At 72.4% G+C, this 57171-nt stretch carries 51 protein-coding genes and 3 pseudogenes (1 of these 54 cut by a window edge); 42 read left to right on the top strand and 12 right to left on the bottom strand.

Annotation, left to right across the window (positions count from 1 at the left end):
• Positions 1-145 carry the beginning of a hypothetical protein gene (locus ABD160_RS07555; RefSeq protein WP_344019811.1) on the bottom strand. The gene continues 467 nt to the left of window position 1, outside the view, so 145 of the gene's 612 nt are visible here — the first part of the coding sequence; its start codon is at positions 143-145; the stop codon falls past the left edge of the window.
• Positions 146-214: 69 nt separating this feature from the next.
• A pseudogene (locus ABD160_RS07550) lies at positions 215-766 on the bottom strand (sugar transferase); the annotation flags it as partial.
• Between the two features lie 357 nt (positions 767-1123).
• On the opposite strand from ABD160_RS07550, the gene ABD160_RS07545 reads away from it, so the two are divergent.
• Entirely contained in the window at positions 1124-1891 is a 768-nt protein-coding gene (locus ABD160_RS07545) for a hypothetical protein (RefSeq protein WP_344019809.1), read from the top strand.
• A 23-nt stretch (positions 1892-1914) separates the two neighbouring features.
• Here ABD160_RS07545 and ABD160_RS07540 read toward each other — a convergent pair whose 3' ends face one another.
• Positions 1915-2865 carry a GDP-L-fucose synthase family protein gene (locus ABD160_RS07540; RefSeq protein WP_344019807.1) on the bottom strand — a complete coding sequence of 317 codons (951 nt, stop codon included), beginning with the start codon at positions 2863-2865 and terminating at the stop codon, positions 1915-1917.
• A gap of 240 nt (positions 2866-3105) precedes the next feature.
• Between ABD160_RS07540 and ABD160_RS07535 the strand changes: the two genes are divergently transcribed.
• The 4 genes from ABD160_RS07535 to ABD160_RS07520 all read left to right on the top strand — a co-directional run bounded on the left by ABD160_RS07535 (position 3106) and on the right by ABD160_RS07520 (position 6528).
• Positions 3106-3741, top strand: coding sequence for an arsenate reductase/protein-tyrosine-phosphatase family protein (locus ABD160_RS07535; protein ID WP_344019805.1), 636 nt, complete (start codon positions 3106-3108; stop codon positions 3739-3741).
• 139 nt (positions 3742-3880) lie between these two features.
• The gene (locus ABD160_RS07530; RefSeq protein ID WP_344019803.1) at positions 3881-4447 is read left to right on the top strand and encodes a hypothetical protein; all 567 of its coding nucleotides are present in this window, start codon (positions 3881-3883) and stop codon (positions 4445-4447) included.
• A gap of 370 nt (positions 4448-4817) precedes the next feature.
• Entirely contained in the window at positions 4818-5594 is a 777-nt protein-coding gene (locus ABD160_RS07525) for a hypothetical protein (RefSeq protein ID WP_344019801.1), read from the top strand.
• Positions 5587-6528 carry a hypothetical protein gene (locus ABD160_RS07520; RefSeq protein ID WP_344019799.1) on the top strand — a complete coding sequence of 314 codons (942 nt, stop codon included), beginning with the start codon at positions 5587-5589 and terminating at the stop codon, positions 6526-6528. The genes ABD160_RS07525 and ABD160_RS07520 overlap by 8 nt, the downstream gene beginning before the upstream one ends.
• Positions 6529-6541: 13 nt before the next feature.
• Here ABD160_RS07520 and ABD160_RS07515 read toward each other — a convergent pair whose 3' ends face one another.
• Together ABD160_RS07515 and ABD160_RS07510 are read right to left on the bottom strand one after the other, a co-directional pair.
• Positions 6542-8044, bottom strand: a complete 1503-nt coding sequence (locus tag ABD160_RS07515; protein ID WP_344019797.1) for a sugar transferase — start codon at positions 8042-8044, stop codon at positions 6542-6544.
• 196 nt (positions 8045-8240) lie between these two features.
• Complete coding sequence (locus tag ABD160_RS07510; RefSeq protein WP_344019795.1) at positions 8241-8915, bottom strand: YceI family protein; 675 nt, start codon at positions 8913-8915, stop codon at positions 8241-8243.
• 187 nt (positions 8916-9102) lie between these two features.
• Between ABD160_RS07510 and rfbC the strand changes: the two genes are divergently transcribed.
• From rfbC to ABD160_RS07405, 21 genes and pseudogenes are all read left to right on the top strand, one after another.
• Positions 9103-9669, top strand: coding sequence for a dTDP-4-dehydrorhamnose 3,5-epimerase (gene rfbC, locus ABD160_RS07505; RefSeq protein ID WP_344019793.1), 567 nt, complete (start codon positions 9103-9105; stop codon positions 9667-9669).
• Positions 9669-10952, top strand: a complete 1284-nt coding sequence (locus tag ABD160_RS07500) for an NAD(P)H-dependent oxidoreductase (protein WP_344019791.1) — start codon at positions 9669-9671, stop codon at positions 10950-10952. Before rfbC ends, ABD160_RS07500 begins: the two co-directional genes overlap by 1 nt.
• Before the next feature lie 226 nt (positions 10953-11178).
• Positions 11179-12666 (top strand): sensor histidine kinase, encoded by a 1488-nt coding sequence (locus tag ABD160_RS07495; protein WP_344019789.1) that lies wholly within the window; start codon positions 11179-11181, stop codon positions 12664-12666.
• The gene (locus tag ABD160_RS07490) at positions 12663-13364 is read left to right on the top strand and encodes a LuxR C-terminal-related transcriptional regulator (protein WP_344019787.1); all 702 of its coding nucleotides are present in this window, start codon (positions 12663-12665) and stop codon (positions 13362-13364) included. Before ABD160_RS07495 ends, ABD160_RS07490 begins: the two co-directional genes overlap by 4 nt.
• A gap of 107 nt (positions 13365-13471) precedes the next feature.
• Positions 13472-14083, top strand: a complete 612-nt coding sequence (locus ABD160_RS07485) for a phosphatase PAP2 family protein (RefSeq protein ID WP_344019785.1) — start codon at positions 13472-13474, stop codon at positions 14081-14083.
• 151 nt (positions 14084-14234) lie between these two features.
• On the top strand, positions 14235-16115 hold the full coding sequence (locus ABD160_RS07480) for a polysaccharide biosynthesis protein (protein WP_344019783.1): 1881 nt from the start codon (positions 14235-14237) through the stop codon (positions 16113-16115).
• Positions 16112-17338, top strand: a complete 1227-nt coding sequence (locus ABD160_RS07475; protein WP_344019781.1) for a DegT/DnrJ/EryC1/StrS family aminotransferase — start codon at positions 16112-16114, stop codon at positions 17336-17338. The genes ABD160_RS07480 and ABD160_RS07475 overlap by 4 nt, the downstream gene beginning before the upstream one ends.
• The gene (locus ABD160_RS07470; protein ID WP_344019779.1) at positions 17335-17985 is read left to right on the top strand and encodes a sugar transferase; all 651 of its coding nucleotides are present in this window, start codon (positions 17335-17337) and stop codon (positions 17983-17985) included. The genes ABD160_RS07475 and ABD160_RS07470 overlap by 4 nt, the downstream gene beginning before the upstream one ends.
• Positions 17985-18938 carry a hypothetical protein gene (locus tag ABD160_RS07465; protein ID WP_344019777.1) on the top strand — a complete coding sequence of 318 codons (954 nt, stop codon included), beginning with the start codon at positions 17985-17987 and terminating at the stop codon, positions 18936-18938. Before ABD160_RS07470 ends, ABD160_RS07465 begins: the two co-directional genes overlap by 1 nt.
• 25 nt (positions 18939-18963) lie before the next feature.
• The gene (locus ABD160_RS07460; protein ID WP_344019775.1) at positions 18964-20148 is read left to right on the top strand and encodes an aminotransferase class I/II-fold pyridoxal phosphate-dependent enzyme; all 1185 of its coding nucleotides are present in this window, start codon (positions 18964-18966) and stop codon (positions 20146-20148) included.
• Positions 20148-21431 carry an asparagine synthase C-terminal domain-containing protein gene (locus tag ABD160_RS07455; RefSeq protein ID WP_344019773.1) on the top strand — a complete coding sequence of 428 codons (1284 nt, stop codon included), beginning with the start codon at positions 20148-20150 and terminating at the stop codon, positions 21429-21431. Before ABD160_RS07460 ends, ABD160_RS07455 begins: the two co-directional genes overlap by 1 nt.
• Complete coding sequence (locus ABD160_RS07450; RefSeq protein WP_344019771.1) at positions 21428-21721, top strand: acyl carrier protein; 294 nt, start codon at positions 21428-21430, stop codon at positions 21719-21721. Before ABD160_RS07455 ends, ABD160_RS07450 begins: the two co-directional genes overlap by 4 nt.
• 61 nt (positions 21722-21782) lie before the next feature.
• Positions 21783-22610, top strand: a complete 828-nt coding sequence (locus ABD160_RS07445) for a hypothetical protein (protein WP_344019769.1) — start codon at positions 21783-21785, stop codon at positions 22608-22610.
• Positions 22611-22618: 8 nt separating this feature from the next.
• Complete coding sequence (locus tag ABD160_RS07440) at positions 22619-24232, top strand: acyl-CoA ligase (AMP-forming), exosortase A system-associated (protein ID WP_344019767.1); 1614 nt, start codon at positions 22619-22621, stop codon at positions 24230-24232.
• A 29-nt stretch (positions 24233-24261) separates the two neighbouring features.
• Complete coding sequence (locus ABD160_RS07435; protein ID WP_344019765.1) at positions 24262-25470, top strand: pyridoxal-dependent decarboxylase, exosortase A system-associated; 1209 nt, start codon at positions 24262-24264, stop codon at positions 25468-25470.
• Between the two features lie 8 nt (positions 25471-25478).
• On the top strand, positions 25479-25751 hold the full coding sequence (locus tag ABD160_RS07430; protein WP_344019763.1) for an acyl carrier protein: 273 nt from the start codon (positions 25479-25481) through the stop codon (positions 25749-25751).
• Between the two features lie 29 nt (positions 25752-25780).
• Positions 25781-27262 carry an oligosaccharide flippase family protein gene (locus ABD160_RS07425; RefSeq protein WP_344019761.1) on the top strand — a complete coding sequence of 494 codons (1482 nt, stop codon included), beginning with the start codon at positions 25781-25783 and terminating at the stop codon, positions 27260-27262.
• On the top strand, positions 27255-28499 hold the full coding sequence (locus tag ABD160_RS07420) for a glycosyltransferase (RefSeq protein WP_344019759.1): 1245 nt from the start codon (positions 27255-27257) through the stop codon (positions 28497-28499). The genes ABD160_RS07425 and ABD160_RS07420 overlap by 8 nt, the downstream gene beginning before the upstream one ends.
• On the top strand, positions 28496-30184 hold the full coding sequence (locus tag ABD160_RS07415) for a glycoside hydrolase family protein (protein ID WP_344019757.1): 1689 nt from the start codon (positions 28496-28498) through the stop codon (positions 30182-30184). The genes ABD160_RS07420 and ABD160_RS07415 overlap by 4 nt, the downstream gene beginning before the upstream one ends.
• Positions 30181-31440 carry a hypothetical protein gene (locus ABD160_RS07410; RefSeq protein ID WP_344019755.1) on the top strand — a complete coding sequence of 420 codons (1260 nt, stop codon included), beginning with the start codon at positions 30181-30183 and terminating at the stop codon, positions 31438-31440. The genes ABD160_RS07415 and ABD160_RS07410 overlap by 4 nt, the downstream gene beginning before the upstream one ends.
• Positions 31437-32459: pseudogene (locus ABD160_RS07405) on the top strand (glycosyltransferase); the annotation flags it as partial. The gene ABD160_RS07410 and the pseudogene ABD160_RS07405, both read left to right, overlap by 4 nt.
• Here ABD160_RS07405 and ABD160_RS33305 read toward each other — a convergent pair.
• A pseudogene (locus ABD160_RS33305) lies at positions 32394-32660 on the bottom strand (DUF1569 domain-containing protein); the annotation flags it as partial. The pseudogenes ABD160_RS07405 and ABD160_RS33305 overlap by 66 nt on opposite strands.
• Between ABD160_RS33305 and ABD160_RS07400 the strand changes: the two are divergent.
• From ABD160_RS07400 to ABD160_RS07390, 3 genes are read left to right on the top strand one after another with little or no spacing between them, the layout of a single operon-like run.
• Positions 32606-34018: a tyrosine-protein kinase domain-containing protein gene (locus ABD160_RS07400; RefSeq protein ID WP_344019751.1), complete on the top strand. Its 1413-nt coding sequence runs from the start codon at positions 32606-32608 to the stop codon at positions 34016-34018. The pseudogene ABD160_RS33305 and the gene ABD160_RS07400 overlap by 55 nt on opposite strands.
• Complete coding sequence (locus ABD160_RS07395) at positions 34015-35211, top strand: glycosyltransferase family 4 protein (protein WP_344019749.1); 1197 nt, start codon at positions 34015-34017, stop codon at positions 35209-35211. The genes ABD160_RS07400 and ABD160_RS07395 overlap by 4 nt, the downstream gene beginning before the upstream one ends.
• On the top strand, positions 35208-36131 hold the full coding sequence (locus ABD160_RS07390; RefSeq protein ID WP_344019747.1) for a polysaccharide deacetylase family protein: 924 nt from the start codon (positions 35208-35210) through the stop codon (positions 36129-36131). The genes ABD160_RS07395 and ABD160_RS07390 overlap by 4 nt, the downstream gene beginning before the upstream one ends.
• Here ABD160_RS07390 and ABD160_RS07385 read toward each other — a convergent pair.
• From ABD160_RS07385 to rfbD, 4 genes are read right to left on the bottom strand one after another with little or no spacing between them, the layout of a single operon-like run.
• Positions 36109-36789, bottom strand: coding sequence for a GOLPH3/VPS74 family protein (locus ABD160_RS07385; RefSeq protein ID WP_344019746.1), 681 nt, complete (start codon positions 36787-36789; stop codon positions 36109-36111). The genes ABD160_RS07390 and ABD160_RS07385 overlap by 23 nt on opposite strands.
• Before the next feature lie 55 nt (positions 36790-36844).
• Positions 36845-38791 carry an alkaline phosphatase D family protein gene (locus ABD160_RS07380; protein WP_344019744.1) on the bottom strand — a complete coding sequence of 649 codons (1947 nt, stop codon included), beginning with the start codon at positions 38789-38791 and terminating at the stop codon, positions 36845-36847.
• A 12-nt stretch (positions 38792-38803) separates the two neighbouring features.
• On the bottom strand, positions 38804-39694 hold the full coding sequence (gene rfbA, locus ABD160_RS07375) for a glucose-1-phosphate thymidylyltransferase RfbA (protein ID WP_344019742.1): 891 nt from the start codon (positions 39692-39694) through the stop codon (positions 38804-38806).
• Positions 39691-40542 (bottom strand): dTDP-4-dehydrorhamnose reductase, encoded by an 852-nt coding sequence (gene rfbD, locus ABD160_RS07370; protein ID WP_344019740.1) that lies wholly within the window; start codon positions 40540-40542, stop codon positions 39691-39693. The genes rfbA and rfbD overlap by 4 nt, the downstream gene beginning before the upstream one ends.
• A 67-nt stretch (positions 40543-40609) precedes the next feature.
• Between rfbD and rfbB the strand changes: the two genes are divergently transcribed.
• The 3 genes from rfbB to ABD160_RS07355 are packed head-to-tail and all read left to right on the top strand — an operon-like array spanning position 40610 to position 43557.
• Positions 40610-41581: a dTDP-glucose 4,6-dehydratase gene (gene rfbB, locus ABD160_RS07365; protein ID WP_344019738.1), complete on the top strand. Its 972-nt coding sequence runs from the start codon at positions 40610-40612 to the stop codon at positions 41579-41581.
• Entirely contained in the window at positions 41578-42183 is a 606-nt protein-coding gene (locus ABD160_RS07360; protein ID WP_344019736.1) for a dTDP-4-dehydrorhamnose 3,5-epimerase family protein, read from the top strand. The genes rfbB and ABD160_RS07360 overlap by 4 nt, the downstream gene beginning before the upstream one ends.
• Positions 42184-42192: 9 nt before the next feature.
• Positions 42193-43557 (top strand): UDP-glucose dehydrogenase family protein, encoded by a 1365-nt coding sequence (locus tag ABD160_RS07355; RefSeq protein ID WP_344019734.1) that lies wholly within the window; start codon positions 42193-42195, stop codon positions 43555-43557.
• Here the strand turns inward: ABD160_RS07355 and ABD160_RS07350 are convergent.
• Positions 43527-44450 (bottom strand): NmrA family NAD(P)-binding protein, encoded by a 924-nt coding sequence (locus tag ABD160_RS07350; RefSeq protein WP_344019732.1) that lies wholly within the window; start codon positions 44448-44450, stop codon positions 43527-43529. The two genes, ABD160_RS07355 and ABD160_RS07350, sit on opposite strands and share 31 nt — an antisense overlap.
• Before the next feature lie 95 nt (positions 44451-44545).
• Between ABD160_RS07350 and ABD160_RS07345 the strand changes: the two genes are divergently transcribed.
• The 8 genes from ABD160_RS07345 to ABD160_RS07310 all read left to right on the top strand — a co-directional run bounded on the left by ABD160_RS07345 (position 44546) and on the right by ABD160_RS07310 (position 51796).
• A complete protein-coding gene (locus ABD160_RS07345; protein ID WP_344019730.1) occupies positions 44546-45115 on the top strand; it encodes a TetR/AcrR family transcriptional regulator in 570 nt (189 codons plus the stop codon).
• 125 nt (positions 45116-45240) lie between these two features.
• Positions 45241-46530 (top strand): MFS transporter, encoded by a 1290-nt coding sequence (locus ABD160_RS07340; protein WP_344019728.1) that lies wholly within the window; start codon positions 45241-45243, stop codon positions 46528-46530.
• 9 nt (positions 46531-46539) lie between these two features.
• Positions 46540-47985: a DUF2252 domain-containing protein gene (locus tag ABD160_RS07335; protein WP_344019726.1), complete on the top strand. Its 1446-nt coding sequence runs from the start codon at positions 46540-46542 to the stop codon at positions 47983-47985.
• Positions 47986-47996: 11 nt separating this feature from the next.
• Positions 47997-48233, top strand: a complete 237-nt coding sequence (gene ctaJ, locus ABD160_RS07330; RefSeq protein ID WP_344019724.1) for an aa3-type cytochrome oxidase subunit CtaJ — start codon at positions 47997-47999, stop codon at positions 48231-48233.
• Positions 48220-48702 carry a DUF5130 family protein gene (locus ABD160_RS07325; protein WP_344019722.1) on the top strand — a complete coding sequence of 161 codons (483 nt, stop codon included), beginning with the start codon at positions 48220-48222 and terminating at the stop codon, positions 48700-48702. Before ctaJ ends, ABD160_RS07325 begins: the two co-directional genes overlap by 14 nt.
• Positions 48703-48844: 142 nt before the next feature.
• Positions 48845-49510: a response regulator transcription factor gene (locus ABD160_RS07320; protein WP_344019720.1), complete on the top strand. Its 666-nt coding sequence runs from the start codon at positions 48845-48847 to the stop codon at positions 49508-49510.
• 183 nt (positions 49511-49693) lie between these two features.
• A complete protein-coding gene (locus ABD160_RS07315; protein WP_344019718.1) occupies positions 49694-51268 on the top strand; it encodes a sensor histidine kinase in 1575 nt (524 codons plus the stop codon).
• A 159-nt stretch (positions 51269-51427) separates the two neighbouring features.
• Entirely contained in the window at positions 51428-51796 is a 369-nt protein-coding gene (locus tag ABD160_RS07310) for a (Fe-S)-binding protein (RefSeq protein ID WP_344019716.1), read from the top strand.
• Positions 51797-51854: 58 nt separating this feature from the next.
• Here ABD160_RS07310 and pepN read toward each other — a convergent pair whose 3' ends face one another.
• Positions 51855-54467, bottom strand: coding sequence for an aminopeptidase N (pepN, locus tag ABD160_RS07305; protein ID WP_344019714.1), 2613 nt, complete (start codon positions 54465-54467; stop codon positions 51855-51857).
• Between the two features lie 106 nt (positions 54468-54573).
• Here pepN and ABD160_RS07300 point away from each other — a divergent pair, with 106 nt between their 5' ends.
• Both ABD160_RS07300 and ABD160_RS07295 read left to right on the top strand, forming a co-directional pair.
• Positions 54574-55200, top strand: coding sequence for a mycothiol-dependent nitroreductase Rv2466c family protein (locus ABD160_RS07300; protein ID WP_344019712.1), 627 nt, complete (start codon positions 54574-54576; stop codon positions 55198-55200).
• 21 nt (positions 55201-55221) lie between these two features.
• Positions 55222-56628, top strand: coding sequence for an aldehyde dehydrogenase family protein (locus ABD160_RS07295; protein WP_344019710.1), 1407 nt, complete (start codon positions 55222-55224; stop codon positions 56626-56628).
• Positions 56629-57171 lie beyond the last annotated feature (543 nt).

The raw sequence follows: 57171 nt of genomic DNA, 5'->3' as shown, positions 1-57171 counted from the left end.
TCTGCGCGTCGTCACGAGCGCTACTGATGAGGACCGTCTGCAGTCCGAGGTAGGCACTGAGGACGGTCAGGAGAGCGGCCAGCAGCCCCAGGGACGCTTCGACGGCGGCGCGCCGCGGCCGCCTCGTCGTGTTCGTCTGTGTCATGCCGTCCGTCGCGGTCGGTGGGAGTTGCGAACTCGATGTCCCGCTGATGTGGCTGTGCCGGCTCGGCTGTCAGTACGCCCCGCCGCCGCCCAGCACCGCGCCGACGGTGCGGAACAGGATCCGCACGTCCAGCGCGGTGGAGCGCCGCTCGACGTACTCGGCGTCGAGCCGGATCGACTCCTCCCACGACAGGTCGCTGCGACCCGACACCTGCCACAGCCCGGTCAGCCCGGGCTTCACGGCGAGCCGGCGCCGGGCCAGCGGGCAGTACCGGGCGACCTCGCGGGGCAGCGCCGGACGCGGCCCGACCAGCGCCATCGAGCCGCCGACCACGTTGAACAGCTGCGGCAGCTCGTCGAGGGAGAACCGGCGCAGCACGCAGCCGACCCGGGTGATGCGGGGGTCCGCGCACATCTTGAACAGCGGGCCGGCGCCGTCGTTGCGGTCGGTCAGTCCGGCCAGCCGTGCCTCGGCGTCCACGCACATCGAGCGGAACTTCAGCATCGTGAACGGGGTGCCGTCGCGGCCGACGCGGGTCTGCCGGAACAGGACCGGGCCGCCGTCCAGCTTCACGGCGACGGCGACGGCGACCAGCACCGGGGCGAGCAGCAGCACCAGCAGCAGCGCGAGCGCACCGTGCAGCACGGTGCGCGCCCGCTCGGTGCGCCGGGCCGGACGCTCGGCGACGCCGGCGTTCGCGGCCGACTCGGCTGCGGAGATCGCGGCTGCCGCCGCGGTGGTGGCCTGCTCGGCCTCGCGGACCGGCTGGGCGACGTCGGTTCGGTCGACGCTGTTCATCGTTCTGGCTCCGTGGGGGTTCGGCTGGGGACCGTTTCCGAAGCGGCTATCGCATCCCCTGAACGGGCCATTAGCCGGAGGCCGTGAAGGTCATCACTTATGGGGAAGTGGCCGCGCCGGGTGTGGCGCGTCGTAACGCGACCGATCACCGCGGCGCTGACGTGCGGTGTGGAGGAACGAGTGAAGCCGCCGGAGCCGTCCGGCACCGAGCCGTCCGGGCCCCGACCGCACTGGACGTCGCGGGCCTGGTGGAGCCACCCGCGGATCGGTACCGCCGTGGCGATCGCCGGCGTGGTCATCGCGCTGGTCGCGCTGCTGAACGACGTCGGTGCCTTCCGCGGCGCGCCCACCGCCGATGGCCCCGACTACGAGCTGTTCGACGACTTCCGTGCGACCCGCCTCGATCCCGGCCGGTGGGAGGTCGACGACCCGGCGGGGCACTTCACGATCGACCGCGGCGCGCTGACGGCCGCGGTGGACCGGACGCTGCCCGGGCAGGGCGACGAGGGCGCCACGCTGACCGCGGTCACCGACCGCACGGTGCAGGCCGCCGCGTTCGACGTGCGGATCCCGGCCGACGACGGCCCCGGGGACGGCGGGCTCTACGTCATCCTGTTCAGCGAGTCGGGGGAGCAGCGCCGCATCGTCGTCGGCCCCGGCAACGGGCCCGACGACCCGCCCGGGTACGGGGTGGAGTCGTGCCCGACGGCGCGCTGCGACAGCGACATCGAGTACGCCGGCGACGGGCGCTTCGAGCCCGGCCGCACCTACCGGGTGACGATCGAGTCCACCCCCGACGGTGTCGTCTTCGACATCCCCGGGCTGCTCGACGACCGGACCGTCACCGCGATCGACGGGATCCGCGAGGTGCGGCTCTACGCCTGGACGAACGACGGGACGTCGTTCACCGTCCAGCTCGACAACCTGTCGTTCGCCTACCTGGCCTGACCTGACCCGGGCCAGGAGCCGGTTCAGCCGGACAGGCGCGCCTCGGCGTGGTGCTCGACGAACCACCGGTAGGTGTCGGTGATGCCCTGCCGCAGCTCGACGGTCGGCGACCAGCCGAGCGCGGTGATCCGGCTGGTGTCGAGGAGCTTGCGGGGCGTGCCGTCCGGCCGGGTGGTGTCCTGCACGATCTCGCCGGTGTACCCGACGACGTCGGCGACGAGCTCGGCCAGCTCGCGGATGGTGAGATCCGTACCGACCCCGACGTTGATCGTCTGCGGCTCGTCGTAGGTGTCCAGGAGGTGGATGATCGCCCGGCCCAGGTCGTCGGCGTGCAGGAACTCCCGCCGCGGGGTACCGGTGCCCCACAGCACCACCTCGGACGCGCCGGATTCGACCGCCTCGTGGAAGCGGCGGATCAGGGCGGGGAGCACGTGCGAGTGCTCCGGATGGAAGTTGTCACCCGGGCCGTAGAGGTTCGTCGGCATGGCGGAGATCCAGGGCAGGCCGTACTGCCTGCGGGCCGCCTGCACCCCCATGATCCCGGCGATCTTCGCGATCGCGTAGGCGTCGTTGGTCGGCTCCAGCGGGCCGGTGAGCAGCGACTCCTCGCGGATCGGCTGCTCGGCGAACTTCGGGTAGATGCACGACGACCCGAGGAACAGCAGCCGCTGCACGCCGGCGGCGTGCGCGGCGTCGAGCACGTTGACCTGGATCCGCAGGTTGTCCGACAGGAACTCGGCCGGGAGGCTGTTGTTGGCGACGATGCCGCCGACCTTCGCCGCGGCGAGGACCAGCGCGTCCGGGCGCACGTCGAGCAGGTGATCGAACACCGCCTCCCGGTCCCGGAGGTCGACCTCGCCGGAGGTGGCGCCGACGATGTCGGTGAAACCCGCGGCCCCGGCGGCACGGGCGATGCCCGACCCCGCGAGGCCGCGCCGCCCGGCGATGTAGAGCCGCGCGTTCCTGTCGAGCATCTGCACTCCTCGTGGGTCGGGTTCCGCCGGTAATCGGTCGTCCGGCCGGCACCGTTACCACCTCATCAGAGTTGAGGACGTTCCGGGCGTTCCGGGTCCGATCGGAAATACGGTGCAGCTCGCGAGCGACTGAACGGACGAACAACTCTCGTCGGGGGAGCACGGATGACGTCGGTGGCAGATCGTGCGGTTGCGCACGACCAGGTGCGTCCGGCGCACCTGCCGTTCCACACTGGGCCGATGGCACGCCCGCCGCAGGCCGACCGGCCGGGACCGGACGACCGGTTCCGGGTGCTCGTCGTGTGCACCGGCAACATCTGCCGGTCCCCGGCCGGCGAGCTGCTGATGCGGCATCTGCTGATCGGCCGGCTGGGCGGCCGTGCGGCCGCCCGGGTCGAGGTGACCAGCGCCGGTGTCGCCGCCGTCGTCGGGTCGGGGATGCATCCGCTGTCCCGCGCCCAGCTCGCCCCCTGGGGCCTCGACGGCGACCGCGCGGAGGGCTTCCGCGCCCGTCAGCTCGACGACCGGACCGTCGCGGGCGTCGATCTGGTGCTCGGCGCGAACGTCCGGCACCGCTCGACCGTGCTGGAGCGTTATCCGCACCTGCTGGATCGCACCTTCGCGCTGCGCGAGTTCGCCCGGCTGGTCGCCGCCGCCGACCAGCAGACCCTCCCGCCGGACCTGGTCAAGCGGGGCCGCACGCTGGTCGACGCCGCACGCGCGCTGCGGGGGACCATCCCGCCGGCCGACGACACGGTCGCCGATCCGATGGGCGGGTCCGAACGCGAGCACGCCGAGGCGGTGGGGCTGGTGTTCGACGCGGTGCGCGGCATCGTCGACGTGCTCGCGCCGCGGGCGCAGGTCGCCCGGCGCTGAATCCGTACACCCGGCAGTTCACGCTCCCCAATAGTGGGGACTTCGCTGTACGGTTGTCTCCGGAATCGCTACAACCATTTCTCGGACGGCGACCGTCATTGATCGGTCGCGCGGGTGCCGATGTTGTGGGGGAGCGACGATGCCCGAGGTGAACGAGCCCGTTCGGCGGCCGAGCTTCCTGGATCGGATCCGCAGGAGCGCACTCGCCCGGATCGGTGCGGTCCTCGCCTTCGTGGTCGCGGCGGTGGGAGTCGTTCACAACCTCACCGACGGCGGTCTGCAGCGGGCATTCGCCTCGAACGTCGTCGCGTCCGAGGTCAGCGACCCGGGCGGGGCCAGGGACGTCTCGGCATCGATGATCCGGATCGCGCAGCGCGGCGACACGGTGGCGCTGTTCGTCGGCCGGTACGCCGACATCGACGTCAGCTTCTATCGGGACGTCGCCGACTCCCGGGTGACGAAGCAGATCCTTCCCGACCGTGAGGTGCCGCCGTTCATCGAGATCCCGACCGACCGGTGTCCGGGTAACGAAGGAACGTCCGGGGTGCTGAAGGTTTTCCTGCTCGGGGACGTGGGATCCGGCAACATCGGTCATCCGAGCCGGGAGACGGTTTCGGTGAACGGGCAGTACGAGTTAGAGCCGGTGAAATCGCCGCGCCCCGGAAACACCCCGACATTCTGCTGGATCGACGCCTGGAAGCAGTGAGCGACGACGGTCGCCCGCGTGCGCTGCCGCTGCACATCATCAGAACTGTGGTGGCCCGGAGACCACGCCCGGTGTTCGACTTGGTGACCGGGTAGCGGGAACCGAGGGGGCGCGGGTGCGGGTACCGGTGCTGCGTCTTGTGCTCCTGGCCGCGGTCGCGCTCGTCGTCGGGTGCGGCGACGCGAGCACGCCGGTGCCGCCGCTGCCGCCCGTCGCCCCGTCGGCGGCGGGGGACGAGCCGGTCGGACCGTCCCCGGGTGCCCCGCCGGTGGAGCGTCCGCGGCCGTGGGCCGAACCGGTGCCCGGGTCATCTCCGGCGCAGCCGGTACCCGGCGCACCTCCGGCGGAGCCGGTACCCGGGTCGCCGCCCGTGGGAGGGCTGTCTGAGCCGCCACCCGGGGCGCCGGTCGAGCGGGGAGCGGATCCGCCCGAGGCCGGAGATCCGGCGCCCGGCACCGGCCGGGAGAAGTCAGGCAACACAGACGGCTCAGACGGCACAGAGGGCGCAGGCAGCGCGGACGGGCTCGCCGCCGGACCCCCGGAGCAGGAGCCGGCAGCGGGCGGGCCTCCGTCCGCCGGTGCGGAATCGTCGGCCGGCACGCTCGCCGCACCCGCTCTGACCTCGCCGCTCGCTCCCGAGTCGAGCGGGCTCAGCGGGCCGAGCTTCACGCCGTTCGGCCCGATCCTGGGTGCTCCGTTCACGCTCGGTGCGCCCGCCTACGACATCGGTGTCGTGCCGCTGGGCGGCTCCGGACGGACGACCCTCACCGTCGCCGGTTATCCCGACCACGAGATCGTGATCGTGCGGGTGGAGCTCACGGAGGACGACCCCGGCGAGCGTCTGCAGTTCACCGTCGCCGACGACGGCTGCTCCGGGCAGGCCCTGCCCGCCGGCGCGGAGTGCACGTTCGACGTCGTCTTCCACCCGGACCGGACCGGTCCCGCCGAAGCCGGTCTCCACCTCGATCTCCTCCACGTCTGCACGGCCGAGACCTACTTCCCGTGCGAGCCGGAGCCGGAGACCGGGATCGAGACCGGCCGGAACTTCGAGCGGCAGACCTCCGGCGATCGGACGATCATCATGTGGACCGAGTCCGTCCGCAACGACGACGGCCCGTTCAGCCTGGTCGGGACCGGCGGTGGCTGATCGGGCCGGCCCCGAGCACCCGGCCCGCACCCGGCCGGTGGCGCCGGAGCCGGAGCCGCCCGGCTCGACCTTCCACGGCACGATGCAGGCGGTCGCGGCCGTCGTGGCCCCGGCGAGCCTGCTCACCGCGCTGCTCTACTACTTCGGCTGGATCCGGTCCTACACGCTGTTCTCCTACTTCGGGGTCGACGTCGCGGTGCTCGGGTTCACCACCCAGGACTACCTCCTGCGCAGCGTCGAGCCGCTGTACGGGCCGATCGGGATCGGCCTGCTCGTCGCGCTCGGTGCGGTCGTCCTGCACGGTCACGTGCGGCAGGCCGTGCACCGCTCCGCGGACCGGCGGCTGCTCCGGGCCGGCCGGGTACTCGTCGCGATCGGTCTCGGTGGGCTGTTCGCGGGCATCGTCCACTCGGTGACCGGCGCGGCCGGCCGCGCACCGGTGTTCGCCACGCCGGCGCTGCTCGTCGTTGCCGTCGTACTGACGGCCTACGGCCGGTGGATCGTCCGGCGCTGGCGGGAGCGGTGGGACGGTGCCGTCCCGGAGTCGGCCGCAGCCCGGACGACGGTCGTCGCACTCACCGTCATGCTGCTCGTCGCGTCCTCGTTCTGGCTGGTCACCGAGTATGCCCAGGCGATCGGCCGCGGCCTCGCCGATCACTACGCGAGCCGGCTCGATCAGCGGCCGGGTGTCGTCGTGGTCAGTACCCGCAGGCTCCAGCTGGCCGGCCCCGGTGTCTCGGAGGCGGTGATCGAGGCCGCCGAGCCGGACGGGTTCACCTACCGCTACAGCGGCCTGCGGCTGCTGGTGTTCGCCGACCGGACGTACTACCTGCTCCCCGGCGGGTGGACGCCGGGCGGAACGGCGCCGACGTTCCGGATCCCGGCCGATCTCGCCGGTGCCCGGTTCGAGTTCGTCGCCGGGAGCCCCGGCTGACGGGGGCGGGGGCTCAGTAGGCGCCCCTGCTGCGCAGCACCGCGCCGAACGTCTTCCACAGGATCAGCAGGTCCAGCGCCACCGACCAGTTCTCCACATAGCGCAGATCGAGCCGGATCGACTCCTCCCAGGTGAGCGAGCTGCGCCCGCTGACCTGCCACAGACCGGTCATCCCCGGCCGCACCAGCAGTCGGCGGCGGGCGTCGTCGGCGTATCCGGCGACCTCCCTGGGCAGCGGCGGCCGGGGGCCGACCAGGCTCATCGAGCCGTTGAGCACGTTGAGCAGCTGGGGCAGCTCGTCGAGGGAGTACTTGCGCAGCCACGCGCCGATCGGGGTGACCCGCGGGTCCTGCCGCATCTTGAACAGCGGGCCGGCGCCGTCGTTGCGCTGCGCCAGCTCGGCGAGCCGGGCCTCGGCGTCCGTCACCATCGACCGGAACTTGATCATCCGGAAGGTCCGGCCGTTCGTGCCGACCCGTTCCTGGGCGAAGAACACCGGTCCCCGGTCGTGCAGCTTCACCAGCACCGCGAGTGTCAGGAACACCGGGGCGACCAGGAGCAGCAGCAGGGCGGCCACGAGCTTGTCCGCGGTGTGTTTCACCGCTCGCGCGACACCGGAGAACCGTGGCTCGGACAGGCGCAGCAGGGGCAGGCCGTCCACCGGGGTGATGTGCATGCGCGGACCGGCGATCTCCATCAGGCCCGGGTCCACGGCGAGCTCGGTCCGGCTGCCCTCCAGCTGCCAGGCGAGCCGGTGCAGCCGGGCCGGGCCCCAGCCCGGTGCGCGGCACACCGCGACGACGCCGTGGGTGCCGTCCGTCGCGAGCGACGGCACCGAGTCCAGATCGCCCAGCACGGGCACGTCCTCGATGCTGTGCCCGTCACCGGTCGGGGTGCAGACCCCGGTCACGTTCCAGCCGAAGTACGGGTCCCGGCGGGTGCGCCGGATCAGGTCGGCGACCGCCTCCTCGGACCCGACCGCGAGCACCGGCAGCAGCCCGCGCCCGCGTCCGCGCTGGTGGTGCAGGCACTTGCGCAGCGCGAACCGGGTGCCGAGCATCGCCAGGCCGGTGAGCGGCACCAGCAGGAACACCCATTCCCGCGACGACTGGACCAGCAGCGCCAGCCCGCCGAGGGCGAGCGCGACGTCGGCCAGCACCACCGCCCGTCCCAGCCGGACGAACTCGGCCGATCCCTGGCCCAGCACCCTGCCGTCCCAGGCCCGCAGGATCGGCAGGGCGAGCGCGAGCAGCCCGGCCGCCAGCAGCCCGGTCCACAGCCGTGCCCGGTCGGCGGCCTCCTGGCCGGTGAGGCCGGCGAGCACGCAGACCGTGACGACGACGGCGATCGTCGTCAGGTCGCCCACCGCGACCAGGCGGGAGAAGCGCCGTTGCCAGCGGGCGCCGGGTGCCGGGGGCCGGGGGTGCCGGCGTTGCTCGGGGAGGGCGATTCGCATCCCGCGGGTGCGGGGCACGGTGGCCTCGGGCCCGCGGGATACGTCCGGGAAGGTGCTCACGAGTGGGAAACGGCTCCTTCGGGGCAAATGGGGACCGGACGCCTTTCTCGTCGCTGGGACGTCGCTTGGCGTTACCCCGTCGGGTGATCGCCCGACAACGTTCCGTGCTCGCCCGCCTGCAGCGCCGGACCCGTCGAGCCGCGCGCCCGGCGGCCCGTTCCGGGGGTTCGGCGATGCCGGTGTTTCCGGGCCGGCTTCAGCCCGCGGGCGTCAGCGCGAGCAGGAACTCGACCTCGCCGGTGTCGTCGACCGTCACGACGTCGCCGAAGGCGGGCGGCTCGATGCCGAAGTCGGTGAACGTGATCGGGATCGCGCCGGAGGCGTTGACGGTGTCGCCGTCGCGCGCGGCGGCGAGCGGGAAAGTGACCTCGCGGGTCACGTCCTTCACGGTGAGCGTGCCGGTGGCGGTGACCTCGGCCGGGGTGCCGTCGGCGAACTCCGGGCCGAGATCCAGCGGACCGGTCAGGGTGAACACGGCCGTCGGGTACCGGTCGGTCTCCATGAGGTCGCCGAGGAAGTACTCGTCGCGGCGGCCGTCGTCGCTGGTCACGGTGCTCATGTCGACGGTGACCTCGCCGGAGGTGACCTCGGTCCCGGACAGCTCGACCGGGCCGGAGACCCCGGAGGTGCGGCCGACCGCCTCGACGCGCTGACCGAACAGCAGCTCACCGACGCGGTAGCCGGCCTCGGACCCCGGCCCGACGGTGTAGCTGCCCGCCAGCTCCCCGGCCGCGGTACCGGAGCCCGGGGTGATGGCGAGGGGTGCCGCCGCGTCCGGGGCGATCCAGCGGGCGTAGGCGAACGGGACGGCGACGACCAGCAGCGCGAGCAGCACCCCGGCCCCGACGAGGTAACGGACCTTCCGGCTCATGCTGCTCCTGAGGTGCGTTCTGTCCGGTTTCGGCCGACCGTAGCCGGGGCCCCGTGAGATCGGTGCGTGGTGCGGCCGGCGACGTTCCGTGTCGCAGCGACCACGCTGGGCCGACAGGCTGCGTTGCACCCGTCACGATGTGGAGGCCGGACGCAACCCCGGGACCCCGATGGGCGACGCTGAAGGTATGGACATCCACCCGACCCCGCTCGCCGGATCGGCCCTGATCGACCTCAAGAAGCTGTCCGACGACCGCGGCTTCTTCGCCCGCTCCTTCTGCGAGCAGGAGTTCGTCGACGCCGGGCTGGACCCGACGATCAGCCAGTGCAACCTGTCGTACAACCACGAGGCGGGCACCCTGCGCGGCTTCCACTACCAGCTGGAGCCGAACGCGGAGGTCAAGGTCATCCGCTGCGTCCGCGGCGCGGTCTACGACTTGATCGTCGACCTGCGGCCCGAGTCCGACACCTACCTGCAGTGGTTCGGTGCGGAGCTGTCCCAGGACAACTACCGGGCCATGTACGTGCCGCGGAACTTCGCGCACGCCTACCTGACCCTCACCCCGGACGCGACCACCATCTACCAGGTCTCCACCCCCTACACCCCGGGTGCGGAGCGCGGGCTGCGCTGGAACGACCCGGCGCTGGACGTCGACTGGCCGGTCGAGATCGCGCACATCTCGGACAAGGACGCGAACTGGCCGCTGCTGGCCGACAACGCCGACTTCCCGGCCGTGTCGAGCGGGGCCCGCTGATGCTGATCCTGGACACCGCGCTCGCGAAGCGGGCCGCGGAGAACCGCCCGATCCGGGTCGGCCTGGTCGGCGCCGGCTTCATGGGCCGCGGCCTGGTCAACCAGATCGTCAACTCGACGCCCGGGATGGACGTCGTCGCGATCGCCAACCGGACCGTGCCGACCGCGGTGCGCGCCTACACCGAGGCCGGGCTCAGCCCGGTCGAGGTGTCCACCACCGGCGAGGTCGAGGCCGCGATCGCCCAGGGCACCCCGGCCGTCCTCGGGGACGCGTTCGCGCTGCTCGCCGCCGAGAACATCGACGTGCTCGTCGACGTCACCGGTGCCGTCGAGTTCGGCGCCCGGGTCACCGTCGCCGCGATCGAGCGCGGCCTGCCCGTCGTCACCATGAACGCCGAGCTGGACGGCACCGTCGGACCGCTGCTCGCCGAGAAGGCGCGGCAGGCGGGCGTCGTGCTGACCGGGGCGGACGGCGACCAGCCGGGCGTGCAGGCGAACCTGCTGCGGTTCGTGAAGGGCATCGGCATCACGCCGCTGGTCGCGGGCAACATCAAGGGCCTGCAGGACGAGTACCGCAACCCGACCACGCAGCAGGGCTTCGCCGAGAAGTGGGGGCAGGACCCCTACATGGTCACCAGCTTCGCCGACGGCACCAAGGTGTCGTTCGAGCAGGCGATCGTGGCGAACGCGTTCGGCTTCACCGTCGGCAAGCGCGGGATGTACGGCCGTGACCACGCCGGCCACGTCGACGAGCTGACGAGCGTCTACGACGTCGAGGAGCTGCGCGAGCTGGGCGGCGTCGTCGACTACGTGGTCGGCGCGAAGCCCGGCCCCGGCATCTACGTGCTCGGCACCCACGACGACCCGAAGCAGCAGCACTACCTGAACCTGTACAAGCTCGGCGAGGGCCCGCTGTACAGCTTCTACACCCCGTACCACCTGTGCCACTTCGAGGTCCCGAACACCATCGTGCGGGCCGTCGACTTCGCCGACGCCGCGCTGACCCCGCCGGGGGCGCAGCGGGTCGACGTCGTCGCCACCGCCAAGCGGGACCTGAAGGCCGGGCACACCCTGGACGGGCTGGGCGGCTACGACAGCTACGGCGTCGCCGAGGCGTCGCCGGTGACCCGGTCGGAGAGGCTGCTGCCGATGGGGGTCGCCGAGGGCGGGGTGCTCACCCGGGACGTCGCGAAGGACGAGGTGCTCACCTACGACGACGTGACGCTGCCGCCGGGGCGGCTGATCGACGCGCTGCGGGAGGAGCAGGAGAAGCTGTTCGCGTGACCGGATCGCATCGACGACGGGGCGTGACCGGCCGGCAGGCGCGGCGCGTGCCGACTGTCACGCTTCGTATTCAGTCGATCGACCAGACGAGACCTCTGCTCTGCTCGGCGTCATCACAATTGATGATTGTCGGTTAGTGATCAGAATCCGGGGGCAGCCGGGCTAACGATGCTTGTGTGAGCACCGAGACCCAGGACGTATTTACAGACGTCGGGGGGTGGCGCGCATGCAGACAGACGATCGCGGCGGGCCGTTCGGTCGCCTCGATCCGGCATTCGTCCGTACCCTCCGTGATCTGGGGTGTACTGCGATCGTGGTCGGGCTGCCCGCTCTGCTCGGGTTGCTGCTCACCGACCGGGCCCCGGCTCCGGTACTCACCGTTCTCTTGGCGCTGCTCGCCGCGTCGGCGTGCGCTGCCGCCGCACTACTCATCGTGACAGCCGGCGACGCACGTCTCGCCTGGATCGGATGGGCCCTGGCCTGTTACGGCCTCGTCGCCGTCCCGACCGGTCTGGTCGGCGCAATCGACTTCGTTTCGGGCCCGACGGTCAGCGGGGTGGTCCTGCTCGCACTGACCGTGGGCGTGGGTGCACTCGTGGCGGCCACGACATCCGTGCCGCCGCCGGCCGGAGCGTCGGTGATCGCCGCGGCAGCGGTCGCCGCCGTTCTCGTCGCCCTCGTGGTCCGCCTCGGCGTCATGTTCCCGATGGCCGTGCAGGCGGTCACTGCCTTCCGTCCGCTCGTCCTCGTCGTCGCGGTCGCGCTGGCGGGTATCGGCGTCCTCGTCGCCTCGCGCGCGAGGGACCGAGCCGGGTGGATGATCGGAGCGGGACTCGCGACCGTCGGTGCGGCGCACGTGGTGATGGCGGCCGGACAGGGCGTCCCGTTGCTCGGCGACGGCCTGATCTTCTCCCTGTTGCGTACCGCGGGGGCCGTCGTCATCGCCGTCGGAGCAGCCCTCCTGGTGTGGGGGGCGGTGCGGGGGCTCGACGACCAGCGCGCGGAGCGTGAGGAGGAGCTGCGGCTCGCCGAGATCCGGCTCGCCCGGGCCGCGGAGCGGGACCACGAGCTGCGCAACGGGATCGCCGGGCTGGCCGGAGCCGCCGATCTCCTAGGGACGCAGCAGGATCCACAGTCGGCCCTGCTCGAGACGGTCGTGGTCTCCGAGCTCCGGCGACTCGACGACCTGCTCCGCTCGCCGATCGATGTCCCGCGTCGTCCCGGGCCCGCAGCCTATGCCGTCACTCCTGTGCTCAGAGGCCTCGCCGCGCTGCGCAGGACGTCGGGAATGGACATCGACACCGACGTCGCGCCGGACCTGCGGGCGATCGGCTCGCCGAGCCTGCTCGCCCAGGTGATCACCAATCTGCTGGCGAACGCGGCCCGCCACGCTCCGGGCAGTCCGGTCCTGGTCCGTGGTCTGGTCCGGGAGGACGTGGTGGTCATCGAGGTGAGCGACTCGGGGCCGGGTCTGCCGCCCGGAGCGGAGTCGGAGGTGTTCGACCGGGGAGTGCGTGCGAACAGCGGCACCGGCCTCGGTCTCGGTCTGCACATCTGCCGGGAGTTGCTCGCGGATCAGGGGGGCACGATCTCGATCGGTCCGGCCGACGGGCGTCGTCCCGGCTGCACGGTCACGGTGACGCTGCCTGCTGCGCCGACCACGGTCGCATCGAAGGCTCCGGACTCGGTTGCGGTGGGGAGGTGTATCGCATGACCCTGTCGCCACCGACCGGCCGGCCCGTCGTGGTGATCGACGATCACGAGCTCTTCAGCACGTCGCTCACCTTCACGCTCTGTGCACGCGGGTTCGAGGCCGTCGCGCTGCCCCTCGCGGGGTTGTGGGACGTGTTGCCCACCCTGCCGATCGGCAATATCGGGCTCGTCGTGCTCGATCTCGATCTCGGGGAGGACGCCGACGGGAACCGGATCAACGGAGCGGACCTGGTCGAAGGGCTCCGGCAGCGCGGCTGGACCGTCCTCGTGGTGACCGGCTCCACCGATCCGACGGCGATCGCGGCGGCGATCGCAGCCGGAGCGGTCGGGTCGGTGGCGAAGGCCGGATCGCTCGACGAGCTCGTCCGGACGGTGTCCGCGGTGCTCCGCGGCGAGCAGGTGATGACCGAGCCGGAGCGGCACGAGTGGCTCGAACGGAATCGCCGCCGTGCGGTGCAGGATCACGATCTGGCCACCCGGCTGTCCCGGCTCAGCCCGCGTGAGCAGGAGGTGCTCGCGCTGCTGACCGAAGGAATGCGGGCGTCCGCGATTGCGATGCACTTCGTTGTGAGCATGCCCACGGTGCGGTCTCAGATCAGGTCGATCCTGGTGAAATTGCAGGTGACTTCTCAGCTGGAAGCGGTAGCAATGTTCCACCGCTTTTCCGGCATGTCCCAGAACTCGGTCGAGCGTGTATGACGTGAATAACTTGCCGACGAATGGGGGCGCTGTCCGTGCCGGGCGTGTCACTGAGTTCACGAGTGTCCCCGACGGTGCTCGGCAGAGGTGGCCGGATACCGGCGACGGTGGCCGTCCTGATCGCCGGTACCGGCTTGGTCGCGCTTGCCGTCCACTACCGGGGAGTTGTCGGACCGGGACCGTTCGAGGCAGTTCTCGCGGTCGCACTGCGGGAGTCCCTGGGCGGCTGGACGGGAGCTCTCCGGGCACTCGTCGTGCTCGGCCGTCCGAGCACGGTGATCCTCGCCGCGCTGCTGATGGCGGTGGTCGCGCTGATCGCCGGGCAGCCCAGGATGGCCATCGTCGCGGCGATCGCACCACCCCTGACCGGCGGATTCGTCCTCATCCTCCAGCCGTTGATCAGTCGGACACTGGACGGTCACGTCGCGCTCCCCAGTGGTCACACGGCCGGAGCCACCTCGGTCGCGCTGGTGGCGGCCCTCCTCGCGGTGAGCCTGGCCGGCCGGTATCGCCGATCTGTCGCCGCCATCGCCGGAGTACTTTCCCTGACTGTCGCGGGAACCGTCGCCGTCGCCTTGGTGGCGAATGGTCTGCACTACGTGAGCGACACGGTCGCCGGGTTCCTCGTCGCTGTGACGGTCGTGTTCGCGATGGCTCTCGTCGCCGATGTCCGGGGAGTACATGACCGGGCTGTTACGGGCCGGTATCACCAATCGTGACGATGCTGGCGCCGTCGATGTCCAGCGAGGCTGAGGCCCTCGAGGGCGCATTCTCATCGGTGCACCCGTCGCTTGCGTGCGAAGGTGGACAACCCCGGAATTGCCTGGCTCGAAGCCTTCCGTGTCGGTTATGCCCCAAGGGAGATCGTGAATGTCGGAATCGTCTGCGGAGACGGCCAGCACCAGGATGCGGCCCCCGCTCCTGGACGGAGCGTGGTGGGCACTCGCCGTACCTGTGGCGACCTGGCTCCGCTTCGACGGTGATCTCGCCGGTGTGCAGCCGGCTCCGGTCGTGTGGTTCGCGCTGCTCGCGGTCGCGCTGCACCTGGTGGTCGGGTTGCTCTCGTGGCACTACCGCGGGAACCACGTGATCGGAGCCTTCGACGACGCCGTCGACGTCTGTATTGTCGCCGCCTCGGTCGGGGTGCTGCTGTTCGTGGTCGGGCTCACCGGGCTGATCGAGGTGCCCCGTTCGCTGGCGGTCATCGCCACGCTCGCCGTCGTTCCGCTGATTCTCGGTACCCGCCTGGTGCGTCGTGCGGTCCGGGAGTGGCGGGCCCGTCCCGATGCCGGATCCGCGCAGCGTGTGATCGTCTTCGGTTCGGGCTGGGGAGGTCAGCAGATCGTCCGCTCGATGCTCGGTGACCGTCGCAGTGGCTACCTCCCGGTCGGCTTCCTCGACGACGACCGGTCCGTTCGCAACCGGCGGATCTCCGGTGTCGCGGTTCTGGGGTCGAGAGCGGACCTGGCCCAGGTCGCCGAGGGGACCGGGGCCGAGGTCCTGGTGGTCGCCATCCGGGATCTCGATCTGGTCGTCCTGCGTGAGGTCAGCACGGCGGCGATCGCGGCGGGCCTGCGGGTCAAGGTCGTGCCGGTGCTGACCGATCTGCTGCGGCCGTCGATCGGGTTCGCGGACCTGCGCGACATCGACCTGGCGGACCTCATGGGGCGGCAACCGGTCGACGTCGACATCGCGGCGATCGCTGACTACGTCAAGGGCAAGATTGTCCTGGTGACGGGGGCCGGGGGCTCGATCGGCTCCGAGCTCTGCCGGCAGATCCACCGTTACGACCCCGCCGAGCTCCTGATGCTCGACCGCGACGAGTCGGCCCTGCACGGGCTCCAGCTGTCCCTGCACGGCCACGCCCTGCTGAACACCCCGGACACGATCCTCGCCGACATCAGGGACGCTGCGACGATCACCGGACTGTTCCGGGAGCGCCGCCCCGACGTCGTGTTCCACGCCGCCGCGCTCAAGCACCTCCCGATGCTGGAGCAGTACCCGCACGAGGCGTGGCTCACCAACGTCGTCGGCACCTCGAACGTGCTCGACGCAGCCACGGCGGTCGGTGTCCGCACGTTCGTGAACATCTCGACGGACAAGGCGGCGAACCCGACGAGCGTGCTCGGTGCATCCAAGCGGATCGGTGAGCGGCTGGTCGCGCACGCCGGTGCCGCGGGCGACCGCGACTACCTGTCGGTCCGCTTCGGCAACGTCATCGGTAGCCGGGGATCGGTCCTGACCACGTTCGTCGACCAGATCGGAGCGGGCGGACCGGTCACGGTCACCCACCCGGACATCACCCGGTTCTTCATGACGATCCCGGAGGCGGTCCGGCTGGTCATCCAGGCCGGTGCCATCGGCCGTCCCGGTGAGGTCCTGGTGCTCGACATGGGTAAGCCGATCAAGATCATCGACGTGGCGCGCCAGCTGATGGTGCTCGCCGGACGCCCGGTCCAGATCCTCTACACCGGGCTGCGGGACGGCGAGAAGCTGCACGAGGACCTCTTCGGCGACGGCGAGGCCGACCACCGGCCGATCCACCCCTCGGTGTCGCACGTGTCCGCCCCGCCGCTGGATCCGATCCGGCTCACCGGTCCGGAGCAGGCCGGCCTGGCCGCCGAGCTGATGCACGCGTTGGCGGTCGCAGAACCCGAGATGCTCGACGCCGCGACGGCCGCGATCGCGAGCGTCCTGCCACGCGCACCACGCCAGCTCCGATCGGTGCGTCTGTCGAGTGGTCAGCGATGACGGCCGCGAGCACGAGCGAGCACGCGCTCGCCTCCGACGGTGGCCGCCCCGTGCGGCAGGTCCCGCTGCCGGGCTGGCCGGTGTTCGGCGACGACGACGTCGCCGCGGCGGCAGCCGTACTGCGCTCCGGCCGGGTCAACTACTGGACCGGCGAGCAGGGGCGTGCGTTCGAGCGCGAGTTCGCCGCGTGGGCGCAGGTTCCACACGCCGTCGCCGTGTCGAACGGGACGGTCGCACTCGAGCTCGCGCTGAAGGCGCTCGGGGTGGGCGCGGGCGACGAGGTCGTCGTGCCGTCGGCGACCTTCATCGCGACCGCGAGCGCGGTCGCGGCCTGCGGCGCCCGCCCGGTGGTCGCGGACGTCGACCCCGACTCCCAGGGACTGACCATTGACTCCGTGGCGGCCGTGATCGGTCCGCGGACGGTGGCCGTCGTCGTCGTGCACGTCGGCGGGTTCCCGGCCGATGTCGGGTCGCTCGCGGCGCTGTGCGCATCCCGGAAGCTCGACCTGGTCGAGGACTGCGCCCAGGCACACGGTGCCCGCCGGGCCGGGCGACCGGTCGGGCACCTCGGCCGGATCGCCGCCTGGTCGTTCTGCCAGGACAAGATCATGACCACCGCCGGTGAGGGCGGTGCCATCACGACGGCCGACGCGGGACTGGCCCGTCGGTGCTGGGAGCTGAAGGACCACGGCAAGGGCTTCGCGGCGGTCCACGAGCGGGAGCACGCTCCCGGGTTCCGCTGGCTGCACGAGAGTTTCGGCACCAACGGCCGGATGACCGAGTTGCAGGCGGCGGTCGGGCGGCGCCAGCTGCTGCGGCTCGACGGCTACGTCGCCCGCCGGCGGGCCAACGCGGCCGCACTGCGTGCGGCGCTCGCGGACCAACCGGCGCTGCGGCTGCCCGACGTGCCGGATGACGTCGAGCCCGCCTATTACCGCTTCTACGCACAGGTCAGGCCGGAGCGCCTGCGGACCGGGTGGGATCGGGACCGGGTCGTCGCGGCGATCACGGCGGAAGGCGTGCCGTGCGGACCGGGCGGATGCACCGAGATCTACCGTGAGGTGGCGTTCGACGGTGCGGGGCGTCCGCCGTCGCCGCTGCCCGTCGCACGGTGGCTCGGTTCCACCTCCCTCGTACTACCGGTCCAGCCGACGCTGGAACCGGCAGACGTGGCCGATGTCGCCCGCGCAGCCGTCAAAGTACTGACGGAGGCGACGGCATGACCCGGCGTGCGGTGGACGTCGTGGTCGCCCTCGTGATCCTGCTGCTCGGCCTGCCGTTGATCCTGCTGGTCGCGCTCGTGGTGCTGGTGGGACTCGGGAGGCCGGTCCTCTTCCGGCAGGAACGGTCGGGCCGCGACGGAACCACCTTCACCGTCCTGAAGTTCCGGACGATGCGGCCTCCGGCCGCCGCGGCTGAGAGCGACGGGGCACGGACCTCGCGGCTCGGGTCGGTCCTGCGGGCGATCAGCGTGGACGAACTCCCGCAGCTGTGGAACATCCTGCGCGGCGACATGAGCCTGATCGGGCCCCGGCCGACCCTTCCACAGCAGGTGGCGCGGTACGGGCCGCACGAACGCGGCCGGCTGGCCGTGCGGCCCGGGGTCACCGGCTGGGCCCAGGTGAACGGCCGCAATGCGATCAGCTGGGAGACCCGGATCGAGCTGGACCTCTGGTACATCGCGAACAGGTCGGTGTGGCTCGACCTCAGGATCGTCTGGATGACGTTGGTGCAGATGGTCCGCCCGAGCGGCGTCGTGGGTGACGGCGGAGTGAACCCGGACTACGTCGGGAGCCGGCCCGTCCGCGACATCGTGGTGCCGAGTCCCGCGACCGAGCCGATCCCGCTGCACCCGGTGGAGCGTCGGTGATGGGCGGAATCCGGCACTATGAGCCCGCCGACGCGGCCGAGGTGCTCGCGCTGCACGCGAAGACCATGCCCGCACAGACCCCGGCCGCGGCGGACTACCACGAGGGCCTGTACGGCAAGTCGATGTTCGACAACCCCTGGTCGACCCCCGACCTCCCGTCCCTGGTCTACGAGCACGACGGCGTGCTGGTCGGGTTCCTCGGGGTCGTGGCACGGCCGATGACCTTCGCAGGACGACCGGTCCGGGCCGCCGTGTCGGTGCGTTTCATGGTCGATCCCGCCAGCCGTGCCGGTGCGGTGGCAGCAGCGGCGCTGCACCGGCGGTTCCTCCGGGGCCCGCAGGACCTGTCCCTGATCGAGAACGCCAACGTCGCGGCCCGCCGGGTGTGGGAGGGGACCCCCGGCGTCGTCGTCGTTCCGCTCGGCAGCATCTCGTGGAGCACCACGGGTGGTCCGGGGCCGGACCCGGGTGGGTCCGATCACGCACTGGACACCGCGGCGCTGCTGGAGCGCATCCGGTCCTCGGCCGCGGCGTACGCGCTCGCGCCGGTCTACGACGAGCAGTCGCTGGGCTGGCTGACCGGCTTCCTGGAGGCGGCCGACTACCGGGGCACGCTCCGCTGCCGCGAGGTACTGGACGAGCGGGGCGGAGCCCGCGGCTGGTTCGTCTACCACGCCAATCCGGACGGTTACAACGGTGTGCTGGCACTGCGCGCCGTCCCGGGCGGGGCCCGGCAGACCTTCGCCGGGCTGCTGCGCGACGCACACGTGAGCGGTGCCGCGGAGAGGACGGTAGGCCGACTCGACGCCGACCTGCTCGGTGCCGTGGCCGACCGCGGCGCCACGCTCACCCCGGGCCCGTGGACGTTCGCGTACTCCACCGATCCGCGCATCGCCCAGGCCCTCGTGGCCGGGGACGCCTTCTTCACCCGATTGGACGGCGAGTTCTGTTGAGGCGATCCTCCGCGGAGGCGACGACATGATCGACGACGAGCTGGACCGGCTGCTGGGGCCGTTGGAGCGGTTCGAGACCGTCCGCAGGCGGGTGGCCCGCCTGGGCAACCGGGCGTGCGACCTCTCCTACGCCAACTTCGCCGGCGGCGTCGAGCCGGACGCGCTCGGGGTGCTGCGCCGCGCACTGGACGACGATCGCGCACTCGGGATGCAGTACGCACCGTTCGGCGGGCAGACGCTGGCCCGGCGCGCGGTGGCCGACGACCTCCGCGTGGGCCAGGGCCTGCCGACCACCTACGCCGACGTGATCCTCACCCCCGGTGCGATGGCCGGCCTGCAGCTCGCGCTCCGGGTCGCCGGGGTCGCCGGGGACGAGGTCGTCGTGCCGGTGCCCTGCTGGCTCGACCACCCGCTCTACGTGCAGAGCCTCGGCATGACCGTGCGGCCGGTCCCGATGCGGACGGACGACTTCGCGCTGGATCTGGACGCGATCGGAGCCGCGTTCGGCGAGCGGACGTCCGCCGTCCTGCTCAGCAACCCCAACAATCCCACCGGCACCGTGGTCACCCCACAGCTCGCCGAAGGGCTCCGTGACCTGATCGTCGCCCACGAACGTCGGACCGGCCGGCGGATCACCGTGATCGCCGACGAGACGCACCGGGACTTCTGCCCGGACGGGGTGTTCACCTCGATCGCGTCGACCGTGGCCAGGACCCTGATCGTCTACTCGTTCGGCAAGCGACACTTCATGCAGGGGCAGCGACTGGGCTACGTCGCGGTGTCGCCGGCACATCCGGAGCGCGCCGAGACCGGCGCCGAACTCGTGCGCTGGACAAGGATCACCGGCACGGCGACCCCGACCGCGGTCATGCAGCGCGCGGTACACGGCCTGCTGAAGATCCCGCTGCACACCGAGGCACTGCACCGCGCCCGGGCCCGGCTGCGCGCGGAGCTCGAAGGGCTCGGCTTCACCCTCGTCCCGTCCGAGTCGACGCTGTTCCTCTACCTGCGGACACCGGACGGACTGACGGACGCGGCGTTCGCCGAGCGGCTGGCGTCCGACGGAGTGCTCGTCCTGCCTGCCGAGTGCTTCCACCACGAGGGCTACGTGCGGCTCGCCGTCACCGGCGACGACACCGTTCTCGAACGCGCGGTCCAGGTGTTCCGGCGGCACGCGCCCGCCGACGTCACGACGGGAGCGGTGGCCTGATGCAGGTTCGTGTGGTGGGGCGTCCGGACCCCTCGTTCGGTCTGGTCGACGGGGAGCTGATGCCGGACAGCTCGCTGCGGCCGGGTGCCGACGTCCCCGCGCACGGGGTGGGAACGCTCGCGTCGGCCCGGCGGGACGGCGACGACTGGCGGATCGCCCGCGACCCGCTCGGCCTCAACAAGCTGTTCTGGGCCCGCGACGCACCCGGCTCCATCGTGCTCGCACCCCGGCCGCACCTGCTGCGGGCGGAGGGACTTTCCTTCGACGCCGTGCACGCGGTCCCACGCGGCGCCGTCATCGACATCGGGCCCGACGGGGTGCGGCACACTCTGATGACCGTGCCCCCACACCAGGAGGACGCGGGGCGCCCGCTCGACGAGATCGCCGCGGACATCCGGTTCGCCCTCGACGGCTACCTGGCTGCCGTGGCGTCGGCGGCCCCGGACGCCACCGCGGTCGTCTGCTGCTCCGGAGGACTGGACAGCTCGGGGATCCTCGCGCTCGCGAACCGGCACTTCGGGAGGGTCCTCGGCGTCAGCTTCGACTTCCGGCGGCCCGACGCCCGGCCGAGCGAGGACCGGGTGATCGCCCGGCGACTCTGCGACGACCTGGGGGTCGAGCTGCTCGAGACCGATGTGGATCGGAGCGGCCTGCTCGAGCACCTCGACGTCGTACTGCTGGAGGGCGCCGACTGGCGCGACTTCAACGTGCACGCCGCGCTGGTCAACGCGGTGCTGGCCGAATCGATCGCCGGGGCCGCGGGTGCGAGCCCGCTCGTGCTCACCGGCGACCTGGCCAACGAGTTCCTCGCCGACTACCACGAGGAGCGGTACCGGGGTGAGACGTACTACCGCCTTCCCCGCCTGGGCCCCTCGGCGCTCCGCCGATGGCTGGTCGCCGGCCTCGACAGCACCCACCGGGAGCTGGGGGTATTCGGTGCCTGGGGTCTGCCCGTGGTCCAGCCCTACGCGGCGGCCACCCAGCACTACCTCAGCCTGCCCGGGAGCTTCCTCGCCCGGGACGACGCCAAGCAGCAGCTCTGCCGTGAAGTGTTCCGCGACCTTCTGCCCGGCTACGTGCTGACCAGGCAGAAGACCAGGGCGCAGGTCGGTGACCCGGACATCGGTGGCGGTGTCCTGGCCGCCTGCATCGACCAGGGAATCGACCAGGCCTCACTGCGGCACCGCTTCGCCGAGCTGCACAAGCTCGACCGGCTCGCCGACCTCGACCACTTCATCCGCGCCGGGCGCTACCGCTCCGCCGTCCCCGAGGAGAACGCATGACCGTCGAACAGATCACCGCGGAGATCGAGCAGTTCGTCTGCGAGTCCTTCGCGATCCGCGCGGACGACCCGGGCTTCCACCGGGACGTCGACGTCTTCGAGGCCGGGTACGTCGACTCGGTCGGTCTCGTCGAGATCCTTGCGTTCGTCGACAGCCGATTCGCGGTCGAGATCGCCGAGGACGATCTGCTTTCCGAAGAGTTCTCGACGCTGTCCGGGATGGGTCGGATCGTGCACCGGACCCGGGCCGGGCTAACGGCAGGACCCGCACCGGCGAGTACACGAGCATGATCCGCCAGGAACGGGACGGCTGAGAGTCTTCATGAGATCACGGGTTGTGCCGATATCCGACGTGGACCTGGACGAGGTCGCGAGCTTCCTGAACCGGCACATGGATCGTCATGTGCCACAGGCAGCGTGGCGGCAGTCGTTCCATGTCGGTCGGCGGTTCTCGCCGCCGAACCACGGAATGATGTTGCTCGCCGGTGACGAACTCGTCGGGGTTCACGCGGCCTACTACTCGGAGCGGGACTTCGGAGACGGCCGGGTCGAGAAGATGTGCAATCTCGGGTCCTGGTTCGTGCAGCCCGCACAACGGGTTCAGGGGGTCCGTCTGCTCAAGGCGCTGCTGGATCAGCCCGGATACCATTTCACCGATCTGACGCCCACCGGGAACGTCGTACCGATCAACCGGCGACTGGGCTTCACGTTCCTGGACAGCCGGTCCGTTCTGGTCCCCACGGTGCCGTGGGGCCGGAAGCGGGGGACGATCACCGCCGACCCGGATCAGCTCGCGGACGGCCTGCCGGAACCCGAACGCCGCATTCATGACGACCATCGCCGGGCTCCTGCGGCACGGCAGATCCTGCTCCGGAACGACCGTGGCTCCTGCCACGTCGTCTTCCGGGTCGACCGGAGGACCTCGCCGACCGGGCTGGTCGCGTCCGTGCTGCACGTCGGCGACCGCACTGTCTTCCGGTCGATGCTGCTGCCTTTCCTCGGGCACCTGCTGCTCCGGCACGGTGTCGTCGCGATGCTCGCCGAGATCAGGGTGATCGGTTACCGGCCGCCCGGCTCGATCCTGCTCCGCAACTTCCGGCGCAAGATGTACCGGAGCCGCACACTGCGGCCGAGCGAGATCGACTACCTGTACTCCGAGCTCGTCGCGGTGCCGTGGTGACGGCCCCGGTGCGTACCCGTCTGCACGATCTGCTGGCCGGCGCCGACGGCCGACGGCCGGACTCGCCCGCACTCACCTTCGGTGACTCGACGCTGACCTACGGGGAGCTGCGGGAGCAGGTCGATCTGGCCGCTCGCGGACTGGTCGCCGCGGGGCTGGCCCGCAACGACCGCGTCGCCGTCTACATGGAGAAGCGCCTCGAGACGGTGATCACCATCTTCGCCGTGTCCGCCGCCGGCGGGGTGGTCGTGCCGATCAATCCGCTGTCCCGGGCCCGGCAGGTGCGCCATGTCCTCGACGACTGCGCGGTGAGCGTTCTCGTCACCACCACGGACCGGATGCGGTCGATCGGCTCCGAGGCGGGTGATGCGAAGTCGTTGCAGACGGTCGTGCTCGTCGGCTCCGACACCGGCGGGTACACCGACGAACGGCTCCGGACGCAGGACTGGACCGCGCTGCTCGCCGCGGGCGTGGGCGCCGCCGAGCCCCGGCAGGCCGCGGTCGACACCGATGTCGCCGCCATCCTGTACACCTCCGGGAGCACCGGACTGCCCAAGGGCGTGGTGCTCTCGCACCGGAATCTGGTCGTCGGTGCGGAGAGCGTCAGCAGCTACCTCGGCATCGGGCCGGACGACCGGATCCTCGCCGCGCTTCCGCTCAGCTTCGACGCCGGGCTCAGCCAGCTCACGACCAGTTTCCTGGCGGGAGCGCAGGTCGTCCTGATCAACTTCCTGCTGGCGACGGAGGTCGTCCGGGTCTGCGCCCGGCACCGCATCACGGGGATCACCGGAGTTCCTCCGCTCTGGATCCAGGTCGCCGACCAGCAGTGGCCCCCGGACGCGGCGTCCGGGGTGCGGTTCTTCGCGAACACCGGAGGCCGGATGCCGCGCACCACCCTGGACCGACTGCGGTCGATCTTCCCCAACGCGCAGCCCTTCCTCATGTACGGGCTGACCGAGGCGTTCCGGTCGACCTACCTCGAGCCGAGTGAGGTGGACCGCAGGCCGGACTCGATCGGGCGCGCGATCCCGAACGCCGAGATCCTCGTCGTCCGGGAGGACGGCACGTTGTGCGAGGCAGGCGAGCCCGGTGAGCTCGTCCACCGGGGACCGCTGGTGAGCCTGGGCTACTGGAACGACCCCGAGCGGACCGCGCGACGCTTCCGGCCGGCGCCCGGCCGCGCCGATGAGCTGTGCACACCCGAGCTCGCTGTCTGGTCCGGCGACCTCGTCGTCCGTGACGAGGACGGCTTCCTCTACTTCGTCGGGCGCAACGACGAGATGATCAAGACCTCCGGGTACCGGGTGAGCCCGGCCGAGATCGAGGAGGTCGCCTACGAGTCCGGGGTGGTCCGCGACGCGGTGGCACTCGGGCTCAGCGACCCGCGGCTCGGGCAGCAGATCGTCCTGATCGTGACGCTCAGGCCGGACGTGGCGCCGGACGGGGCAGCAGTGGGAACACACATGCGGCAGACACTGCCGCGGTACATGGTCCCCGGACGGATCGTGGTCCGGACGGAGATGCCGCGTTCGGCGAACGGGAAGTTCGACCGGACCGTGCTGCGGGCCGAGCTCGAGGGCGCCGCCGGTGCGGCCGAGGCCCCGGACGGGGCAGCGCGATGACGGCGGAGCCCGCTCCCACGCATCCGACGGTGGCGACCTTCCGGGTGGAGGACGATTCGCTGCTGGTGGGCGGTGTGCCGGTCGAGCTGCTCGCCGAGCGGGTCGGCAGTACGCCGTTCTTCGCCTACTCCCGGGAGCGGCTCACCGCTCGGGTCGGCCACGTCCGGGAACATCTCCCGGCCGGGGTGGAGCTGAACTACGCGGTCAAGGCGAACCCGATGCCGGCGGTCGTCCAGCACCTCAGCACCCTGGTCGACGGGTTCGACGTCGCGTCGGCCCGGGAGATGCAGGTCGCCCTCGACACACCGACGCCGGCCGCCCGGGTGGGATTCGCCGGTCCCGGCAAGTCGATCGGGGAGATCACGCAGGCGGTCGCCTCGGGTGTCACGATCGAGCTCGAGTCGGAGCTCGAGGCGGAGCGGGTCGCCGAAGCGGGCTCGGCGCTGGGCATCCGGCCGAAGGTGGCGGTCCGGGTGAACCCGGATTTCCGCGTCAAGGGTTCGGGAATGCGCCTCGGAGGTGGCCCACAGCAGTTCGGTGTCGACTCCGAGAACGTCCCGATGCTGCTCAAGCGAATCGCGTCCTGGGGTCTCGACTGTGCCGGCTTCCACATCTTCGCCGGATCGCAGAATTTGCATGCGGAGATTCTGTGCGATGCCCAGCGGCGTACCGCCGAGCTGGCGGTCCGGCTGGCCGAGGACGCGGATCTTCCGCTGCGCTACCTGAATCTGGGCGGCGGATTCGGGATTCCGTACTTCGAGCGCGACCGGCCGCTCGACCTGAGCCAGGTCGGGCAGGGGCTGGACGAGGTGGTGCGCGAGGTGATCCGCGCCGTGTACCCGGACGTCCGGCTGGTCATCGAGCTCGGCCGTTACCTGGTCGGCGAGGCCGGTGTGTACGTGACCCGGGTGCTCGACCGGAAGTCGTCCCGCGGGCAGCACTATCTCGTCGTCGACGGCGGGATGCACCACCAGCTGGCCGCCTCCGGAAACCTCGGCCAGGTCATCCGGCGCAACTACCCGGTGGCCGTCGGCAACCGGATGCGCCCGGCCGATCTCCGGAGGCAGACGGTGGTGGGCAGGCTCTGCACGCCGCTCGACGTCCTCGCGGACGACGTCGCGCTGCCGCCCGCGGACGTCGGCGACCTGGTCGTGGTGTTCCAGGCCGGCGCCTATGGCCTGACCGCGAGTCCCGCGGAGTTCCTGAGTCACCCCCGACCCCCCGAGGTACTGGTATGAGTAACGGAATGGACGAGATCACCGAGCACTCGGTGCCGGATGCTGTCGTGGCTGTCCTCGCGGATGTACTCGGACTTTCCGGCGATGCGCATTACCTCACGTCGGCCAGCGCCCTTTTCGGGAGTGTTCCGGAGCTGGACTCACTGGCCGTGATGGAGGTTGTCACGGCGCTCGAGGAGCGATTCGGAATCGAGTTCGAGGATGACGACGTGAGCATGGACGTGTTCTCGACTGTCGGCGCGCTCGCGGATCTCGTGGAGCGGAAGCAGTCGGACCTCTGAGCGCGAGCACGGTGGATCGAGGGGGCGGGATGAACGAGCGTCCCACGGAGACGGTCGAGGCCTCGACCGGTCCTGGACACGACGGCGCCGGTGTCGGCTCGCACACCGTGCTGTACCTGCTCGCCCGGGGCGTTCCCGGCCTGATGGCGTTCCTCGCCATCCCGTTGTTCACCAGCCTGCTCGAGCCCGGCGAGTACGCCCTGTACGCGGTCGCCATGACCTCCATCGGAACGGCGAACTCGCTGCTGTTCGAGTGGATCCGCTGGTCGATCGTCCGGTGCATGCCGGTCGACGAGTTCGGCCGGCGGTCGTTCGTGTCGACCGTGGTGCGGCTGTGGCTCGGCGTCTCGACACTCGTCGTCGTGACGGCGGCGGTGGCGCTCGCGGTGCCTCAGGTCCGGCCGTTGGGCCAGGTACTGGCGCTCGCCGTCGCGGTGCTGCTCGCACAGTCGATGTTCGAGATCGTCACCGAGGTGCTGCGTGCGGATCTGCGGCCGTGGCACTTCATGGTGCTGCACGTGATCAGGGCGAGCTCCTTCGTCGGCCTCGGGTACCTGCTGCTGCGTCTGGGCGCCGGATGGACGGGGCCCCTGATCGCGGTCGCGGTGGGCATGACGATCGCCTGTGCCGCCGGTTGGCGCAGGACCCGCATCACCACCGGGCCGCCGATCGACCGCGCCCGGGCCGTGGAGATGTTCGCCTACGGCGTGCCGATCTCGGTGACGGTCGCACTGGCCGGCCTCATCTTCCTGACCGACCGCCTGCTGGTGGCCCTGCTGATCGGCAACGACGCCGCGGGCATCTACTCCGTGGCCTTCGACTTCACCACCCAGACGGTGACCCTGCTGATGGTGGCGGTGTCGATGGCGGCCTTCCCGATCGCGGTCCGCGAGCTCGAGACCAGGGGTGCCGACGCGGCGCGTCGGCCGATGGCGGTGAACGCCTCGCTGTTGCTGGCGATCGGTGTCCCGGCCGCCATCGGAGCGGGCGTGCTGGCCCCGGGGATCGCGGCGGTCTTCTTCGCCCCGGCGTACGCGGCGTCGGCCGGCATCATCCCGCTGATCGCGCTCGGTGCGCTGCTCGCCGGGCTGAAGGCCTACCACTTCGACACCGCCCTGCAGTTCTCCCGGCGTACCGTCCAGCAGGTCTGGATCGTGCTCGGGGCGCTCCTGGCCAACGGCGGGCTCAATCTCCTGTTGATCCCGGCACTCGGACTGACCGGTGCGGCCCTCGCGTCGGTGCTGACCTTCCTCGGTGCGCTGCTGTTCACCGCCTGGTGGGGACGGAGGCACTTCCGTCTGCCCTTCCCGCTCCGCGAGACCGCGATCGTCGTGCTCGCCGGGACGGTGATGGGCTGCGCGCTCGTACCCTTCCGGGAGTCGACCGGCGTGCTCGTGCTCGCGGCCCAGGTGACGGCCGGCGTCCTCGTCTACGGGATCGTCCTGGTGGCGCTGAACTTCCTCGGGGTACGCGGGCTGCTGCGGCGGGCGCTGGGAGCGGACCATGCGTGAGGGTGTCTGCGTCTACTCCCCCTACCCGACCGGCGGGATGCCGCTCTACGTCGCCGAGTTGCTGGGCGCGATCACCGGAGCGGCGGGATCGGTCGACGGGGAGGGCGGTCCGTCGGTCGAGTGGCTCTCCAGCACCGACCTGGACCGACGCTTCCTGGACGGCCGGTACGTGGTGCACCCCGTCCTGCCCGCGATCCGGGATGCCTCTCAGTTCCGGACCAGGATCGGCTACGTGGTGAGCCGGGTGCTGCATCACGTTCGGCGGGACCGGCGGTTCCTGGCCTGGGTCCGGTCCCGTGCCGACATCGGGGCCGTGCACGTGCAGGAGACGCCCACGCTGCTTCCGCACCTGGTCGTCCGGCTGCTGCGGCGGCGCGGGACCGGTGTCCTGGTGACCGTGCACAACGTCCGCCGACACGACTACCCGCCGTTCCTGCGGCCGGCCACGGTGGACCGCTGGCTGCGTCGCACCTACCTCGACAGCGACTGCCTCTTCGTGCACAGCCGTGGACTCGCCGACGAGCTGGAGCGGTTCCTGACCGCGGGTGGAGCATGCACGGTGCCCCCGATCCGGGTGGTCCCGCACGGGATATGGAGCACGACCGCCGTTCCGGAGCGGATCGGCGAGCAGCGGCCGGCCGGGCGTCGGCTGTTGTTCTTCGGCACCATCCGGCGGAACAAGGGCCTGCACCTGCTGCTGGAGGCGGCAGCCCGGGGGGACCTGGCCGGGTACCGGATCACCGTGGCCGGTGAGGTCGCGGAGCCCGACCACCTGGATCAGATCATCGTCCCGCTGGTGGAGAAGGCCCGGGCGGCAGGCGTCGTGATCGACCTGCGACCGGAGTTCGTGCCGGACGACGAGGTCGCGGCGCTGTGCGCGGCACACGACGTGCTGGTGTTGCCCTACACCGAGGACTTCGTCGCACAGAGCGGGGCCGCGTTCATGGGGCTGGCGCACGGGCTGCCGATCGTCGCCACCCGGTCCGGTGCACTCGGCGAGCTGATGACCGAGCACCGGATCGGCGTCCTGGCAGCGGCGGCCACCCCGTCGGCGATCGCGGCGGCGGTGCACGAGCTCTGCACATTGCCCGAGGACGGCGTCGCCGCGCTCGCCGACGGCATGCGACGGGCGGCCGAGACGCTGACCTGGGGTGGTATGGCCGCCACGACCGTCGCGGAGTACCGGCGCGTGCTGTCCCGTGGCCGGACACCGGTAGCCCGGGGAGGTCTCCGTTGACCTACCTGGTCCTGGTCGTCGGTGGTGTCGCCGTGCTGCACGCCGTCGTGGTGTGGCAGCTGAGCCGGGTGTACCCGGCACGGATCCCCGGCTGGTTCCACGCGGTGTGGGCCGGCCTGCTCGCCACCGTGGCCCTGGTCGCGATCGCTCGCTCGCCGATCCCGACGGACACCACGTCGGCGCTCGGCGTGCTGTGGGTCGTTCCCGCCGTCGATCTCGTGATGCTGCTGGTGGCGGTGGCGCTGCACGGCGAACGGGCCGGCCCCGGGGCAGGCGGTCCCGATCTCGACCGGGACCGCCGCCGGTTGCTGCTCGGCGTACTCGCCACCGGGACCGCCACCGCCACCGGGGTGCTCGCCGCACGACCCGCGCCACTGGCCGCGGGCCCGGGAACCGAGGGAGGGACTCCGACCGTGATCGATCCCGTCGCCCGCGGCGCCCGGGCCGACTACACCGGCCGGCTCGGATCGCCCGGCACCGGCACGGACAGCCGCGCCGGCATCCAGGCCGCGCTCGACGCGGCGAGCGACCTCTCGGGGACCGGCTACTTCGACTACGTCACGCGTCGGTCCACGACCGTGACCCTCGCCCCGGGGCAGTACCTGATCAGCGCCCCGGACGACGACGCGAGCCTGGTCGTGCCGCCGGGCGTCGTACTGGACGCCGCCGCGGCCACCCTCTACTTCGACTACCCGTCGACGGCCAGGGCCTCCTGGTGCGGGATCCGGGTCGGTCAGGCCGGGCAGCTGCGCCTGGGGAAGCTGTACCCGTCCGACCGGTCGGACCCACCCGACCGGGAGCCGGTCTACGACGCGGTCCGGCTGGTCCAGACCGACGACAACAGCCGGGTGATCGGTTACGGCGACTCGGTGATCGGCGGCTGGCAGGGTGCAGCGATCCGTGGTGTCGGCGCGTGGCTGGTCTACGTGCAGGGTCTGCGCATCGCGGACAACGCCTACGGTTACGTCGCCTCGACCACCGGGGACGGGACCCTCGGGTACGAGGTCACCCAGGTGGGCCGGCAGGACGTGCGCAACCACGCGGACCTGCGCATCCAGGACTGCTACTTCGTGAACCTGACCCACGGCGGGATCGTCGGATCCGTCGGGGGGACGGCCGGCGCGCTGGTGGCCGCGGACCACGAGTCGCTGAACTTCACCGTGAGCCTGAGCGGATGCGCATTCGAGAACATCCCCGGGTACGCGCTCGAGCTCACCTCGGCGATGGTGGTCGCGACCTGGGACTGCGCATTCGAGGACGTCGGTGCGGCCGGGCGCGGCATGATCCGGCTCGACAACTGCCGGTCGGCGTCGTTCGCCAGCACCCGGGTGAACCTCGCCGCGGTGGGGGACTCCGGACGGCCGGTGCCCCGATGGCTCTTCGAGGTGGCCACCACGGAGAGCCTCGTCGTGGACGGCATGCACGTGTTCAACGCCGCCGACCCCGCGTTGCAGATGGCCGACGCCGAACCGAGGACGAGCTGGCGGGTGGGCAACGTCGGCCCGCGCAACGCGCTCGCGCCCGGCCCGGTCTACGCCGCCAACGAGGCCTTCGCGATGAGCGGCGGCTGGGACCAGGGCCATCTCGTGCTCGGCACGCACCACCTCTGGGTCGACGACGCCGGAGCGCTGCGGCACCGGAACGGTCCACCCGGCTCACCCACCGACGGCGAGGTCATCGCATGAGGCCCGCCGTCCCGGTCCTCGACCCGGCCGCCGTCGCGCCGGCCGCGCCGGTGCCGTTCTCGCCGCGGGTCGCGATCCTGATCGTGCTGACCCTGTTCCCCTATCTGGCGCTCCCGGTGGGGGACAGCACCAACCTCCCCCTCGCGTCGCTGTTCGCGCTCGCCTTCGTCCGGGAGATCATGGGCCGGCCACGGCTGCTGGTGCCGTTCCTGGTCCTGTCGCTCGGGCCGATCCTGATGTTGTACGTGCAGTTCCTGCTCGGCCGGAGCCTGGGCTGGGTGATCCACGCCGGGGTCTGGTTCATCCAGGTGCTGCCGTTCGTGGCGGTCGCGGCCGCCGTCGTCGTCTCGGCGCACACCGTCCGGATCACGCTGCGCGTGGCGCTGATCGCGGCCGCCGGTTACGCCGTCGTGCAGAAGTTCTTCCTCGACAGCGGCGTGCTTCCGTTCGTGTGGATGTACGACCTCCCGGGCTACTGGAGCGTGCCCGACAACCTGCACGAGATCGTCACCTACGTCCGACGCCCGTTCGGCTGGTTCCCGGAACCGTCCTTCATGGCGGGCACGCTGGTACTGGCGTCGATCGGGCTGCTGCTGCTCGGCTACCGGGAGCGGAACCGCCCCAGCGTCCCGGACCTGCTCGCCGTCGGCCTGGTGGCGGTGGCGATGGCGCTGAGCCAGTCGGGCAGCGCCCTGCCGACACTGCCGGTCCTGGCCGCGCTGGCGGTCCTGCCGTTCTCCTCGGTGCGCAGGCAGGTCGCCTTCGTGCTCGCCGGCATCGTGCTGTGGGCGGTGGTGGCCACGGACCTGCTCGAGTCGCGGTACTCGACTCCGAACGCGTCCTGGAACGACCGCCTGGCGTCGATCATCGGCGGCGGCCGGTACCTGCTCGACAATCAACCGTTCCTGTTCACCGGGATCGGGGTGGGCGGCTCCACCGCCCTCTACGAACACCGGTTGATCCCGCTGAGTGGACTGGGTGTCGCCTATCCGCTCGACGACATCTTCAGCGTCTCCGGCGGCATCGTCATGTCCAACGGGATCATCGCGGGAGCCGCGATGCTGGCGGTGCTGCTCGTCCCGATCGTGTGGGCGTTCGCCCACTCGACATCGCCGTTCTTCGGGGTGCTGGCGGCATCCGCCTGGATCGTCGTCGCCTCGCTGACCATCAGCTACAACTCGGCCGCCTGGATCTGGGCCCTGCCCGGTCTCTGTCTGGGAATCCTGCTGAGCAACCGCGAAAGGCGGTCCACATGAGAGTCCTGGTTACCTGTCCCGAGATGGTCGCGATGGGTGGCGCCGAGCGGTTCGCACTCAGGATGGTGACCGGCCTGGTCGAACGGGGCCACACGGTCGGCCTGGTCGCGGGCCGCGGTGACCTGGACCCGGCACTGGCCGGGGTGGACCACCGGCGGTTCCCGCTGCCTCCGCCGACCAGGTCCCCCGGCAAGCTGGTCGCCACCCTGAACGCGATGCGCTCCGCGGTCTCCAGGTTCCGGCCGGACGTCATCCACGCGCAGAACGTGACCCACGCAGCCCTCAGCGCACTCGCCGTGCGGCTCGTCCCGGGCTCGCGGGCCCGGATCCTCACCACCTTCCACGGTGTGGAGCCGGGGGAGTACCGCCTCGCTGCCCGGCTCTTCCGGTCGGCCGACGTGGTTGCCTGCGTGTCCGGCGACCTGCTCGACTCACTCGTCGAGGCAGGCTTTCCACCCGGGCGGGCGTACCTGGTGCACAACGGCATCGCCACACCCGAGCCGTTGAGCACGGACCGGCTCGACGAGCTCGACGCGGACCTGGGGATGGGGCCCGCGGTCGACGGCCGGCGGACCCGGCTGGTGGCGGCCGTCGGCCGACTGGAGAGCCAGAAGGCGCACGACATGTTCCTCGAGATGGCCGCCCGGGTCGCGGCCCGGCTACCCGGGACCCGGTTCGCGATCGTCGGGGACGGAAGCCTGCGCGCGGAGCTGCAGCAACAGGCCCGCGTCCTGGGTATCGACGACGACGTCGTCTTCACCCGCTACCGGGAGGACGCCCGGGACATCATCGCCCGCTCGGATCTGCTGGTGTTCTCGTCGCGCTGGGAGGGGCTCTCCATCGCCGCCCTGGAGGCGCTCGCCTGCGGGACCCCGGTCGTCTCCACCCCCTCCCAGGGGATGCGGGTGCTGCTGGAGAGCGGCGCGGGGGAGATCGTGGACGGTAGCGCGGAGTCGTTGAGCAACTCGGTCGAGGCGCTCCTGCGGGACGACGGACGACGGGCGGCGATGGGCGTCGAAGGGCGACGTCTGACGGCCGGGCCGTTCTCCGACGCCGAGATGCTGGACACCTACGTTCGTCTCTACGAGGAGCTCGTCCCGCGTCCGAGGAGCGCCGTCCGGTGAACGGGCGTGGAGCCGACCATGGTGCTGGAGGGGGCGACCGGATGACCACTCGCGCGTACGTCGCGGTGCTGCGACGGCAGTGGCCGTGGATCGCAGGAGTCCTCCTGCTCTGCGTCGGAGCGGCGGCGGTCGCCACCGTGGTGCTGCCGCGGACCTACCAGGCACAGACGACGATCTACGTGTCCGGCCAGGCGGACGGCGAGTACCCGGTGGCGGTGGTCGAGGCGACCCTGTCCCGGATGCCGTCGTACCGTCAGCTGCTGACCGAGGACCCGGTGCTCGACGGGGCCATCGACCAGCTCGGCATGGCGGAGTCGGCGGACGACCTGCGAGGCAGGCTCGTGGTCGACAACGAGCCGCAGAGCCTCCTGCTGAAGCTCTCGGCGACCGACGGCGACCCGGCCCGCGCCGCCGCGGTGGCCAACAGCGTGGCCCGGTCGTTCGTCCGGGTGGCCTCCTCGCTCGACACGCCGACCGTCGCCGGACGGCCACCGGTGGTGAGCGCCAGGATCGTCAACGTCGCGAACCCGCCCACCGATCCCATCTCGCCGCAGTCGGGCACCACGATGGGTCTCGGCCTGGTCGCCGGGCTGATCCTCGGCGTGGCCGCGGCGTTCGCGATGGACACCCGCGGCAGGCGGATCCGCACCGCCGCGGCGCTCGCCGAGGCCGCCCCGGCCGCGCATCTGGGGAGCACCCTGCACCGCCCGGAGCCGGACACGGGCACACCGGTGGGGATGCCCGCGGCGGACGCTGCGGACTTCCGCCGGCTGGCGGCGAACCTGCAGATGGTCGATCTCGCACACGAGCACAAGGCGATCGTCGTGACCGGTCCCCGGCCCGCCACCGGTGCCACCACGACCGCCTGCAACCTGGCGGTCGCGCTCGCCGCGGAGGGCCGCCGGGTCGCGCTGATCGACGCGGACCTGGCCGGTAGGCGGATCGCCACCACGATGCGGATCGAGTCGGTGGGCGGGCTGACCGCCGTACTGACCGGCCAGACCACCTTTGGGCGTGCGATGCGCACCTGGAGCGGCGGGCCGGGGCTCTCGGTGCTCGACGCCGGCACCTCGCCGCCGAGCGCGATCGAGTTCCTGCGGTCGCCGCAGATGGGGACCTTGATCGAGGAACTCCGGATCGGGTACGAGATCGTGGTCTTCGACGCGCCTCCGCTGCTCGACGGGCCGGAGGCCGCGGTGCTCGCCGCACAGGTCGACGGCGCGGTCCTGTGCTGCCGGTCGGGGCGCACCACGAGCCGGGAGGTCGCGGCCGCCCTCACCGTGCTGGACGACGCGTCCGCCACGCTGCTCGGGACGGTGCTGACCCACACACAGGACGAGGAGCGGAACCCGACCACGACCCCGACGGTGCCTCCGGTCCCGCCGCGGCCCAGCCCCGGTCCCCGAACGGCGGGATCGGTGCCGTCGACGGCCGGAACCGGATCGCCGGCATGACAGGCCGGGACGGTGCGGCCAGGCGGCCGCGATTGATGCTGGTGGTCACCAGCGCGGTCACGGTCGAGACCTTCCTGCCCGGCCTAGTCCGTCGGCTGGCCCGGTCCGGCTGGGACGTGACGATCGCCTGCTCACCGGCCCCGGACGGCGCGGTGCCGTCGGTGCCCGGTGCCCAGGTGATCGGGGTGGGGATGCGTCGCGATCCCAGCCCGGTCGCCGATCTGCGTGCGGCGCGCGGTCTGTGGTCGGCGATGCGTGCCACGGAGCCGGATGTGGTCGCCACCGCCACGCCGAAAGCAGGCCTGCTCGGGACGCTCGTCGCCCGGGGACGGCGGGTGCCGGTCGTCGTGCACCTGATGTGGGGCTTGCGATCGGAGACGTTGGCCGGGCGGCGTGGGCGTCTGGTGCGGCTCCTGGAGGGGGTGGCGACGCGCTACTCGCACGCGGTCGTGCCCAACAGCGCCAGCCTCGCGACCGAGCTGAGCAGGCTCGGCATGGTGGACCCGCGGACGGTGACGGTGATCGGGTCGGGTAGCTCGCACGGGGTGGACCTGGCGCGGTTCCGGCCGGCCGGCGAGGGTGCCCCGGCGCCGCCGGCGGTCGTGTCCGGTCTGGCAGAGCTCGGAGCCGGCCCGGTCGTCGGTTTCGTCGGCCGGCTCACCGCGGACAAGGGGATCACGACCCTGCTGGACGCCGTCCGGCTCCTGCGTGGCCGGGGGCAGAACGTGCGCCTGTTGCTGGTGGGGGCGGCGGAGGACCTGGCCGTCACCGACCGGATCGCCGTCGAGCGGGCCGCCGGGCTACCGGTGCTCGTCGTGGACCGGGTGACCGACACGGCACCGCTCTACCAGGTCATGGACGTCCACTGCCTGCCCAGCCTGCGCGAGGGGTTTCCCAACGTCTGTCTGGAGGCGTCCGCCTGTGCGGTCCCGACCGTGACGACGGACGCGACCGGCGCCGTCGACTCGGTGCTCGACGGGCACACCGGACGGATCGTCGGACGGGGCGACCCGGACGCCCTGGCCGACGCGCTCGGACCCCTGCTCGACAACCCGCAACTGCGCGCGCGGATGGGCCGGGCGGCACGGGACTGGGTGGAGCAGGAGTTCGGCGCCGAGCTGGTGGAACGACGCCACGTCGAGTACCTGGCGGGCCTGCTCGGTGCGCCGGTCGGCGCGGAGGTGACGTCATGACCGCGAGGTTCGTGCTGTCCCTGGACTGCGAGGGCCGTTGGGGCATGGCGGACCGGCTCACGCCCGGCCTGCGCGATGCCCTGTCGGACCAGCCGCTGCGCGAGGCCTACCGCGGCTTGCTGGATCTGCTGGACGAGTTCCGGATGCCGGCGACGTTCGCCTTCGTCGGACTGTTCTCGCTGGATCCGCGGCTGATGCGGGAACTGCACCCCGGTGTGCGGGAGCTGGCGCGACACTTCCCCGACTACCTCGGACCGGCACTGGCCGAGCTGGAGTCGCCGGCGGCGCAGGGCTGGCACGGCGACTGGGCGATCGAGGCGACGCGTGGTGCACGGATGCCGCACGAGCTCGCCCTGCACGGCGCGACCCACGTCCCGTGGGACCACCCGGCGATGACGGCGGATCTCGCCCGCCGCGAGCTCGCGTTGATCCACGACGCGGGGATCCCGCTCACCTCGGAGGCGACCACCTACATCTACCCGCGGAACGCCGTGGCGTATCCGGAGGTCCTCGAGGAGTTCGGCATCGTCGGCTACCGCACCGCACGTGGGAGACACTCCCGGATCGGCAGCCTGCTGTCGGAGTTCGACCTGACGGCGCCGCCGGACCCGGATCCCGAGCCGTCGTGGCCGGTGCGGATCCCGGCCGGCTACTTCGTCAACTGGCTCTCCGGCCCACGCCGGGCCGTGCCGCGCCGGATCAGCGTCGCGCGGGTCCGGAACCTGCTCACTCGGGCGGCGGACACCGGCGGGGTCGTGCACCTGTGGACCCATCCGGAGAACCTCGCCACAGCGCCGGCCACGCTCTGCCTGCTGCGCGCCCTGCTTCGGGAGGTCGCCCGGATGCGCGACGCCGGTCGGTGCGAGGTGCTCACACAGGCGGAGTACTGCCGGCGTCTCAGCCGGACCCCGACGACGTGATGACCACCGTGGTGACGGCGGCCGTCACCGCGGCGGCGACCACGGCGTCGTACTGCGCCTTCACGACGGGGTTGTCCTTCAGTCCCTTCGCGATCGTCGCCGCCCGCTTCGTCCCGATCTTCCGCTGCGCCGTGTCCACCCCGGCGAGCGCCGCCTTCACCTGCGACGTCGAGTGCAGCAGCGTGATCAGCAGCGCGTCGTGCGCCCCCGGCTCGATCCCGGTGACCAGGATCCCGCGCAGCCGCTCCCGCAGCGCGCGCTCCGGCGCCGGATCGAGCGCGGGCAGCCGGGTGGTGCGGAACAGCCCGAGGACCTTCCCCTCCTCGCGGCTGAGCACGCCGTCGTCGACCAGCCGCTCGGCGACCAGCTCGGCCGGCTTCGTGTGCTTCCACGGCAGTGTGCCCATCCAGTGCGAGACGGTGCGCGGTGTGCTGTCGGCCGCGACGACGTCGTAGACCTTCCGCAGCGCCGGATGCTCGGGCGCCCGCTCGCCCGGGTGCAGCTTCTTGCGGTCGTCGACGGTCACCGCGCCGCTCCCGATCAGGTCGCAGACCAGCGCGCCGTGCAGGCACGACGGGTCGAACCAGCCGTCGGCCTTCCCGGTCTCGTCGTGCAGTCCGATGAGCAGCAGTTCCTCGCTGAGCAGCAGTTCCCCCATGCCCGACGACGGTAACCGGGCCGGGCCCGGCGCACCTCCGTCGCGAGGACGAGATCTACGGCGCCGCGGTGACCTCCGGCGGACCCATGGCGTCCGGCCCGCGCCGGTCGGTGCGCAGCTCCACGGTCACCTCGCGGGACCCGCCGCGCGGTGACCGGGTGTGCAGCGCGGCCCGCACCCGGTACGCGTGCTCGGCGGTGCGCCCGATCCGCAGCAGCCCGAGCGCCTCCGGATTGCCGCGGCCGAGCCCGGTCAGCGAGACGGCGACGTCGTCGTCGTCCGGGCCGGGTCGGATCACCGCCCGGCTGCGCAGGTCACCGATCCGGGCCAGCTCGGCGCCGGGGGCGTAGGGGTCGCGGACCGCCGATCCGCCGGACAGCGCCCGCAGCAGCTTCGCGGGCACCGCGAACAGCGTCTCGAACAGGGTGGACCCGGCGACCAGCGACATCGGCGAGGACACCAGCTCCAGCAGCGGCAGCGACGGCGCGTGCCCGACGTAGCTGGCGTGGATGTCGCCGCCGACGGTCACCGTGGGGCGTCCGGCCCGGGCGGTGACCAGGCCGTCCCAGAGCCGGGCGTACTGGTCGGGGTAGTCGGCGATCTGCAGGTCGATCGCGCGTTCCACCCGGGCGCCGAGCGGGCGGTCCCGCAGCCGCGTCCGGTACGGCGGCACCAGCAGCGGCTGCGGGGTGACCAGCACCAGCACGGGTGCCTCGGCGGCGATGGCGAGCACCTGCTCCAGCGCCGCGGCGTCGACGAACGCCGACAGTGCCGGGTCGTCGGTCCGCCGGGTGCGCCGGGTCCGGGTGTCCAGCAGCACGATCTGCACGTCGTCGAGGTCGATCCGCTGCACCACCTGGTTGAGCGGCCGGTGCACCCGGCCGGGCGGGTCGTGCCGGGGCGGGCGGTGCGGATCAGCGGCAGGATCGTCGTCGAGCTCGCCGCGGGTGATCCGGCCGGTGTCGCGGTCGCGCACGCTCGGCGTCTGGAACGAGCCGTACAGGTCGAACGCGGCCCGCCCCCAGGCGTCCCACTCGTCGGGGTGCGGCGGGTGGTAGTTCTGCACCAGCGGATCGTCCGGCGCCGGGCCGGGATCGGCCGGGACGGGCACCGGATCGCCGGGCCGCCGCCGGGCCAGCGCCAGCTGCCTGCGGACGGCGCCGACCGTCGCGCGGGCGATGTTGGCGTAGGAGTGCCGGGCGGTGACCGAGGACTGCGGCCAGTTGTTCCAGAACTCGTGATCGTCGGGCAGGAACCAGTGCGGGCCGTGGGTGAGCAGCGCGCGCATCCCGAGATGGCGGTGCTCGCCGTAGCGCTGCATCCCCCAGGACGTCCAGTACTCCAGCAGCCCGTAGCTGCGCGGGGTGCTGCGGGCCATCGTCCCGTAGAACTTCGCGGGCGCGTCGGCGTAGACCTGGTCGCCGGTCAGCAGCGTCAGGTCCGGCTCCGCGATCCCGTCGCGCAGCCTGCGGAACGCGGCGTCGAGCGCGTTCGTGGTGTCGGTGTCGGCGTCGTAGCAGGATCCGACCAGCGCGGTCAGCTCGCCGCCGATCCCGATCCGGTGCGGGAGCGTCCGCACCCGGCAGGACGCCCGCCGGTGCTCCTCGCGCAGCCCGGCCACCGGGGCGAGCTCGACCGACGCCTCGCCCCAGCTGTCCGGCTCCAGCCGGTCGACGACGACGTGGCCGTGGAAGAACCGGGTGCCCGACCGCCAGCCGGTGACCGGGCGCTCGGAGTCGAACCCGAACCGCAGCAGCTCGGTGGTCACCGGCCCGCCGGTGCCGAGATCGACCCGCACGGTCGCGGTCAGCGTCTCGGCGGCGCAGCCGTGCACCAGCGCGCCGATCCACAGCCGCACCTGCCGGGTCCCGGCGTCCTTCCCGACGACGAGCAGGCCCGGCTCGATGTCGCCCTCCGGGCCGCCGCGGTGCCCGAGCAGCCACTGGCCCAGCCGGAACAGGGCGTGCTGGAAGCGCCGCACGGGCGCCGTCGCCTCGGTCATGCCACCAGCCTGTCAGCCCCGGAACTGCTCTGCGACACCCATCACGTACTCACCGTAACCGGAGCCGGCCTGGCGGGCGCCGAGCGCGTGGCAGGCGTCGGCGTCGATGAAGCCCATCCGCAGGGCGACCTCCTCGACGCAGGCGATCCGCACGCCCTGCCGGTTCTCCAGCACCCGGACGTACTGGCCGGCGTCCATCAGCGACTCGTGGGTGCCGGTGTCGAGCCAGGCGAAGCCGCGGCCGAGGTCCTGCAGCTCGGCCCGGCCCTGCTCCAGGTAGACCCGGTTGACGTCGGTGATCTCCAGCTCGCCGCGGGCGGACGGGGTGATCGAGGCGGCGATGTCGACGACCTGGGAGTCGTAGAGGTAGAGCCCGGTGATCGCGCGGTCGGAGCGCGGCTTCTCCGGCTTCTCCTCGATGGACACCAGCCGGCCGTCGGCGTCCGCCTCGCCGACGCCGTAGCGCTCCGGGTCGCGCACCGGATAACCGAACAGCACGCAGCCGGTCCGCCCGCTCGCGACGTCGGCGGCCCGCCGGCGGAGCATGCTCCCGAACGACGCGCCGTGGAAGATGTTGTCGCCCAGCACCAGCGCCGACGGCCCGCCGCGGACGTGCTCGGCCCCGATCACGAACGCCTCGGCCAGGCCGTTCGGGCTGGGCTGCTCGGCGTAGCCGATCTCCAGGCCGAGCTCGGCGCCGTCGCCGAGCAGCCGCTGGAAGCCGGGCAGGTCGTGCGGGGTGGAGATCAGCAGGATCTCCCGGATCCCGGCCAGCATCAGCGTGGTCAGCGGGTGGTAGATCATCGGCTTGTCGTAGACCGGCAGCAGCTGCTTCGAGACCGCCCGGGTGAGCGGGAAGAGCCTGCTGCCGGTGCCCCCGGCCAGGATGATCCCCTTCGTCACGGTCGGCTTCCCTCCAGATAGCGCGCGAGCGACGCCGGCCACTCCGGCAGCTCGACGCCCAGTGCGGCGGCCCGGCCGAGGTCGAGGACCGAGTTCGCCGGCCGGGGGGCGGCGCCGGGCTTGTCGGCGAAGTACTCGTCACTGCCCACCGCGGTGATAGCACCCGGATCGTGTCCTGTGCGCCGGAACACCTCCCGCGCCAGGTCCGCCCAGCTCAGCGGCTCGCCGCCGTTCGTCAGGTGGTAGACGCCGGGCGGCCGGTCGACCAGCGCGAGCAGCCCGGCCGCGAGGTCGTCGGCGAAGGTGGGCCTGCCGAACTGGTCGTCGACCACGGACGGTGCGACGCCGCGCTCGGCCAGCCGTCGCATGGTGGCGACGAAGTTCCCGCCGGCTCCCACCACCCAGCTCGTCCGCACCACCCAGTGCCGGGGGACCGTCGCCGCGACCAGCTCGCCCGCCGCCTTGGACGCGCCGTACACGCTGAGCGGGGACAGCGCGGCGTCGACCGGGATCGGCCCCGGCGCCGTGCCGTCGAACACGTACTCGGTCGAGACGTGCACCAGACCGGCGCCCGCCGCGGTGGCGGCACGTGCGAGGTTGGCCACACCCCCGGCGTTCACCCGCCACGCCGCCGCCCGGTCGGTCTCCGCCCGGTCGACCGCGGTGTAGGCGGCCGCGTTGACGACGATGTCCACGTCGGAGAGGTCGAGGGCGGCCACCTGGTCGGGCGACCCGATGTCCAGATCGGCCGAGGTGAGGGCACGGGCACCGGGCAGCGCCGCGGTCAGCGCTTGTCCCAGCTGGCCGCCCGCGCCGACGATGACGGCGCGCGGGGGTAATGAAGCCACGGCTTCTCCCGAGAAGATCAGGTGTGTGGGCTGAGGAAGCTAACAGCCCGGAATCCAGGAGGTGGGCATGCGGCTGGTCGTGACCGGCGGAGCGGGCTTCATCGGCTCGCACCTCGTGCGCACCGTCCTCGCCGACCGGCACCCGTCGCTGGCCGGTGCCGAGGTGGTGGTGCTCGACGCGTTCACCTACGCCGGCCGGATGGAGAACCTGGCCCCGGTGCGCGACTCCCCGCGGCTGCGGGTCGAGCACGCCGACATCCGCGATCCCGCCCGGGTCCGCGAGGTGCTCACCGGCGCCGACCTGGTGCTGCACCTGGCCGCCGAGACGCACGTGGACCGCTCGATCACCGGCGCCGCGGACTTCGTGACCACCAACGTGGTCGGCACCCAGGTGCTGCTGCAGGCGGCGCTCGATCTGGGCGTCGGCCGGTTCGTGCACGTCTCCACCGACGAGGTGTACGGCTCGATCGAGGACGGCTCGTGGCCGGAGACCGATCCGCTGGAGCCGAACTCGCCGTACGCGGCGGCGAAGGCGGGCAGCGACCTGCTGGCCCGCTCGTACCACCGCACGCACGGCCTGGACGTCGTGGTGACCCGCTGCTCGAACAACTACGGCCCGTACCAGTTCCCGGAGAAGGTGATCCCGCTGTTCGTCAGCAACCTGCTCGACGGCCGGCCGGTCCCGCTCTACGGCGACGGCGGCAACGTCCGCGACTGGCTGCACGTCGACGACCACTGCCACGGCATCGCGCTGGCGGCGGCGAAGGGCCGGGCCGGCGAGGTCTACAACATCGGCGGTGGCACCGAGCTGAGCAACCGCGAGCTCACCCACCGGCTGCTCGCCGAGGTCGGCGCGGGGGAGGACATGATCGAGCGGGTGGCCGACCGCAAGGGGCACGACCGCCGGTACTCGGTGGACTGGACGAAGATCCGCGACGAGCTGGGGTACGCGCCCCGGGTGCCGTTCGACGAGGGACTGGCCGCGACCGTGGCCTGGTACCGGGACAACCGTGACTGGTGGGAGGCACTGCGCACGTGAAGGCCACCGAACTCTCCATCGACGGGCTGTGGCTGTTCGAGCCGACCGTCTTCCCGGACGACCGCGGGTCGTTCACCGCGCCGTTCCAGGGGCCGGCGTTCCGCGAGGCGCTCGGCTTCGACCTGACCGTGGCCCAGGCGAACCAGTCGGTGAGCCGGCGCGGGGTGATCCGCGGCGTGCACTTCGCCGACGTCCCGCCGGGCCAGGCGAAGTACGTGCACGTCGCCGAGGGCGCCGTCCGCGACGTCGTGGTCGACCTGCGGGTGGGCTCGCCGACGTTCGGCCGGTTCGAGGTCGTCGATCTCGACGCCGGGTCGTTGCGCGCGCTGTACCTGGCGGAGGGGCTGGGGCACGCGTTCCAGGCGCTGAGCGACCGGGCGACGGTCGGGTACCTGTGCTCGACGCCGTACGCCCCGGCGGCCGAGCACGGCATCGACCCGCTGGACCCGGAGCTGGGGCTGCCCTGGGCGGACGGCGTCCCGCCGGTGCTGTCGGCGAAGGACCGGGCCGCCCCCACCCTGCGGCACGCGCTGGACACCGGGATGTTGCCCTCTCGCGAACTCTGTGACGTCCGGTATCAGCAGCTCCGGGCGGATGGTTAGTCTCCGGCCATGGCGCAGAGCAACGAGCTTGCCGAATCACCGCGGGCCCCGGAGGCGCTCAGGATCTCGGTGATCGGGTGCGGCTACCTGGGCGCGGTGCACGCCGCGTCGATGGCGGAGCTGGGGCACGAGGTCGTCGGGGTCGAGGTCGACGTCGAGAAGGCCGAGGCGCTGGCCGCCGGCCGGGTCCCGTTCTTCGAGCCCGGCTTCGAGGAGCTGCTGCGGCGCTCGCTGGCGTCCGGCCGGCTGAGCTTCTCCCCGGACATGAAGGCGGCGACCGGGGCGGCGGTGCACTTCGTGTGCGTCGGCACCCCGCAGCGCCGCGGCGAGTACGCGGCCGACCTGACCTACGTGGAGGCGGCGACGTCGTCGCTGCTCGACGTGCTGGGCCCCGGCGAGCTGGTGGTCGGCAAGTCCACCGTCCCGGTCGGGACGGCGGCGAGGCTGGCCGAGCTGGTCGCCGAGCGGGTGCCGGAGGCGGCGCTGGCCTGGAACCCGGAGTTCCTGCGCGAGGGCTTCGCGGTGCAGGACACCCTGCACCCGGACCGCCTGGTCTACGGCGTGCCGGACGGCGGACCGGTCGACGCCGAGGCGCTGCTGGACCGGGTGTACGCGCGGATCGTCGCCGACGACACCCCCAAGGTCGTCACCGACTACGCCACCGCCGAGATGGTGAAGACCGCCGCCAACTCCTTCCTGGCGACCAAGATCTCCTTCATCAACGCGATGGCCGAGCTGTGCGAGGCCACCGGCGCCGACGTCAAGCAGCTCGCCGACGCGATCGGGCACGACGACCGGATCGGCCGCAAGTTCCTCAACGCCGGGCTCGGGTTCGGCGGCGGCTGCCTGCCCAAGGACATCCGGGCGTTCATGGCCCGGGCCGGTGAGCTGGGCGCCGACCAGGCGCTCACCTTCCTGCGCGAGGTCGACAACATCAACATGCGGCGCCGGATCCGGATGGTGGAGCTGGCCCGCCAGGTGTGCGACGACTCGCTGCTCGGCAAGCGGATCGCCGTGCTGGGGGCCGCCTTCAAGCCGGACTCCGACGACATCCGGGACTCCCCGGCGCTCAACGTCGCCGCCCAGTTGCAGCTGCAGGGCGCGAGCGTGCGGGTCACCGATCCGCAGGCGCTGCCCAACGTGCGCCGGCAGTGGTCGCAGCTCGACTGCGTCGACACCCCCGAGGAGGCCGCCGAGGGTGCCGACGCGGTGCTGCTGCTCACCGAGTGGCGGCAGTACAAGGAGCTGGACCCGGCCGCGTTCGGTGCGGTGGTGCGGACCCGGCGGGTGCTCGACGGCCGCAACGCGCTCGACCGGGAGGCGTGGGAGGCCGCCGGCTGGACCTACCGCGCGCTGGGCAGGCGCAACGCCTGACGCTGCGCGAGCGCCCACTCGGTGAACCCGGTGGTGGGCAGGCCGAGGTCGCGGGCCGCCTGCGGCACGGCCGGGGACGGGTACCGGGCGCTGAACTGCTGCGCCCGGACGAACACCTCGGGCAGGCCCGCGGCGCGGGCGACCTCCGGATCGTCGGAGACCGTGATCGCGAGGTCCCAGGCCTCGGACAGGGCGGCCGCGGCGGCCCGGAAGCTGATCCGCTCACCGGCCAGCTCCAGGACGACGCCGTCGAACCGGTCCGACTCGGCGAACGCGGCGGCCGCCGCGGCGCCGATGTCGGCCAGTGCGACGAACGGCTGCGCCACGTCGGCGTCAGCGGCCAGGATCATCCGCTCCGGGTCGCCCCCGGCGTGGTACATCGAGGGCTGCAGGAAGTTCTCCATGAACCCGGCCGGGCGCAGCACGGTGACCCGGCCCGCGCCGCTGCCGGTGAGCAGCCGCTCCGCCGCGAGCTTGGTCCGCCAGTAGTGCGGCATGTGCTCGCCCCAGGTCAGCGGGTCCACCGCGCCGGCGAGCCCGTGCAGGCCGGCTCCGCTGACCGAGGTGTGCACGACCTGCTCCACTCCGGCCGCGCGGACCGCGTCCGCGATCGCGCCGGCGTGCCGCAGCTCGCGGTCGCCGAGCAGGTCGGTCAGGTCCGGCATCTGCACCGAGAACACCGCCCGCGCGCCGCGGGCCGCCGCGGCCACCGACGCCGGATCGTCGAGATCGCCGGTGACCAGGTCGATCCCGGCCCCGGCGAGTGCCAGGGCCTGTTCGGTGCCGGGATCGCGGACCAGAGCGCGCACCGGCCGCCCGGCCGCCCGCACCGCCCGGGCCACCGCACCGCCCTGCTTGCCGGTCGCTCCGGTCACGAGTACCGCGTCGTCCATCGTCGTCCCCTCATCAGGAGAAACGGAGATGTTCTCCGTTTCGCTCCCGCTACGATATGGAGAACCACCCCGTTTGTCGAACGCCGGAGCTGCCGATGACCCCGACCACCGGTCGCGCCGACCGCAGGCGGAACCGGGAACGGCTGATCGAGGCCGCCGCCGAGGTGTTCCGGCGGGACGGGCCGGCCGCCCCGCTGGAGGAGATCGCCCGCCGCGCCGGGGTCGGCTCGGCCACCCTGCACCGGCACTTCGGCTCCCGCCGGGACCTGCTCGAAGCGGTGTGCGCCGACGGGATCGACCAGCTCTGCGTGCGCGCCGGCGAGCTCGCGGCGGGCGACGGCGACGCCGCGGCCGACCTGTGGGGCTGGCTCGACGAGCTGGTCCGCTTCGCCTCGGCGACCCGCGGCGTGGTCGCCGTGCTGCTCACCGAGCCGGAGCTGCCGGTCTGCCACAGCAGCCGGTTGCGCGAGGTCGCCGGACCGCTGCGGAGCCGGGCCGCCGCGGCCGGGGCGGTGCACCCCGGGGCGACCGTGGACGACCTGCTCGCCGTCGTCACCGGGATCTCCCGGGTCACCGACGACGATCCGGAGGCCGGGAGCAGGCTGCTGGGTCTGGTCCGGGCCGGGATCGGGTCGCAGCGGATCGAATCGGCCACGCGAGGGTGACGCGCAAGGGCGGAGCGTGATCGACTGATTGCGCAGCGGCACGAGAGGTGGGCTCGACGGCCGCATCCGAGCGGGAGGCCCGACGCGTGAGTACCGATCTCCGTGCTGTCATCGACGATGCCCCGATGCGCGCCTTCCAGTGGCGGGCGATCGCGATCTGCGTGCTGCTGAACGTGCTGGACGGCTTCGACGTGCTGGTCATGGCGTTCACCGGCCGGACCGTCGCGCAGGAGTGGGGGCTCGGCGGCGCCGAGCTGGGCCTGCTGCTCTCCGCCGGGCTGGTCGGGATGGCGGCCGGCTCGCTCGCGCTCGCCCCGGTCGCCGACCGGATCGGCCGCCGCCCGGTGATCCTGATCGGGCTGCTCGTGGCCGGCAGCGGGATGCTGCTGTCCTCGCTCGCGCCGTCCGCGGTCGCGCTGGGTGCGCTGCGGGTGCTCACCGGGTTCGGCGTCGGCGGGGTGCTGGCCTGCAGCACCACCATCGCCACCGAGTACGCCGCGCGCCGCTGGCGGCCGCTCGCGGTCGGTCTGGTCGGGATCGGCTACGCCGGCGGCGCGACGCTCGGCGGCCTGCTCGCCGTCACCATGATCGAGGCGTTCGGCTGGCGGGCCGTCTTCCTGACCGGCGGGCTCGCCACCCTCGCCGCCGTGCCGGTGGTGCTGCTCGCGCTGCCCGAGTCGCTGCAGTTCCTGCTCACCCGCCGCCCGGCGGGCGCGCTGGACCGGGTCAACCGGCTGCTGGCCGGGCTGCGGGCGCCCACGCTGTCCGAGCTGCCGCCGCCGGTCGCCGGTGCGGCCGCCGCCGGGGGCGGCTTCCGCGCCCTGCTGGCACCCGGCGTGCGGCCCACCACGCTGCGCCTGTGGGCGCTGTTCTTCCTGATCATGGCCGGGTTCTACGTCGTCACCAGCTGGACGCCGACGCTGCTGGTCGAGGCCGGACTGTCCGAGTCGCAGGGGCTCACCGGCGGCACCCTGCTCAACCTCGGCGGGATCTTCGGCACCCTGCTGCTGGGGCTGCTGGCCGCGCGCTGGGCGCTGCGCACCGTGCTCACCGGGTACCTGCTCGCGACCGGCCTGCTGCTCGCGGTGTTCCTGCCCGCACTGGGCTGGCTGGCACTGGCCTTCTCGATCGGGATCGTGATCGGGGTGGTGGTGAACGGCTGCGTCGGCGGCATGTACGCGCTCACCGCGACCGCCTACGACGACGGCATCCGGGCCACCGGGGTCGGCGCGGCCATCGGGATCGGCCGGATCGGCGCCGTCGTCGCCCCGACCGCCGCCGGGGCGCTGCTCGACGCCGGCTGGACGCCGAACGCGCTCTACCTCGGCTGCGCGGTGCTGTTCGCGCTCGGCGCCGCCGTGCTGCTGACCTTCCGGCCCGCCGTCGCGCCTGCGCCGGCGGCCGGGCTGCAGTAGGAACGGGGGGTGACCTCGCACCCGGTGCTGGCCGGTTCCGACCGGGAGTCCTACGGCTCCCTGCACCGCCGGTCCACGCCGCGCGCCGAGCGCTACCGGATCGGCCGGGGCCTGCGGAGGACCGCGCCGCGGTCCACGCTGGCGTCCTGGGCGTCGGCGCTGCGCCGGGTCGATCCGGTCGACCTGGTCGAGGCGACGAACGCGGGCCGGGTGCCCGAGCTCGTCCCGCTGCGGATCCAGCGGATGAGCGCCTCCCCGCACGCCTTCCTGCGCGGGGCGGCCGCGCTGCACGCCGCCGACTTCGCGGTGCTGCCCGCCACCGGCATCCATCCGGTCATCTGCGGCGACGCGCACCTGGGCAACTTCGGCTTCTACGCCTCGCCGGAGCGCGAGCTGGTCTTCGACCTCAACGACTTCGACGAGGCCCATCCCGGTGCCTGGGAGTGGGACCTGCGCAGGCTGGTCGCCTCCACCTGGACGGCCGGACGGGACTCCGGGGCGTCCGAGCGGCAGTGCGAGGAGGCGGTCCGCCGCTGCGTGCGCGCCTACGCCGAGCACCTGCGGGCGCTGGCCGAGCAGCCGCTGCTGGGCCGCTCGTTCGACGTGATGGACGTCGACACGCTGCGCTCGGACACCGGCAACAAGCGGGCCCGGCGGGCCGTCGACAAGGCCGCCGAACGCGCCCGCACCCGGACCAGCGACCGCGCGCTGCCCCGGTTCGTGACCGACGACGGCGGGGAGCGCCGGATCGTCACCGAGCCGCCGCTGATCACCCATCCCGACGACGAGCACACCGAGCGGATCCTGGCCGCGCTGGACGGCTACCTGGCGACCCTGCCGCCGCACTGGGCGCGCATCCTCGGCGGCTACCACGCCGTCGACGTGGCCCACAAGGTCGTCGGCGTCGGCTCGGTCGGCCTGCGCGCCTATCTCGTGCTGTGCGAGGGTTCCAGCCCGGACGACGTGCTGTTCCTGCAGCTCAAGCAGGCCCGCCGGTCGGTGGTCGCGCCGTTCGTGCACGGCACCGAGGCGTGGCACGACCACCAGGGACAGCGCGTCGTCGAGTACCAGCAGGCACTGCAGACGGTGTCCGATCCGCTGCTCGGCTGGACCAGCATCCACAGCAGCCGGCACGGCCTCCAGCAGTTCTACGTGCGCCAGTTCCGGGACATGAAGGGGGCGATCGTCCCGGACCGGCTGGACGGCCCGGCGCTCGCCGACTACGCCGCCGTCTGCGGCCAGCTGCTCGCGAAGGGACACGCCCGCACGTCCGGCGCGTCGATGATCGCCGGCTACCTGGGCGGCGGCGGGCGGGTGGCGGACGCGTTGTGCGCCTTCGCCCGCGCCTACGCCGACCAGACCGAGGCCGATCACGACTCCTTGCTGCGCGCAATCCGTTCCGGACGCCTGTCGGATCGGACACCTGGGCAGGTGCCGGGCGGCGCCATCGGCTAGGTTCTGGCCCCGTGACCGTCGTCGAGACACTCCTGGTCTACGTGGTCGCGCCGGTGGTTCTGTACTTCGCGATCTGGGGATGGATCGCAGTGCGCAGCCGGAGCGGCCGCTCCCGCAACACGGCGGGGGACGCGTGGCCGTACGAGCCCCTGTTCTGGATCGCCAACCCGGCCGGTGCCGCGCACGACGCTGCGCACGCATCGGCGGACGGCAGCGACGCGCGAGGAGGTACCGGTGGGAAGTGGTAGCGGCGTCGCCGTCTTCCAGGGCAACGAGGACGAGCTGCCCGAGGGCTCGGTCGTCACCAACTCCGGCCGCCTGTCGGTGGCCCGCGAGTTCCGTGAGCCGGACCCGTCCGAGCAGCCCTTCACCCCGGTGCAGCTCGCCCGCCTGGACGACGCGCTGACCCTCACCAGCCGGGAGACCGGCCTGCGGTTCGCGCTCTACCTCGGCGACCTCGGCGACGACGCACGGCGGACCGCGGTCGACCTGCACAGCCGGATCGAGGGCTACGACGACGCCGTGCTGGTCGCGGTCAGCCCCGGGCAGCGGCTGCTGGAGATCGTCACCGGGGCCGAGGCCAAGGTCCGGCTCCCGGACCGCGGCGCCAAGCTCGCCCTGATGAGCATGGTGGCCTCCTTCAAGGAGGGTGACCTGTTCAACGGACTGCTGTCCGGTCTGCGGATGCTGGCCGACCAGGCCGGCACCCGGCGCTGACCTCGGCGTTCCACCCCGACCGGGCACGCGGCCGCCGCACCGGCGGACGCACCAGCCGCGTGTCCGGTACGTGGACGACACCACGAAGGGCCGAACGGTTCTAAGGTGTCTTTATGTCGTCCCCGGAGGGGGCGGTCAGGGAATGACCGCCGGGAGCCCGATCCTGATCGTCGACGACCACGAGCTGGTCGGTTCGGCGCTCGCGCTCAACCTGCGCGCCGAGGGTGAGGACGCCACCTTCTTCCCGGTGCGGTCGGCGGCCGCGGTGCTGGAGCGCGCCCGCACCGGCGAGCCCGGCCTGATCGTGCTGGACCTCGATCTCGGACGGGACCCCGACGGCAACCGGATCGACGGCGTGCAGCTGGTCGGCCCGCTGGTCGACGCGGGCTGGCGGGTGGTCGTGCTGTCCGGCAGCTCGGACGCCGGCCGGGTGGGCGCCGCGCTGGACGCGGGGGGCTTCGTGTTCGTCCCGAAGAACGCGCCGTTCCCGGCGCTGCTGAACGCGATCCGGGAGGCCCGGATGGGACGCTCCGTGATGCCGCCGGGGCGGCGCGAACAGTTCATCCAGCTGCACCGGGACCGCGAGCAGGAACGTCGCGAGCTCTACGGAAAGCTCGGGAAGCTCACGCAGCGCGAGCGCGAGGTGCTGGCGCTGCTGGCGGGCGGGAAGCGGGCCCAGGCGGTGGCCGACCACTTCGTCGTGTCGCTGGCGACGGTCCGGACCCAGATCCGCGCGGTCCTCACGAAGCTCGAGGTCGGTTCCCAGCTCGAGGCCGTGGCGTTGTATCGGAAGGCCGCAGGCATCTGACCTGCAATTACACTGAATGGTCCTACGTAGTTGGGGCAAAAGGTCCTATGGTGGACCGACCGTGCTCGACCGTACGCTCCGTCACGACAAGGCCGTTCGTCCGCAAGGGTGACCCCCTCTCGCCTTGTGTCACCGGCGTCATATCATTGACCATTCATCAATCTGGGGGATACGGAGCGTAACTTGGCGGCCGGCAGCTTCAGCGGTGTCCTCGGGCGGCACCGCCGCGCGCGGTTCATCGCCGGGCATCTCGCGGATCTCCTGGTGGTCGTCACGCTCTGTGTCGTCGTCGTCGCGGTCACCCGCCCCCAGGTCGTCGGCGGCTGGATCGACGTCGCGACCGCCACCGCCGTCCTGACCCTCGTCGCGGCCGCGTTCGGCTCGGCCGCCGCGATCGTCGCCCTGGTCACCGGCCGGCTCACCGGCGATCCGCGGCCCTCCTGGTTCGGCGCGGCGCTGCTGCTCTACGGCGTCGTGCTGCTGCCGATGTCGGCGCTGGTCGTGCAGAACAACCCGGACGGTGTCGCCCGGCTCGCGGTGCTGTCGATGCTGGTGATCGGGCTGTGCATCCTGATCGCGGCGCTCCGCCCGCCGGCCCGGCTCGGCGCGTGGGGCGGCTGGGCGCTGATCGCGCTCGCCCTCGCGGTCGGCGCGACCGTCGCGCTGCAGGAGGAGAGCCCGTTCACCACGCTGCTCGCCGGCAGCCCGCTGACCTCGCTGGTCGCGCAGGCCGGGTGGGCGACGGTCGCGGTGCTGTTCCTGCTCGACGGCTACCGGCGGCAGAGCCGGATCCGGGCCCGGCTCGGCCTCGGGCTGCTGGTGATCGCGGTGTCCCAGCTCTACCGCACGGTGGTGCCGTCCGAGCCGGCCACCGGCCTGGCGTACCCGTCGCTGCGGATCCTCGGCATGGCGGTGGTGCTCTCCGCCCTGCTCACCATGGCGCTGCGCGCGGTCAGCCAGATCCAGGACGACTACGACCGGCTGCAGGAGACCCTCGGCGACGCGACGCTGCTGCTGGAACGGGCGGCCGGGCAGGCGGCCGAGCGCGATCACGAGCTGCGCAACGGGCTCGCCGGTCTCGCCGGCGCGGCCTACCTGCTCTCGCACGGCAGCGGCGACCCGCAGACCGGGCAGCTCCGCGACGCCGTGCTGACCGAGCTGGGCAGGCTGCGCGAGATGCTGGAGAACCCGCTGACCGCGCACGTCGAGGACGTCCCGGCGGTGGCGCAGGCCGACCCGATGATCGACGAGCGGGACGCCGAGCTGCTCGACCTGGGCCCCCGCTTCAGCCCGGCGGCGACCGCGGCCGAGCCGGCCGAGGTCCCCGACTCGCACCGGGTGGACGTCGTGCTGCGCCAGCTGGTGAGCCTGCGCGCGGAGCTCCCGATCCGGCTCGACGTCGACGACGACCTCCCGGTCGTCGCGGCGCCGGACACGGTGACCCGGCAGGTCGTCACCAACCTGCTCGCCAACTGCGACCGGCACGCACACGGCGCCCCGGTCGAGGTCCGCGGGCGCACCGCCGACGAGCCCGGGTTCGTGACCGTCGAGGTCCGCGACGAGGGCCCCGGCCTCCCGGACGGGCAGGACGAGCTGGTGATCACCCGCGGGGTGCACGACGAGCGGGCCGGCGGGTCCGGCCTCGGGCTGCACATCAGCGCCCAGCTGGCGCAGGAGTACGGCGGCGAGCTGGTACTCCGGACGGCGCACGACCCGCGGGGCTGCCTCGCCGTGCTCACCCTTCCGGCCGTCACCTGATCGGGGCGTTCGGGCAGCCGGAACCGCAGGTCAGGCCACCGAGGGCTACTTCGAAGCGGACAGTCATTCCCCGGAAGCCCGTTCTGATCCCATACTGGACGTCGACGGTGTCCGCCGAGCGACGACGCACGGGCCACCGTCCGTACGAAGGAGGTCACCATGGCGCACCCGCACGACGGCGCGGAGAGCACCGCAGGATCGCGGCCGAACGGACGCCGGTCGATGTCGCACCCCACGACCCCCTCGGCAGCGGTCCTCACACCGCCGACCGGCCTGCCCGCGGTCGAGCCGACGGCCCCGCCGCGGATCCCGGCACAGCGGACCCCGGCCACCCCCACCCCGCCGGCGCCGGTGGACGCGGGGGTGCGGACGTGTTCCTGCGGGCACCCGGAGGAGATGCACGAGCACTACCGTCCCGGCACCGACTGCGGGGCCTGCGGGGCACGCACCTGCAGCTCGTTCCGGCTCGACGGAGAGGACCGGCCCGCCGGCCGGCTCCGCGGGCTGCTGCGGCGCCGCCGCGGCTGACCGCCCGGCCGGGCCGGCGGGACGCGAGGTCCCGCCGGCGCGGTGACGTCCCGGGCGGCTACGGCTGCTCGACCGCGGTCGCCTGGTCCGGCGTCGAGGGGGTCGGCTGGGCGTCGAACTCGCGCGCGGCGAGCGCCCGCACGATCCCGGCCCGGCCCTCCGACACCAGCCGGCGCAGCGCCGCCGGCTTGGAGTCGTCGGCCAGCCAGTGGTCGGCGGCGTCGACCGTCTGCTGGTCCACCGCCCACGACGGGAACAGCCCGATCACCACGTTCTGCGCCAGCTCCGAGGTGCGGCGCGCCCAGACGCCGTCGATCTCGGCGAAGTAGCGCTCGACGTAGTCGCCCAGCAGCCCGCGCTGCGCGGGGTGCGAGAACCCGGCGATGATCGACTCGTTGACCGCGTTCGGCAGCGTGTCGTCGTGCACGGCGCGCTGCCAGGCCCGCTCCTTCGCCTCCGCGGTCGGCACCAGCGCGCGGGCCCGCTCGGCGTGCCGGGCGCCGGTCGAGGTCGGGTCGCGCTGCTCCTCCTCGGCGATCTCGGTCTCGCCGGCCTTCCCGTGCGCGACCAGCGCGTGCAGCAGCCGCCAGCGCAGGTCGGTGTCCACGGTCAGCCCGTCCGGGACCCGGACGTCGAGCAGCCAGCCCTTCATCGAGTCCAGGGTGTTCTCCGGCAGCACCGACGCGGCGAGCGCGTTCACCACGGCGAGCTGGACGTCGGACCCGGGCGGGGCGGTGTCCAGGCGGAACCGCAGCGCGTCGGTCAGCAGCGGCCAGCCCCGGCCGGTCGCCCACTCGGGCGTGCAGTACGAGGCGGTCGCCGTCTGCGCCTGCAGCAGCAGCCGCTGGACCACGCCGATCTCGGACTCGGTGTCGAACCCGCCGGCGACCAGGGTGACGAAGTCGCGGGCCTTCAGCTCGGCCTCGCGGGTCATCTCCCAGGCCGAGGACCAGCACAGGGTGCGCGGCAGCGGATCGGCGATGTCGCCGATCCGGTCGACCAGGGTGGCCAGCGAGCCCGGGTCCAGGCGCAGCGCGCAGTAGGTGAGGTCGTCGTCGTTGACCAGCACCAGCTTGCCGCGGGGCAGCCCCACCAGCTCGGGGACCGCGGTGCGCTCGCCGGACACGTCGAGCTCCACCCGCTGGGTCCGGACCAGCTTGCCGGTCGCCGGGTCGTCGTCGTACACGCCGACGGCGATCCGGTGCGTCCGCAGCTCACCGGCGCCCGGCCGGGCGCCACCCTGCACGACGTCGAAGCTGGTGAACTTCCCGGCCTCGTCGACCCGGAAGGACGGCCGCAGCAGGTTCAGGCCGGTGGTGCGCAGCCACTGCGCGCCCCAGTCGGACAGGTCCCGGCCGGACGCCTTCTCCAGCGAGCCCAGCAGGTCGTCGAAGGTCGCGTTGCCCCAGGCGTGCGCGGCGAAGTAGTCGCGCAGCCCGGCCAGGAACGGCTCCAGGCCGACGTAGGCGACCAGCTGCTTGAGCACCGAGGCGCCCTTGGCGTAGGTGATGCCGTCGAAGTTCACCTCGACGGCCTGCAGGTCCGGGATGTCCGCGGCCACCGGGTGGGTGGAGGGCAGCTGGTCCTGGCGGTAGGCCCAGGACTTCTCCAGGTTCGCGAACGTCGTCCAGGCGTTCGTGTACTCGGTCGCCTCGGCCTGGCACAGCACCGACGCCCAGGTGGCGAACGACTCGTTCAGCCACAGGTCGTCCCACCAGCGCATGGTCACGAGATCGCCGAACCACATGTGCGCCATCTCGTGCAGGATCGTCTCGGCGCGCCGCTCGTAGAGGGTGCGGGTGACCCGGGACCGGAAGACGTAGTCCTCGAGGAAGGTGACGGCGCCCGCGTTCTCCATCGCGCCCGCGTTGAACTCGGGCACGAAGAGCTGGTCGTACTTGCCGAACGGGTAGGTCACCCCGAAGTTGCGGTGGTAGAACTCGAAGCCCTGCTTCGTCTCGGTGAAGATCCGCTCGTGGTCCATGTGCGGGGCCAGCGAGGCGCGGCAGAAGATGCCGAGCGGGATCTCGCCGAACTCGTCGCGGTAGGTGTCGTGCCAGCTCTCGTACGGCCCGGCGATCAGCGCGACCAGGTAGGTGGAGAGGATCTCGGTCTGCTCGAAGCGGTGCACGCTGGCGCCGCCGCCCAGGGCGTCGACCGCCCCCGGCGCGTTCGAGACGACCTTCCAGCCCTCCGGCGCGGTCACCGTGAGGGTGTAGCGGGCCTTGAGATCGGGCTGGTCGAAGCAGGGGAACAGCCGCTTGCAGTCCGCGGTCTCGAACTGCGAGTACAGGTAGACGCCGCAGTCGACCGGATCGACGAAGCGGTGCAGGCCCTCGCCGGTGTTCGTGTAGCGGCCGGTGGAGACGACCGTCAGCTCGTTGTCGGCGGCCAGGCCGGGCAGCGCCAGGCCGTCGGACTCGGTCCAGCCGGAGACGTCGAGGGCGGTGCCGTTCAGCTCGGCCGAGGTGATGCCCTCGCCCACCCACTCGATCCAGGTGCTCCCACCGGGCTCGGTGGCGGTGAAGCGGACGGTGGTGGTCACCGCGAAGGTCCGCTCCGACGGGGCGCCCGCGCCGTCGGTGAGGTCGATCGTGACGTCGTAGGTCGACACCGCGATCTGCGCCGCGCGCTGCTCGGCCTGGGTGCGGGTCAGGTTGGGCGGGGTCATGGAGGTGCTCGGGTCCTCTCCGGGATCGGTGTCGCAGGGCATCCAATCACGTGCCCCGGTGGGCGGCGTGCGGAATCTCCGCGCACCGTCCGTCGTTGCGTCGGTCATGACGACTGCTGCTGGTGGAGGCCGTGCCCGGGTCGACGTCTGGTTCGACCCGCTGTGTCCGTGGGCGTGGCTGACCTCCCGCTGGGTGCTGGAGGTCGAGAAGGTCCGCGAGGTCGACGTGAGCTGGCACGTGATGAGCCTCGCGGTGCTCAACGAGGGGCGCGACCTGCCCGAACAGTACGTCGAGATGATGCGGAAGGCGTGGGGCCCGGTGCGGGTCTGCATCGCCGCCGCCGAGCAGCACGGCGAGCAGGTGCTGGCCCCGCTCTACACCGCGCTCGGCGAGCGGATCCACAACCAGCAGAACAAGGACTTCGACGACGTGATCGCCGGGGCGCTCAAGGAGCTGAACCTGCCGGCGTCGCTGGCCGAGGCCGCGCACAGCACGGAGTGGGACGACAAGCTCAGGACCAGCCACCACGAGGGCATGGACCCGGTCGGGCTGGACGTCGGCACCCCCACCATCCACGTCGACGGTGTCGCGTTCTTCGGCCCGGTGATCTCCCGGGTGCCGAAGGGCGAGGACGCCGGACGGCTGTTCGACGGCGCCCGGCTGATGGCGGAGAACCCGCACTTCTTCGAGCTGAAGCGGACCCGGACCGAGGACCCGTCGTTCGACTACTGATCCGCGTGTGAGTATCGGGGGATGAGCACCCTCCAGCACTTCATCGACGGCGCCGACGTGACCGGGGGCGCCGAGCGGATCGAGGTGACGGACCCGGCGACCGGCGCGGTCGTCGGATCCGTCCCGGCCGGCACCGCCCAGGACGTCGACCGCGCCGTCGCCGCCGCCCGCGCCGCGTTCCCCGGCTGGTCGGCCACGCCGGTGGCCGAGCGCGCTGCCGTGGTGCAGCGGATCTCCGACGGCATCAAGGAACGGGCCGGCGAGATCGCCGCCACCATCACCGCCGAGATGGGATCGCCGATCACCTTCTCGCAGAAGGTCCAGGTCGCGATGCCGGTCGGCTCGTCCGCGGCGTTCGCGGCGCTGGCCGCGGACTTCGCCTGGACCGAGGAGATCGGGAACTCGCTGGTCGTCCGCGAGCCGGTCGGGGTGGTCGGCGCGATCACGCCGTGGAACTACCCGCTGCACCAGATCGTCGCCAAGGTCGCCCCGGCGCTGCTCGCCGGCAACACGGTCGTGCTCAAGCCGACCGAGGTCGCGCCGCTGACCGCGCAGATCCTGGCCCGGATCACCGTGGCCGCCGGGCTACCGGCCGGCGCGTTCAACATCGTGCACGGCACCGGCCCGGTCGTCGGCGAGGCGATCGCCGCCCATCCGGACGTCGACATGGTCTCCTTCACCGGCTCGACCCGGGCCGGGAAGCGGGTGTCGGTGGTCGCGTCGGACACCGTGAAGCGGGTCTCGCTGGAGCTCGGCGGCAAGTCCGCGAACGTGATCCTCGACGACGCCGACCTGGGCAAGGCGGTCAAGGTCGGCCTGGGGAACGCCTGGATCAACGGCGGCCAGACCTGCACCGCGTGGACCCGGATGCTGGTCCCGGCCGCCCGCCAGGACGAGATCGTGTCCCAGCTCGTCGACGCCGCGCAGCGCTACACCGTCGGCGACCCGACCGACCCGTCCACCCGGATCGGGCCGATGTCGTCGGCCGCTCAGCAGGAGCGGGTGCGCTCCTACGTCGAGCGCGGCGTCGCCGACGGCGCGCGGCTGGTGTTCGGCGGGCCGGAGCCGGTCGACGGGCTGGACGGCGCCTACGTCCGGCCGACGATCTTCGCCGACGTCGCGCCGGACGCCGTCATCGCCCAGGAGGAGATCTTCGGCCCGGTGCTCTCGGTGATCCCCTACGCCGACGAGGAGCAGGCCGTGCAGATCGCGAACAGCACCGTCTACGGCCTGGCCGGCGCGGTGTTCGGCGAGCAGGAGCACGCGCTCGCGGTCGCCCGGCGGCTGCGGACCGGGCAGGTCGACGTGAACGGCGGGGCGTTCAACATCCTGGCGCCGTTCGGTGGGTACAAGCAGTCCGGCAACGGGCGCGAGCTGGGACGCTTCGGGCTGGAGGAGTTCCTGGAGACGAAGTCCATCCAGCGCTGACGCTCGGCGCGGGCGCGGGCGCGGGCGCGGGCGCGGGTGCGGGTGCGCCGCGGGTGCGGGAGCGTCGCGCCGCGGGTGCGGGTGCGTCGCGCCGCGGGTGCGGGTGCGTCGCGCCGCGGGTGCGGGCGCCGCACCCGACGGACTCGTGCCCCGCTCGGACGTCGCACCCCTGGTGCGTCCCCGCACCTGCTCCAACAGGTGCGGGGCCGGATAAGGGGTGCGGCGTCGCGCCCCGCTCGGGCGTCGCACCCCGCTCGGGCGTCGCACCCCGCTCGGGCGTCGCGCCCCGCTCGGGCGTCGCACCCCGCTCGGACGTCGCACCCCTGGTGCGTCCCCGCACCTGCTCCAACAGGTGCGGGGCCGGATAAGGGGTGCGGCGTCGCGCCCCGCTTCGCCGTCGCACCCGTGGCGCGGTGTCGCACCCCTGGCGCGGTGTCGCACCCCTGGCGCGGCATCGCACCCCTGGCGAGGCATCGCACCCGCTGCAACGGGTGCGAGGTCGCACACGGGGTGCGACCCAGGGCCGGCGCGGACGTGATCACC

The sequence above is a fragment of the Pseudonocardia kongjuensis genome, assembly GCF_039526905.1.
Lineage (GTDB): Bacteria > Actinomycetota > Actinomycetes > Mycobacteriales > Pseudonocardiaceae > Pseudonocardia > Pseudonocardia kongjuensis.
Note: the sequence above shows the minus strand (reverse complement) of the source record. Positions and strands in the feature narration are given on the sequence as shown.

Coding starts and splice junctions, on each gene's coding strand:
- ABD160_RS07540 (WP_344019807.1), bottom strand. CDS start 2,865: ATGCTCGACAGGAACGCGCGGCTCTACATCGCCGGGCGGCGCGGCCTC.
- ABD160_RS07535 (WP_344019805.1), top strand. CDS start 3,106: ATGGCACGCCCGCCGCAGGCCGACCGGCCGGGACCGGACGACCGGTTC.
- ABD160_RS07530 (WP_344019803.1), top strand. CDS start 3,881: ATGCCCGAGGTGAACGAGCCCGTTCGGCGGCCGAGCTTCCTGGATCGG.
- ABD160_RS07510 (WP_344019795.1), bottom strand. CDS start 8,915: ATGAGCCGGAAGGTCCGTTACCTCGTCGGGGCCGGGGTGCTGCTCGCG.
- rfbC (WP_344019793.1), top strand. CDS start 9,103: ATGGACATCCACCCGACCCCGCTCGCCGGATCGGCCCTGATCGACCTC.
- ABD160_RS07500 (WP_344019791.1), top strand. CDS start 9,669: ATGCTGATCCTGGACACCGCGCTCGCGAAGCGGGCCGCGGAGAACCGC.
- ABD160_RS07495 (WP_344019789.1), top strand. CDS start 11,179: ATGCAGACAGACGATCGCGGCGGGCCGTTCGGTCGCCTCGATCCGGCA.
- ABD160_RS07490 (WP_344019787.1), top strand. CDS start 12,663: ATGACCCTGTCGCCACCGACCGGCCGGCCCGTCGTGGTGATCGACGAT.
- ABD160_RS07480 (WP_344019783.1), top strand. CDS start 14,235: ATGTCGGAATCGTCTGCGGAGACGGCCAGCACCAGGATGCGGCCCCCG.
- ABD160_RS07475 (WP_344019781.1), top strand. CDS start 16,112: ATGACGGCCGCGAGCACGAGCGAGCACGCGCTCGCCTCCGACGGTGGC.
- ABD160_RS07470 (WP_344019779.1), top strand. CDS start 17,335: ATGACCCGGCGTGCGGTGGACGTCGTGGTCGCCCTCGTGATCCTGCTG.
- ABD160_RS07465 (WP_344019777.1), top strand. CDS start 17,985: ATGGGCGGAATCCGGCACTATGAGCCCGCCGACGCGGCCGAGGTGCTC.
- ABD160_RS07460 (WP_344019775.1), top strand. CDS start 18,964: ATGATCGACGACGAGCTGGACCGGCTGCTGGGGCCGTTGGAGCGGTTC.
- ABD160_RS07455 (WP_344019773.1), top strand. CDS start 20,148: ATGCAGGTTCGTGTGGTGGGGCGTCCGGACCCCTCGTTCGGTCTGGTC.
- ABD160_RS07450 (WP_344019771.1), top strand. CDS start 21,428: ATGACCGTCGAACAGATCACCGCGGAGATCGAGCAGTTCGTCTGCGAG.
- ABD160_RS07430 (WP_344019763.1), top strand. CDS start 25,479: ATGGACGAGATCACCGAGCACTCGGTGCCGGATGCTGTCGTGGCTGTC.
- ABD160_RS07425 (WP_344019761.1), top strand. CDS start 25,781: ATGAACGAGCGTCCCACGGAGACGGTCGAGGCCTCGACCGGTCCTGGA.
- ABD160_RS07420 (WP_344019759.1), top strand. CDS start 27,255: ATGCGTGAGGGTGTCTGCGTCTACTCCCCCTACCCGACCGGCGGGATG.
- ABD160_RS07410 (WP_344019755.1), top strand. CDS start 30,181: ATGAGGCCCGCCGTCCCGGTCCTCGACCCGGCCGCCGTCGCGCCGGCC.
- ABD160_RS07400 (WP_344019751.1), top strand. CDS start 32,606: ATGACCACTCGCGCGTACGTCGCGGTGCTGCGACGGCAGTGGCCGTGG.
- ABD160_RS07395 (WP_344019749.1), top strand. CDS start 34,015: ATGACAGGCCGGGACGGTGCGGCCAGGCGGCCGCGATTGATGCTGGTG.
- ABD160_RS07390 (WP_344019747.1), top strand. CDS start 35,208: ATGACCGCGAGGTTCGTGCTGTCCCTGGACTGCGAGGGCCGTTGGGGC.
- ABD160_RS07385 (WP_344019746.1), bottom strand. CDS start 36,789: ATGGGGGAACTGCTGCTCAGCGAGGAACTGCTGCTCATCGGACTGCAC.
- ABD160_RS07380 (WP_344019744.1), bottom strand. CDS start 38,791: ATGACCGAGGCGACGGCGCCCGTGCGGCGCTTCCAGCACGCCCTGTTC.
- rfbB (WP_344019738.1), top strand. CDS start 40,610: ATGCGGCTGGTCGTGACCGGCGGAGCGGGCTTCATCGGCTCGCACCTC.
- ABD160_RS07355 (WP_344019734.1), top strand. CDS start 42,193: ATGGCGCAGAGCAACGAGCTTGCCGAATCACCGCGGGCCCCGGAGGCG.
- ABD160_RS07350 (WP_344019732.1), bottom strand. CDS start 44,450: ATGGACGACGCGGTACTCGTGACCGGAGCGACCGGCAAGCAGGGCGGT.
- ABD160_RS07345 (WP_344019730.1), top strand. CDS start 44,546: ATGACCCCGACCACCGGTCGCGCCGACCGCAGGCGGAACCGGGAACGG.
- ABD160_RS07340 (WP_344019728.1), top strand. CDS start 45,241: ATGCGCGCCTTCCAGTGGCGGGCGATCGCGATCTGCGTGCTGCTGAAC.
- ABD160_RS07320 (WP_344019720.1), top strand. CDS start 48,845: ATGACCGCCGGGAGCCCGATCCTGATCGTCGACGACCACGAGCTGGTC.
- ABD160_RS07310 (WP_344019716.1), top strand. CDS start 51,428: ATGGCGCACCCGCACGACGGCGCGGAGAGCACCGCAGGATCGCGGCCG.
- pepN (WP_344019714.1), bottom strand. CDS start 54,467: ATGACCCCGCCCAACCTGACCCGCACCCAGGCCGAGCAGCGCGCGGCG.
- ABD160_RS07300 (WP_344019712.1), top strand. CDS start 54,574: ATGACGACTGCTGCTGGTGGAGGCCGTGCCCGGGTCGACGTCTGGTTC.
- ABD160_RS07295 (WP_344019710.1), top strand. CDS start 55,222: ATGAGCACCCTCCAGCACTTCATCGACGGCGCCGACGTGACCGGGGGC.